Here is a 55,429-nt window from a genome sequence, read left to right on the forward strand (position 1 = left end):
GCCCGCCGATGACGAGCCGGGTCTGTGGCTCGCCCGGCGCGAGCGCGGCCCAGGCGATGCCGACGCCCATCGCGGCGACCATGCCGATCGGACCCGCGAGCAGCCAGCGCAGCGTTTCGCGCCATTTGGTCGTCGCGCGGTCGGAGGGTTCGGGGGCGAGGCTTTCGCGCGCGGCGCGCGCCTTGGCCTCGCGCCGCGTATAATTGCCCGCGACGAGCGCGAGCGCGACGGTCGACACGAGCGCGAGCGCGATGAACGGCCCGCGCGCGGGGCCGAGCGCCCAAGCCGGCGCGGCGATCGCGCCGACGATCAGCGCCCAGCCGCCGAGCACATAGGCGCGATTGGAATCGCGCCCCCGCCACGAGCGGCGCAGCAGCCAGACGCCCGCGCCCGCCACAGCAGCGATGACGAGCGCCGGCAAAAGCGGCGAGCTGTCCTGCATAAGTCCCCCTGTCGACCCTTTTATCGATTCTATTGACACGCATTCGCAATAGCAATAGCGGCGCCCTCGATAGCTAAGCGGGGAGCTCATGACAATGACCAAGACGATCAAGCCGTTGCTGGCGCTGCTGCTGGCGGGCGCGGCGATGCCGGTTCAGGCCGCCGAACTGGCGGCGGATGCTGCGGCCGAAGCCGGCGACGCGGGTGCCGATACGGGCGAAAGCAACGAGATCGTCGTCACGGGGATGAAATTCGACCGCACGCTGCAGGACACGCCCGAAAGCGTGAAGGTGTTCACGTCGCAGGACATCGAAGACCAGAATCTGACCAATATATTCGACCTGATCGACCGCACTGCCAACCTCGCCTCGACCTTCGGCGAGTCGGGCTTCACGATCCGCGGCATTTCGAACACCAATGTTTCGGGCACGGGCTTCGGCGACCTCGCCACCGTCTATCTCGACGGCTCCCCCCTGCCCAGCGAGGCGACCGCGAGCGGCCCGCTCGACCTGTGGGACATCGACCAGGTCGAAATATTGCGCGGTCCGCAATCGACGCTGCAAGGGCGCAACGCGCTCGCCGGCGCGATCATCATCAAGACCGCCGACCCCAGCTTCGACTGGCGCGGCAAGGCACGCGCGATGATCAGCGCGCCCAACGGCGAATATCGCTTTGCCGCTGCGATCGGCGGTCCGATCGTCGACGATGTGCTGGCGTTTCGCGTCGCGGGCGAACTGACGCGCGGCGACGGCTTCATCAAGAACGGCTTCACCGGCGGCCATTACGACCCGAGCAGCAGCGACACCGTGCGCGCCAAACTGCTCTTCACCCCCGCAGGACCCGACGGACTGCAGGTCAAGCTGTCCTATCTTTACGACCGCCACGACGGCAACGGCCGCGCCTATGCCTTCAGCGACACGCCCGATGCCTGGAACAATCGCGTCGTCGAGGCCAATCGCCCGACCTTCTCGCGCGCGAAGACCGACCTGTTCACGCTCGACGCGACGCTGCCGCTGGGCGATATCTTCACGCTGTCGTCGATCTCGACCTACAACCATCTGCGCACCGCATCGGCGTATGACGGCGATTTGCAGTCGGTCGACACCGCCTATGGCGACGCGGTCACCGACCAGAAAATCTTCAGCCAGGAACTGCGGCTGACCTTCGACACCGGTCCGCTCCAGGGCATCGTCGGCGGCTATTATTCGCGCACCAAGAACCCCGATTCGGACACCAATTCGACCTTCGGGCTCGATCCCGACCGCGACCTGGGGCTGACGCCGACGGTCGCCGGGGTGCTGCAGGGGCCGCCCTTCGGTCTCGACCCGGCGACCGCGCTGTTCCTCGCGCAGCAGGCGCGCGCGCAATATCCGGGGCTGATCTACATCACCTCGTCGCAGGCCTATTCGATCGATATCGAGACGATGGCGCTGTTCGGCGACGCGAGCTGGGAAATCACCCCGGGGATCAAGCTGCTCGCGGGCTTCCGTTACGATCGCGAGAAGCAGCGCGTGTCGAACGACAATATCGTCGTCATCAATACGCCGCTGCCCAATCCGGCGCTCTACCCCTCGCCGCTCAACCTGATCCTCGCGACGGTCAATGGACTGATCCAGCAGCAGGCCGACGATGCGAGCAGCAGCAGCCCGCTGTCGAACACCAGTTACGAGGCCTTCCTGCCCAAGGGCGGCCTGTCGATCGAATTCGCCGAGGACAAGACGCTGAGCGCGATCGTCCAGCGCGGCTATCGTTCGGGCGGCAGCGGGGTGAACCCGGCGCGCGCCTCGACCTATGCCTATGATCCCGAATATACGTGGAATTACGAACTGTCGCTGCGCACCCAATGGTTCGACCGGCGGCTGACCTTCAACGCCAACGCCTTTTTCATCGACTGGACCGACCAGCAGGTCAGCGTGCAATTGTCGAACAGCGTCTATGATTATGAGACGCAGAATGCGGGCAAGTCGCGCGTCTATGGTTTCGAGGTCGAGAGCGATTATGACGTCAGCGACAGCCTGAACATCTATGGCTCGGTCGGCTATGCGCGCACCGAATTCCTCGAATTCGACGCGACCGGCGGCTTTGTCGACGACCTGTCGGGGCTGGAATTCATCAACGCGGCGCGCTGGACCTGGGCGGCGGGTTTCAGCTGGCGTGACCGGAGCGGCCTGTCGGCCAATGCCAATGTCAACTATCGCGGCCCCGCCTATCAGGGACTGGTCGACCAGAGCGCCCGCGACGTGCCCGGCCGCACGCTCGTCAACGCCAAGATCGGCTGGAGCAACGACAATTTCGGCGCCTATCTCTTCGCCAACAACATCTTCGACGATCAATATTTCGACTATCAATATGACAATGACGGCCGCCTCAACGCGCTCTACGGCGACCCGCGGGTGATCGGACTGAGCTTCGAAGCGCGCTTTTGACGCTCAGGCCCATGATCTGACGGCTTGTCGTTCGGCGCTTGGGACCATAGACATTTGCGGCGCGTTTCCCATGCGCCAAGAGCGTCAATCAATCGAGCGGGAATGAGATCATGGCAGCTGTCCATGTCGACGCCGACAAGGTCCATGAATTTGTGGACGCCGACGGTTTCTACGACTGGCTGGCGGCCAACCACGCGACCGAAAGCGAGGTCTGGATCAAGATCCACAAGGTCAAGTCGGGCCTCCCCTCGATCACCCCCGAACAGGCGATCCATGCCGCGCTGTGCTGGGGATGGATCGATGCGATCCGCAAATCCTTTGACGAGAAGAGCTTCCTCCAGCGCTACACCCCGCGCGGCGCCAAGAGCGTCTGGAGCCAGATCAACATCGACAATGTCGCGCGGCTGACCGCCGAAGGGCGGATGACCGAGCATGGACTGAAGCCGGTCGCGGCCGCCAAGGCCGACGGGCGCTGGGATCGCGCCTATCGCGTCAAGGGGTCCGAGATTCCCGAGGACCTGCTGGCGTCGATCGACGCCGAACCGGCGGCAAAAGCGATGCTGGCGAAACTGACCGCGCAAAACCGTTTCGCGCTGATCTTTCGCCTCGGTGCGATCAAGACCGAGGCGGGGCGGAGAAAGAAGATCGCCGACCTGGTCGCAATGCTGAAACGCGGCGAGACTTTTCACCCGCAGAAAAGCGACTGACGCTCGCCTGGGAGTGGGTTACAGCCGCGCCGAACCGGACGGGAGCGACGCGATGAAAGCTGCTTGGATCTTGGCCGCACTGATGCTCGCCGCCTGTTCGTCGCCGACCAGCGAGGCCGCACCGGAACCGACGAAAACGGCAGGCGCCGCCGAAACCGTCGCCACACCGCCCATACCCAGAACCCGCCCGGTCGTCGAAAATCCGCTCATCCTCGCCCCCGATGGCCTGCTTGCGATCAACCGCGATGGCCAGATGCGCCTGGTGCCTTTCGGCCTGGCGCGGGGCGAGGCCGAATCCGCTGTCGGCATCGCCATGACGCCGCCGCGAAAACGCGGCAGCAGCAGCGAATGTGGCGCGGGCATCGTCGACTACACCGATTTCCGGAACGGGCTGCAAATGACTTTTCAGGTCGATAAATTCGTGGGGTGGACGATCAACACGGACTCGCCGCTCAGGACCGCCAAAGGCATCGGCGTCGGTTCGACCCGCCAGCAACTCGACGCGGCGTACAAGGTCGATGTCGAGGACTCGTCGCTCGGGCTGCTGTTCAGCACCGGCGATCTGGTCGGCCTGCTCGACCAGGATGGGATCGAAGGGCTGGTCACCGATATCTGGGCGGGCACCGTCTGCCTGATCGATTGAGCGGGCGCCGCGCTACCCTTCGAGTTCGAGCAGATATTTCTTTGCCGCGAGGCCGCCCGCAAAACCGGTAAGCTGGCCGCCCGAGCCAACCACCCGGTGGCACGGCGCGATGATCGAGATAGGGTTGCGCCCGTTCGCCGCCCCGACCGCCCGCGACGCACCCGGCTTGCCGATCTGCTCGGCGATCTCGCCATAGCTGCGCGTCTCGCCGAACGGGATGGTGAGCAGGGCGGCCCAGACGCTCTTCTGGAAGTCGGTCCCGGCGAAGGACAACGGCACGTCGAAACTGCGGCGCGCGCCCGCGAAATATTCGCCCAGCTGGCGCTCGGTTTCGATCAGCAGCGGATGATCGGCCGCCTCGCGCATCGGCCCGAGCCGCACCCGACCGGGCCGGTCATTCTCCCACAGGATGGCGGCGAGGCCGCCGGCATCGGCGACCAAGGTCAGCTCGCCCACGGGCGACCAGATGGTCTTGAAAACATAAGTCATGCGTCGATCCTTGAACGGCTATGCCGCGCTTATGGCAAGCCTCGACGCACGCCGCGTCCCGGATCTTGCGCCCAATCCATCCGCCGATTTTTCTGGTCCCGTCACGCCGCTGTGATAGCCTCCTGCCCAGGCAGGGGACAGATATGGCAACGACCATAAACGACACGCGTCACAGCAACGCACGGCTGACCTCGATCGTCGTGCTCATCGCGCTGTCGGTCCTCCTCAACTATGTCGATCGCGGCGCGATCGGGGTCGCCGCACCGCTGATGAAGGGCGAGCTGCAGCTGTCCGCGACCGGCTTCGGCATCGCGGTGTCGGCCTTTTTCTGGGTCTATGCGCCTGCCTGCCTGCTCGTCGGATGGCTGTGCGACCGTTTCTGCGTCTACCGCGTCTTCGCCCTCGGCGTCGCGCTCTGGGCGATCAGCACCGCGCTCACCGGTTTTGTCGGCGGACTTGCGTCGCTCATCCTGCTGCGGCTGTTTCTCGGCCTTGGCGAGAGCATCGCCTTTCCCGGCAGCAGCAAGATCTTCGCCGCCGAAATCCCGGCCCCGCGCCGCGGCATCGCCAATGCCTCGGTGTCCGCCGCGCTCGCTTTCGGCCCCGCGCTCGGCACGCTGTTCGGCGGTGCCATCCTCGGCGAATGGGGCTGGCGCGCGATATTCTGGATCTTCGGCCTCGCAACCCTGGTCTGGCTGATCCCCTGGCAGGTCGCCGCCGCACCGCTCCGCGCGCGCAGCGTCGCCGCGCCATCGGCCGAACGCGTGTCGATGCGGCGCCTGCTCCGCATCCCGACGCTGTGGCGGATGGGGCTGGTGCATTTCCTGTCCAACTACGGCTTTTATTTCCTGCTGGCCTGGCTGCCGCTCTATCTCGTCAACACGCGCGGCTATTCGATCGGCGAAATGACCTTGCTCACGACGCTCGGCTTCACGACGCAGGGGATCGTCGCGCTCGCCGCGGGCTGGCTCTCCGACCGCATGGTCGCGCGCGGCGCGCACGAGGGCCAGTTGCGCCGCGGGCTGATGGTCGCGGGCCAGCTCGCGACCGCCGCCGCGATCGCGGGCATCGCGGTCGGCGACGGCATGGCGACGCTCGCCTGCTGGCTGGTCGTGGCGGGATTCGGCACCGGGCTGGTCGCCACCAACCTGTTCGCGATCGGTCAGATTTTTGCCGGCCCGCGCGCCGCGGGCAGCTGGATCGGCGCGCAAAACGCGCTCGGCAATGTCTCGGGCATCGTCGGCCCCGTGATTACCGGGCTGATCGTCGACTATCTCGGTGGCTATGGCTGGGCCTTCGCCTGCGCCGCCGCCATGGCCGCGCTCGGCGCGCTGCTGTGGTGGGCGATCATTCCCGACATCCGCCAGATCGAGACATGAGCTCGCCACTGGCGAATCCCGCGCACCCCGACTAAGCGGGGCGCCCCACGCCAGCGACGAAAGCCCGCCCATGACCCCCACCGCCACCATCCTGCTGCTCGGTTCGGGCGAACTCGGGCGCGAGTTCGTGATCTCGGCCAAGCGCCTCGGCTGCCGCGTCATCGCCTGCGACAGCTATGAAGGCGCGCCCGCGATGCAGGTCGCCGATGGTTTCGAAGTCTTCTCGATGCTCGACGGTGCTGCGCTGCGCGCCACGATCGAAAAGCACCGCCCCGACCATATCGTCCCCGAGGTCGAGGCGATCCGTACCGAAATCCTCGCCGAGGTCGAGGCCGAGGGTTTCCATGTCGTCCCCTCGGCGCGCGCCGCGCAGCTCACGATGAACCGCGACGCGATCCGCGACCTCGCGGCGAGCGAACTGGGGCTCACCACCTCGACCTTCGAATATGCCGAGACGCGCGAGGAGCTGGTCGCCGCGGCAAACCGCATCGGCTTCCCGCTCGTCGTCAAGCCCGTGATGTCCTCGTCGGGCAAGGGCCAGAGCACGGTCAAGAGCGCCGCCGACATCGACGCCGCCTGGGACTATGCCGCCGCGGGCATGCGCGGCGACCGCCTGCGCGTCATCGCCGAGGCGTTTATCGACTTCGATTACGAGATCACCCTGCTGACCGTGCGCCACCAGGATGGCGTCGCCTTCTGCCCGCCGATCGGCCACCGCCAGGAACGCGGCGATTATCGCGAAAGCTGGCAGCCCGCCGCGATGTCGGACGCCGCGCTCGCATCCGCGCAGGATATGGCGACCAAGGTCGTCGACGCGCTCGGCGGCCATGGCATTTTCGGGGTCGAATTTTTCGTGAAGGGCGACGCGGTGATCTTCTCCGAACTCTCGCCGCGCCCGCACGACACCGGCATGGTCACCCTGATCTCGCAAAGCCTGTCCGAATTTGACCTTCACGCCCGCGCGATCCTCGGCCTGCCGATTCCTGCTGTCGCGGTGCCCGACGCGAGCGCCAGCGCGGTGCTGCTCGCCGACCGCGACGCGAGCGATTTCGCGATCACCGGCCTCGCCGACGCGTTGACCCCGCCGAATGCCGAAATCGCGATCGACGCGCGCATCTTCGGCAAGCCGGTGACGCGGCCCTATCGCCGCATGGGCGTTACGCTCGCCAAGATCGCGGGCGGCACGACCGACGACGCGCGCACGGCGGCAGTCGCGGCGGCGGCGAAGCTGCATATCGACTATCGGGACTGACGCGCTAAGTTGCGGCATGGCAAAGCCCCCTGCCCCGTTCCTTCGCTGGCTCGTCATCGCCGCGCTGCTCTTCCTCGTCATCGGCCTGCCGCTGATCTTTCGCGACCAGTTCATGGCGGCGAGCGACGCGATCCTCGCCGCCGCCGAACAGCGCCCGCTCGCTGCGGCGCTCTTCATCGTCGCCGCGCTGACGCTCGATCTGTTCCTGCCCGTACCCAACGGCGTGACCAATACGCTCGCGGGCGCCGCCTTCGGTTTTCCAGTCGGCACGCTGGTGATCTGGCTCGGGCTGATGGGGGCCAGCCTCGCGGGCTACGCCTTCGGTCGCTGGGCGGCGCGCCCGCTCGCGAAACGCTGGCTCGGCGCCGACGACGTCGACAGGGCGCATGCGCTCGCCGAGCGCGTCGGCCCGATCGCGCTGATCGTCTCGCGCCCCGTTCCCGTCCTCGCCGAGGTGATGGCGATTGCCGCCGGGGTATCGGCGATGGCTTTCGCGCGCTTCGCGCTCGTCATGGCGCTCGCCAATCTCGGCGTCGCGATGCTGTTCGCGGCGATCGGTGCGGCCGCAGTCGAGCAGGCGTCGGCCGAATTGCTGATGCTCGGCGCGGTCGGGTTGCCGCTCGCCTTCTGGCTGGGCTGGCAAGGCATCGAACGCTGGCGCGCGCGATGATCGTCCGCCGCCTCGGGCCCGCCGACGTCGAAACAGCGCGCGACCTCAACGCGCTCTACGCCGACGCCTTCGAGGATCCCGGCACCTATCGCCGCGACACCCCCGACGACGCCTGGCTCGCGCGCCAGCTCGCCAAGGAGGCGACCATCCTGCTCGTCGCCGAAATCGACGGGCGCATCGTCGGCGGCCTGACCGCCTATGAACTCGCCAAGCTCGAAGCGGCGCGGAACGAAATCTATCTCTACGACCTGGCGGTTGCGGAGGCGCATCGCCGCAAAGGCGTCGCCATCGCATTGATCACCGAACTCCAGCATATCGCCGCCGAAACCGGCGCCTGGGCGGTGTTCGTCCAGGCCGATTATGAAGATCCGCCCGCGATTGCGCTCTATACCAAGCTCGGCGTGCGCGAGGATGTCCTGCATTTCGACCTGCCGCCGCTGCCGCGCCCCTAGCCCGCGCTCAAGGGGCGCGCTACACCCCGCGCCATGTCCGAGAAGAATCATCTCTATCTGGTCGACGGCTCCGGTTACATCTTCCGCGCCTATCACCGCCTGCCGCCGCTGACGAACCCGCAGGGAACCCCCGTCGGCGCGGTCTATGGCTATACGACGATGTTGTGGAAGCTCGCGAAGGACCTGCACGACGCCGACGGGCCGACGCATCTCGCGGTGATCCTTGACCATAGCAGCCAGTCGTTCCGCAACCAGATCTACGATCAGTATAAAGCAAACCGCCCCGAACCGCCCGAGGATCTGCGCCCGCAATTCCCGCTGATCCGCGACGCGACCCGCGCCTTCTCGCTGCCGTGCATCGAGCTTGAGGGCTTTGAGGCCGACGATCTCATCGCAAGCTATACCGAGGCGGCGGTCGCCGCGGGCTGGGACGTCACCATCGTCTCGTCCGACAAGGATCTGATGCAGCTCGTCCGCGAACCCACCGACGGATCGCCGCACGTCGACATGCTTGACACGATGAAGAATGTCCGCATCGGGCTCGACGGCGTGAACGAGAAGTTCGGGGTCACCCCCGACCGCGTCGGCGACGTGCTCGCGCTGATGGGCGACAGCGTCGACAATGTTCCCGGCGTGCGCGGGATCGGGCCGAAGACCGCGACCAAGCTGATCGTCGAATATGGCGACCTCGAAAGCGCGCTCGCGGGCGCCGAGACGATGAAGGCGTCGAAGCTGCGCGACAATCTGATCGAACATGCCGACATGGCGCGGCTGTCGCGCGTGCTGGTCGAACTGAAGCGCGACACGCCGCTGCCCGACACACTCGATCAATTGAAGCTCGGCGCGATCCCGCCGGCACCGCTCAAGGCCTTTCTCGACGAACATGGCTTCCGCTCGCTGTCGGCGAAGATCGACACCGGCGCGACGCCGGGCGGCCCGCCGACGCTGCCGCGCGCCAGCGCCGCGCCCGCTACGGCGCCCGCCGGGCCATCGACGCCCACCCTGCCCGTCTGGCCCGCGATCGACCGTTCGCTCTACGAGACGGTGACGACCATCGACGCGCTCGATCGCTGGATCGCCGAGGCGAAAGCGGCCCATGTCGTCGCGGTCGACACCGAAACCGCGACGCTCGACAGCGTCACCGGCGAGCTTGTGGGGGTCAGCCTGTCGACCGGTCCGGGCAAGGCCTGCTACATCCCGCTCGGCCATGGCGGCACCGACATGTTCGCCGAAAAGCCCGAGCAGATTCCCTTCAACGAAGCGATCGACCGGCTGCGACCCCTCTTGGCAGACGACGCGGTGCTCAAGGTCGGGCACAACCTCAAATATGACATCGGCGTGCTCGCGCAGCACGGACTGACCGTCGCGCCCTATGACGACACGCTGGTGATGAGTTTCGCGCTCGACGCGGGCAAGCATCAACACGGGATGGACGAGCTGGCGAAACTCCACCTCGACCATGTCTGCCTGTCGTTCAAGGAGGTATGCGGCACCGGCAAGTCGCAGATCAGCTTCGCCGAGGTGCAATTGCCGCGCGCGACCGAATATGCCGCCGAGGACGCCGAAGTGACCTGGCGGCTGTGGAAGCTGCTCAAGCTGCGCCTGCCGCTCGAAGGCGGCACCCGCGTCTACGAGATGGTCGACCGTCCTTTGGCGGCGATCGTCGAGACGATGGAGCGCGCCGGCATCACCGTCGACCGCGACTATCTCGCGCGCCTGTCGGGTGAGTTCGCGACCGAAATGCTGCGCATCGAGGGCGAAATCCACACCCTCGCGGGCCAGCCCTTCGCCATCGGCAGCCCGAAACAGCTCGGCGAAATCCTCTTCGACAAGCTCGGCCTCAAGGGCGGGCGCAAGGGCAAGTCGGGCGACTGGTCGACCGACCAGAACGAACTCGAACGGCTCGAACGCGACGGCGTGCCGATCGCGAGGCTGATCCTCGAATGGCGCCAGCTCGCCAAGCTCAAGTCCACCTACACCGATGCGCTCCAGCAACAGGTCAATGCCAGGACCGGCCGCGTCCACACCAGCTACAGCCTCGTCGGCGCGCAGACCGGGCGGCTGTCCTCGACCGACCCCAATCTCCAGAACATCCCGATCCGGACCGAGACGGGGCGCCAGATCCGCGACGCGTTCATCGCCGCGCCCGGCCATGTGCTGATCGCCGCCGACTATAGCCAGATCGAGCTGCGGCTGGCCGCGCATATGGCCGATGTCCCCGAGCTCAAGGAAGCCTTTGCGCAGGGACAGGACATCCATGCCGCGACCGCGATCGAGCTGTTCGGCGAGGTCAACCGCGATACGCGCGGCAAGGCGAAGACGGTCAATTTCTCGATCCTCTACGGCATCTCGCGCTGGGGCCTCGCGGGGCGGCTCGAAGTCACCCCCGACGAAGCCCAAGCACTGATCGCGCGTTATTTCGAGCGTTTCCCGGGGATCAGCGACTATATCACCGACACGCTCGAAAGCGCGCGCGCCAAGGGCTATACCGAAACCCTGTTCGGCCGGAAGACCTGGTTCCCGCGCATCAAGGCGCCGAACCAGAACGAGCGCGCGGGCAGCGAGCGCGCCGCGATCAACGCGCCAATCCAGGGCACCAGCGCCGACCTTATCAAGCGCGCGATGGCGCGCATGCCCGCCGCGCTCGCCGATGCCGGCCTGTCCGACGTCAAGATGCTCCTCCAGGTCCATGACGAACTCGTCTTCGAGGCGCCCGAGGACAAGGCCGAAGCCGCCGGCGCGGTCATCCGCCGCGTGATGATGGGCGCCGCCGAACCCGCACTGACGCTGTCGGTCCCGCTGGAGGTCGAGGTCGGGGTCGGCAAGAGCTGGGGCGAGGCGCATTGACGATGTGGGTCGCCGCGCTGCTCGCGCTCGCCGCCCCCGAAGTGCCGCCGCCGGCACCGCCGCCGATCGACGCCGCCTCCGACGCGCTTCCCGCCGAAGACCTGCGCATGATGGCGGCGACGATCGGCCCGCTGACCGCGACGCAGCCGATCGGCGGCGACGCGAAGGCCGACAAGATCCTCCTGCTCGGCCGCCAAAATGGCACGCCCGTGGTCTCGGGGATGATGGCCGTGCCGCCCGGCGACGCGACGCCCGCGCCGGTCAAGGGAACGCTCGCGATCGTCCGCAGCCGCGAACGGACGAAAAAGGGCCAGGCCGGCCCGCTTCCCGCCGACCGCGACTTCGTCGCGGCGCACCGCCTGCCCCTCTACCTCATCCTCGTCGGCAAGGGCTCGACCCAGATCTGGGAGCTCGCCTGGTACGAGGGTCGCGTTCGCCATCGGCCGGTCAACAACAAGGGCGCCGCCGGGCCTTGGCTGGACTGACCTGAAAGCCGCATACGACGCGAGGCCGCACCGGCGCGGCGGCGATTGCACCGGGCAAAATCCAAGTTTGAATTGCGGGATGCAAGGATTTGCGGCACCTCGCACGGCATAGGGGTGCAGGGGCCGCCGCGAATCAACCGTCGCGGGGCCGATAGAGGGAATCTGGGAATAGGATGATCGTCGGCATCGATTTGGGAACGACCAACAGTGCGGCTGCAATTTTCGAAAATGGCGAATCCCGACTGATCCCCAACGCGCTCGGCGACCTGCTGACCCCCTCGGCGGTCGCGGTGCTGCCCGACGGCACGACTTTGGTCGGCAAGCCCGCGCTCAACCACTGGGCGGTCAAGCCCAGCGAGGCGGTGACCAGCTTCAAACGCTTCATCGGAACCAACCGGACGATCAAGATCGGCCGCTTCTCCTTTGGCGCCGAGGATCTGTCGGCGATCGTGCTGCGCAGCCTGAAAGAGGATATCGAGGCTGCGACGGGGCAGGAGGTGACCGAGGCGATCATCACCGTCCCCGCCTATTTCAACGACAAGCAGCGCAAGGCGACGCGGCGCGCGGGCGAACTGGCGGGGCTGAAGGTCGCGCGCCTGCTCAACGAGCCCACCGCCGCAGCGCTCGCCTTCGGCATCGCCGACAAGGAGGATCGCGAGCCCTTCCTCGTCTTCGACCTCGGTGGCGGCACCTTCGACGTGTCGATCGTCGAAATGTTCGACGCGATCGTCGAGGTCCGCGCCTCGTCGGGCGACAACCGGCTCGGCGGCGACGACTTCACCAATGCGATCGTCACCCACTGGACCGAGCAATATCAATTCCCCGCCGACGTCCGCAGCAACCTGCTCCAGGCGCGGCTGTTCCAGGCCGCCGACAGCGCGCGGCGCACATTGTCCGAAGCCGACACGGCCAATGTCACGCTGACCGTCGGCGACCGCCAGTTCGACCTGTCGATCGACGCGACGACCTTCGAAACGCTCGCCGCGCCCTTGCTCACCCGCCTGCGCGACCCGATCCTGCGCTCGCTGCGCGACAGCAACCTGCGCATCGAGGCGCTGAGCGACATCGTCCTCGTCGGCGGCGCGACGCGTATGCCGATCGTGCGCAAGGCGATCACCAAGATGTTCGGGCGATTCCCGAACCATATCGTCCATCCCGACCATGCCGTCGCGATCGGCGCCGCGATCCAGGCCGGGCTCGTCGCACGCGACGCCGCGCTCGACGAAGTGCGGCTCACCGACATCTGCCCCTTCACGCTCGGGGTCGAGGTGACCGAATATGACAGCCACGGCCGCCTGCGCGGCGGGCTCTTTTCGCCGATCATCAGCCGCAACAGCCCGACCCCGATCAGCCGTACCAACAGCTATTCGTCGATGTCGGACAATCAGAGCCAGATCAAACTCAACATCTACCAGGGCGAATCGCGCGAGGTCGCGAACAACATCCTGCTCGGCACGATGGAATTTCCGATCCCCAAGAAGCCGGCGGGCCAGGTGTCGATCGATTGCCGCTTCACCTATGACACATCGGGGCTGCTCGACGTCGACGTGACGATCCCCGAGAGCGGCGAGACGCGCTCGATGGTGATCAGCGACGATGCTGACGCGCTCACCCCCGAACAGCTCGAGGCGCGGCGCGACCAGCTTGCGGCGCTCAAGACCCACCCGCGCGACGTCGCCGAGAACCAATATGTCGTCGGCTGGGCGGCGCGGCTCTACGAAGAGTTCATCGACGAACGGCGCGAGCATATCGGCCGCATGCTGCTCCATTTCGAAGGCGTGCTCGAAACGCAGGACCCGCGCGCGATCGAACAGGCACGCGCCGCCTTTTCGGCATCGCTCGAGGAACTCGAAAAGGACCAGCGCCTGTGAGCGAATTTCACTGGCCGTGGCCGGTGCTGGGGATTGCGCCGACCGACGACCGCAAGACGATCCGCGAGGCTTATTCGCGGCTGCTCAAGGCGCTCGACCCCGACGCCGAAACCGAAGCCTTCATGGCGTTGCGCGACGCGCGCGACGGGGCGCTGTCGGGGCAATTCCTCCACCCGCCGCGCGATGACGGCGAAGAAGAGGATGATTTCGGGCTGGGCATGCCCTTGCCCGAAGGCGGCGATCAACCGGCGGGCGGCATCGAACCGCTTACCGATGCCGAGCCCGCCGAAAAGCCGGTCTTCACCGTCGAATATAGCGACGCGGACGACAAGAGATTCAACCGCACCGTCGAACTCTTTCTGGGCGAAGGCGAACTGACGCAGGGCGAGATCGCCGAACTGCACGAACATCTCGACGCCCTGCTGGGCGACGACCGCATGGCCGATCTTGGCCATTATGCCCGCGTCGAGGCCTGGCTCGCGCAATTGCTCGCCGAACGCTACCCGCGCGGCGCGGCGCTCTTTCCGCGGATCGCCGAGCATTTCCAGTGGAGCGAACGCGCGCACGAGCTCGGCATCCATCCCGCCATCCCCTGGCTGTTCAACGCGCATGAAGGCCAGAGCCTGGTGCGCGAGCTTTCGACCCCCGGCCACAAATATCATCGCGAGTGGGCCGAACTGACGCGCGGAAAGCCGCAGGGGATGCTGTGGATGCGCGCGATCGACAAGCCGCGCATGGCCAATCTGATCGCCACGGTCCGCCGCGACTACCCGTGGCTCGAACAGGAACATTGGCAACCCGAACTCGTCGCGCGCTGGGAAAAGAAGGCCGCGGGGGGCACGACCAGCGGCCCGAACCAATGGGTGTGGATCATATTCGTCGTCCTGTTCCTGTCGGCACTCGGGCGTATGATCGGCAGCGAAGGCGCCGCGACGAGCGGCCCCGAAGCCCCCTCCAAACTTGCCGCATCGGTTGCTGCGGAAGCCAATGTCCTCGACTTCATCCAGACACAATTTCCGCAAGCCGCCGGGGACGGACGCACGATCGTCACGCTGCGCAAGGAAAGCCCGCGGGCTTACGAAAAGCTGGCCGAAGTCGCCGGCCGATATGGTGCGCCCGGCGACGCCCGCGATCGCCTGATGACGAGGGAGATCGACGAAATCTATTTCTACATCATCGACAAGCTGCCGTACAAGACGCAGGTCGCCGACGCCAAATTCCGCGCCGCCACCCTGAAGGACCTGCAGGACGATGCGCCGTCCTGTACCGCATTCTTCAGGAATCCGCGGTCGTATCTCCGGCAAGGCCGCAACAGCGACGCGCTTTCACCCGAATATCGCTATCATATGTTCTCGGTCCTCCACGACGAATATGGCGACCGCGAATGGCCCCTGGTCGACAAGACGATGACGATCCCGGGCGAGGTGGTAGGCAAGCTCATCAAGCGCTCGGGCTTGTCCGAGGAGCGGTTGCGCGCGGCGATCGCGACCGACACGGCGCCCGACGCCGATGTTTGCGCCGCGATGCGCAGCCTGTACGAGATCGCGACCGAAATCCCACAGGCGCAGGCGAGCAAGATCTTGCCAGCCATCATGTAAGCCACGACAAGGCCCGACATCCATGATCGCCCTGCTTCTCGCCATTCAGTCACCCGTCGACGCCGCACCCGTCCCGCCGCCAGTGGTGGCGACGCCCCCACAGTCCGCCGCCATCCCCGCGATCGCCGACGAGGATATGCGCCTGTTCGCCGCGCTCAACGGACGCAAGGTCGCGGGACGGCCGGTTGGCGGTCCCTATCCGACCGCCGACAAGATCCTGCTGCTGACACGCGACCGCAATGGCCATCCCGACATCGGCGGCAGCCTTGCGATGCCGGTGCGCCAGTCGTTGCCGCCGCCCCCCGTGGGGACGATCGCGGTGGTCCGGTTGCACCAGCGCTCCGAAACCGTGGTGCCCGGCCCGACCGCCGACGATCTCGCTTTCGTCGCCGCCAACAAGATTCCGCTGTTCGTCATCGGCGAATGGGCGCGCCCCGCCCCGATGTGGGAGGTCGCCTGGCAGGGCGACGCGGTGCGCTACCGCGTGATCGGCGACGTCGGCGAAATCGGTCCCTGGCAGGATTGATTATTCGGGCTGCGGCCCAAAGCGATTGGGTCCCGGCGTCCCGGCGCGCAGCAATTCGACGACCAGCACGAGCATCGCGACGCTGGCGACGATCGCCGGCCAGCTGACGCCGATTGCCTCGGGCTGCATCTTCGCGATCAGGCCAAAGATGTCGGCGGGCCGACCCGTGCCGCTTTGCGCCGCGAGTTCCGCCGACAGCTTCGGCATCATGCCCAGCATATGCTCGGTCCGCCGCGCCTGGTCGAAGCCCGTCACGGCCGCAGCAAGCGGCAGGATCAGGGCGAACAGCCCGCTCCTTCCCCGGTCGTGCAGGCGGCGCGCCGTTGCCGCCAGCAACAGCAGCGCCGCAACGACATGCAGCGCCATGGTGAGATAGATCGAGGTGATCATGCCGTCGACCATCGCGGTCATCGCTTTCAGATTGGCCGCCTTGGCATCATAACCGGGCTGCATCGCCGCCTGCAGGTCGATCGATGGAAAGGTCAGCACGACCTGCGCGATCATCTGCACGACGATCAGCGGGGCAAAGACGAGCGCGAAATAAATCCAGAACTGGACGCGGTCGTCGCGTCCGCGCGGGTCGAAGCTGCCCGCAATCCCGCGCCGCACGATCCTGCCCATTGAAATATCGGCCATTTGCTTCCCCCTTGCCGTTCCCGGATAGCCGCTTGGCAACGGCGCGCCAAGCGGTGCCCGCGTCGGTCCGCCCCGCCATGACGCCAAAGCGCGCTTCCTGCCCTTTTCCCGCCGCAAAATTGCGCTTATGACGCGCGCGTGACGTCTGGCTGACACAGATGTGACGGCTCCCGACGAAAGGCCGACATGAGCAGCAATCCCCCGCCGGCGGCGACCACCGTCCGCATCCAGCAGAATATCCTCGCCCGCGGCGAGCGCCGCCTCCTCAACTGGATCTGCCCGCGCCTGCCCGGCTGGGTCACCCCCGACCAGCTGACGACGCTTGGCTTCCTTGGCGCGGTGATGGTCGCGATGGGCTATATGCTGAGCTGGCTCGGCCCGGCGTGGCTCTCGCTTTCGATCGCCGGCTATGTCGTCCACTGGTTCGGCGACTCGCTCGACGGCAGCCTCGCGCGCTGGCGCCGGATCGAACGCCCCTCCTATGGCTATTTCGTCGACCACAGCGTCGACGGGCTCGCGATCTTCCTGATGGTCGGCAGCATCGGGCTCAGCCCCTATATGCGCTTCGACGTCGCGCTGATCGCGGTGATCGGCTACCTGCTGCTCGCGATCCACAGCTTCCTTGCGGCCAAGGTCGTCGGCGAATTCCGCCTTTCCTACATGGCGGGCGGCCCGACCGAGCTGCGGCTGATGCTGATCGCGATGACCGCATCGATGCCGATCATCGGCGGCGCCGACGTCAACGGCACCAATTTCTCGCCCTTCGACCTCTTCGGCCTCGTCGTGTCGAGCATCCTCGTCACGCTGTTCGTGACGCAGAGCTTCGCGACCGCGCGCAGCCTGGCGCACCGCCGCGACTGACCGCCCCGACTTTTCGCTTGACTGTATTGGATGAATAATACAGCTAGGTGAAAAGAGGAGGGCGATATGAAGCGCTGGAAATCCGCCTTGGCCGCCGCCTTCGTCGCGGCGCTCCCCCTCGCCCCGGTCGCTGCGGCCGATCCTGCCCCCGCCGAACCGGTCGAAATCCTACCGATCGCCTTTTCCGAGGACGGGCTTTCGGGCGCCGGCGGCGAACGGCTGCGCGCCGAGCTTCGGACTGCGCAATTCATCGCGCTCGGCGAGGATCATGGCTTTGCCGGATCGCCCGAACTCGGCATCGCGCTGGCGCATGACGCGCAGGCGCTGGCGGGCGCGAACCCCGTCTTCCACGCGGTCGAGGTCGGCCCGATCACCGCGCGCCGCACAGCCTTCGAAATCCGCGACCATGGCGTCGACGGCCTCGGCCCCTGGCTGAAGGGCCGCCCCTGGGCGATGCCCTTCCTCTCGAACGTCGAGGATGCGAAGCTCGCCGCGATCTTCAGCCCGCGCTATCTGTGGGGGATCGACCAGGAATTCGTCGGATCGCCCGCGATCCTGCTCGACCTGCTCACCGAACGCGCGCCCGACCAGGCGACGAAGCAGCTGCTCGCCAAATGGCAGGCCAGCGACAAGGCGGCGCTCGACGCCGGGCAGTTCGACAAGATCATGCTGCAGACCGCGACCCCCGCCGATTTCGCCGACCTGCGCGCGCGCTACAGGGGCAGCGTCGAACTCACCGCCATCGTCGACGCGATGGAGAAGAGCGCGCACATCTACCAGCTCAACGATCAGGGCCGATATCTCGAGAATAACGAGGTGCGCGCCGCGCTGATGCGCAGCTATTTCCTCCGCGCGCTCGATGGCGAAAAACCCGCGGCGCCGACCGTGCTGCTCAAGATGGGGCTCAACCATGTCGGCCGCGGCACGACGCCGACCTCGATCTACGACCTCGGCTCGCTGCTCCCCGGGCTCGCCGCCGCGAACGGCAAGACCTCGCTCCACATCGCCTATCTCCCGCTCGCCGGGACGGTGCGCAATATCAAGCCGACGCCGACGACCTTTACCGAAGTCGCGCCCTACAAGGACGAGACCGTCGGTCCGATCCTCGCCGCCGCGGGCATCGCGCCGGACAGCCTGCCCGCGACCGGCCATGTGCTGATCCCGCTCGCACCGCTGCGCCACACATTGCAGGGCAAGGCGCTGCGCGAACTGCCCGTCTATTCGCGTTTCACGCTGCTCGGCTTCGATTATCTGGTCACGACGCGCGACGCGAAGCCCGCGACGCATTTCGAGGCACGTTAGCCCCGGTCAGCTGCGCGCGCGCGCCTGCCGGTAGGTGCCGAGCAGCCGCAGCGTCTTGGTCTGGAAATCCAGCTCCTCGAGTGCGCGGTCGATGCGTTCCTCGCCGGGCGCCCCGACGATGTCGGCGTAAAAGGTCGTCGCGGTAAAGCTGCCCCCGACCTGATAGCTTTCGAGCTTGGTCATGTTGACGCCGTTGGTCGCGAAGCCGCCGAGCGCCTTGTACAGCGCGGCGGGAATGTTGCGGACCTCGAAGATGAAGGTCGTCATCAGCGGCACGTCCTGCGGCAATTCGGGCAGCGGTTCGCGCGCCAGCACGACGAAGCGCGTCATATTATGGTCAGCGTCCTCGATGCCCGTTTCGTGCAGCTTGAGCCCATAGAGGTCGGCGGCGTGCGGCGGCGCCAGTGCGGCAAGTCCGACCTCGTCGCTGTCGGCGACCCAGGCGGCGGCGCCCGCGGTGTCGCTGTGCGCGACGGGGTCGATCTTGTTGCTGCGCAACCACTTGCGGCACTGGCCCAGCGCCTGCTCATGGCTCATCGCACGCGTGACGGAGCCGAGGTCGCGACTCATCAGGCCATAGCGGATGCGCAGGAAGTGCTCGCCGACGATCGACAGGCCGGATTCGGGAAGCAGAAAATGGATGTCGGCGACGCGGCCGTGCAGGCTGTTTTCGATCGGGATGATCGCGCGGTCGACGCGCCCGTCGCGCACCGCCTCGATCGCATCCTCGAACGAATAGCAGGGCAAGGGCAGCGAATTAGGGTCATATTCGCGCGCAGCGAGGTCGCTGTTCGCGCCGGGGGCGCCCTGAAACGCCAGCCCGCGCGCGGGCTCGGCGAGCGCCGCCGCCTTCATCTGGTCGACCAATGCCTGTGCCGAAGCCGAATAACTGCCCATGAGTGCCTTCCCGCGTGAAGGTCGGGCGCATAGCGGCGGCGCGCTTTGCACGCAACCGGCGCGAAGGCCGTTTCATCCCCTTGCGCCGCCGCGTGCGCATCAGTAAGGGAGCGTCCAAATCAAATATGCGCGCCCATGAGGGGCGCCAGCGAACGGGGCTGCAAAGCATGGACAACCGCAACAATACCATCGCCGGCTGGGTGCTCTTCGCGGGCATCTGCGCGCTGGGCCTGACCATCGGGTCGGGCATGGTGTTCGCCGATCATCACCCCGAGAAGGAAGGCTATCCGATCGAGGACGCCGAAGGCGGTGCCGGCGGCGGCGCATCGGCCGTCCCGCTTCCCAACCTGCTCGCTGCGGCGGATGTCGCGAAGGGCGAGGCCGTGTTCGCGAAATGCGCCGCGTGCCACACGGTCAATGCCGGCGGCGCCAACGGCGTCGGTCCGAACATCCATGCGATCATGGGCGACGAAATCGGCCATGGCCGCGGCGGCTTCGCCTTCTCCGACGCGCTCAAGAGCCATGGCGGCACCTGGACCTTCGAGAATATGGACGCCTGGCTCGCCAGCCCGCGCAAGTTCGCCAATGGCACCAAGATGTCGTTCGCCGGCCTGTCGAGCGCCGAAGATCGCGCCAACCTGATCGTCTATCTGAACGCGCAGGGTTCGAATCTGGCGCTGCCCGCCGCCGAAGCCGCTCCGGCCGCTGACGCCGCTGCCGCGCCGGCCGAAGGCGAGGCACCCGCCGCCGCCGACAAGGGCGCCGCCGCTGCACCGGCCGAAGGCGCCGCAGCCACCCCCGCCCCGGCAGAAGCCAAGAAATAATGCGCCTCGCGCCCGTCGTGCTGGCGGGCGCGCTCGCGCTGGCAGGCTGCGGCAAGGGCGACAAGCCCGCTGCTGAAACCACCGACGCGCCGTCGGGGGCGCCCGCAGCGCCGGTCGAACCGACCGCGGCGATGGGCGAACAGATTTTCAAGCGCTGCGTCGCGTGCCACACGATCGACAAGGGCGGCAACAACGCCATCGGCCCGAACCTCCACGGCGTCGTCGGCCGCGCCGTCGGCTCGCATGCGGGCTTCAGCTATTCGTCGGCGATGAAGGCGAAGGGCGGTGTCTGGGACGATACCGCGCTCGACGCCTATCTCAAATCGCCGATGAAGGCGATTCCCGGCACGCGCATGGCCTTTGCCGGCATCCCAGACGATGCCGACCGCAAGGCGCTGATCCTGTACCTCGACGAACAGTCGAAATGATCGCCGCCCCCGCATTCGCGGGGGCCAGGCGATGTTATTCCGCCACCTTGGCGTAGAAATCCTGGATGATCGCCCAGGCTTCGTCGGCGGTTTCGACGAAGTGGAACAGCGACAGGTCGCGCGCGCTGATCACGCCTTCCTCGACCAGCGCGTCGAAATTGACGACGCGGGTCCAGAATTCCTTGCTGAACAGCACGATCGGGATCGGCTTGATCTTGCCGGTCTGGATCAGCGTCAGCAGTTCGAACGTCTCGTCGAACGTCCCGAACCCGCCCGGGAACACGCACACCGCGCGCGCGCGGAGCAGGAAGTGCATCTTGCGGAGCGCGAAATAGTGGAACTGGAAGCTCAGCTTCGGGGTGACGAAGCGGTTGGGCGCCTGCTCGTGCGGCAGCACGATGTTGAGCCCGATCGAATCGCGGCCTTCGTCGTCGGCGCCGCGGTTCGCGGCCTCCATGATCGACGGGCCGCCGCCCGAACAGACGACGAAGTCGCGGCAGCCATTTTCGTCGCACGGGACCTGGCTCGCGATCCGCGCGAGGTTGCGCGCCTCGTCATAATATTTCGACTTGGCGGCGAGCCGCTCGGCGATGCGCGTCTCCTCGGGCGTCCGCGCGGCGTCGAGCACCGCCTGCGCCGCGTCGGGCGCCGGGATGCGCGCCGAGCCATAGATGACGAGGGTCGATTCGATCTTCGCTTCGTTGAGCAGCAATTCGGGCTTGAGCAGCTCGAGCTGGAAGCGCACCGGCCGCAGATCCTCGCGCAGCAGGAATTCGGTGTCCTGGAACGCCAGCCGATAGGCGGGGTCCTGCGTCTGGGGGGTCGATACCGCCTGTTTGGCGAATTGCGCGTCGTCCTTGGCCTTGTGGAAACGCGAACGATGGGGTTGTTTTTCTTCTGTCATTGGCGGACGGCTACCCGCTCCGCGTGACTTTGCCAAGACTGGGCACCCTCAGCGGCAGTATCCGTTGCCGCTCATATCCATATGGAAATGGTTGTAGTGCGCCGCGTTGTAATCGGGGCTCAGCACCGTCCCGAAGCGGCGGCACGCCGACTTGTGCAGCGCGCGGAGGAAATCCTGCGACGCCTTGTCGCCCTTCCACCCGCCGTCGAGCATGATCCGCCGGCCGTCGGCGAGCACGAAGCCCGACACGTCGATCGCATTCGAATAGGCATGCTGCGACAGCCGGCCCGACCGGCCGCCATAGATGTTGCGGCAGCTATAGGTGCCAAAGGTCTCGATCTTGACGACCTTCTGCCCGAAATATTTCTGCGCCGCGGGCTTCACCGCATATTGCGCCCACGCCGCGAAATTCTTCGCCAGCGGACAGGTCATCGCGCCCAGCCCCGACGTCGGGGTGCCGATGTCGAGCAGCTTCACCGAATCGATCGAGCTGCACCCGCCGCCATGATCCTGGTTGGGCAGCGGGGTGAACTTCACTCCCGCCTGCTTCAGGTCGACCGCGCATTGCTGTGCTTCGGGGCTGTTGAACGACGGCGCCGTCGTCATTTGCGGGCGTTTCGGCGTGCTCGCCGCCGGGCGCCCATTGTCGCTGCGCTTCATCACGTCGGGGCTCCCGAAACAGCCCGAAAGCGACAGCGCCGCGAGGGCGGCGACGGCGATCCGGGGCTGGAGGAACGACGCGAAGGACATGGCGTCAATTTACCGACACTATGGTTAACAAGCTCTAAAGCATCGCTTCAGCTCGTCGATAATTTCGCCCGGGCGGCGCATTTTGTTTGACAGTTTCTTGTCCGACCCTAAACGCGGCGCCGGGCCACGCGGTCCCAACGCCGCGCGAGCTCTCTGCAAGGAGAGACTATGATGAGTGAAGTGACGACACCCGAATTGCGCCCTGCGCGCCCGTTTTTCTCTTCCGGACCCTGCGCCAAGCCGCCGGTCTGGTCCCCCGAAAAACTCAACACCGAATCGCTGGGCCGCTCGCATCGCGCCAAGATCGGCAAGACGCGCCTGCAGCTTTGCATCGACCTGATGCGCGAGATGCTGCAGCTTCCCGACACGCACCGCATCGGCATCGTTCCGGGTTCGGACACCGGCGCCTTCGAAATGGCGATGTGGACGATGCTCGGCGCCCGCCCCGTCACGACGCTCGCTTGGGAAAGCTTCGGCGAAGGCTGGGTCACCGACGCCGCCAAGCAGCTCAAGCTCGATCCGACCGTCATCCGCGCCGACTACGGCCAGCTTCCCGACCTCAGCCAGGTCGACTGGTCGAACGACGTGCTTTTCACCTGGAACGGCACCACCTCGGGCGTCCGCGTGCCCGACGGCGACTGGATCGCCGCCGACCGCGAAGGCCTCTCCTTCGCCGACGCGACCAGCGCTGTGTTCGCCTACGACCTGCCGTGGGACAAGATCGACGTCGCGACCTTCAGCTGGCAGAAGGTGCTCGGCGGCGAAGGCGGCCATGGCGTGCTGATCCTCGGCCCGCGCGCGGTCGAACGGCTCGAGAATTACACCCCCGCCTGGCCGCTGCCGAAGGTGTTCCGCCTCGTCTCGAAGGGCGCGCTCGCCGAGGGCGTGTTCAAGGGCGAGACGATCAACACCCCGTCGATGCTCGCGGTCGAGGATGCGATCTTCGCGCTCGAATGGGCGAAGTCGCTCGGCGGCCTCGACGGGCTGAAAGCGCGCAGCGATGCGAATGCCGCGGCGCTCGACAAGATCGTCGCGGAACGCGACTGGCTCTCCCACCTCGCCGCCGATCCGGCCAGCCGCTCGAAGACCTCGGTCTGCCTGTCGGTCGCCGGCGCCGACGAGGGCTTCATCAAGAAGTTCGCGGGGCTGCTCGAAGCCGAGGGCGCGGCCTATGACATCGCGGGCTATCGCGACGCGCCTCCGGGTCTTCGCATCTGGTGCGGCGCGACCGTCGACACCGCCGATATCGAAGCGCTCGGCCCGTGGCTCGACTGGGCCTACGAAACCCTCTCCGCGTAACATTTGTTCGTCATCCCCGCGAAAGCGGGGACCCAGAGCGTGCATGGGCTTTCCCCACACTGGGTTCCCGCTTTCGCGGGAATGACGAGGTTAAAGGATCATAGACATGACCGCACCCAAAGTTCTGATTTCCGACAAAATGGACCCCAAGGCCGCCGCGATCTTCAAGGAACGCGGCATCGACGTCGACGTCATCACCGGCAAGACCAAGGACGAGCTGATCGCGATGATCGGCGACTATGACGGCCTCGCCATCCGCTCGGCCACCAAGGTCACCGCCGACGTCCTCGCCGCCGCGACGAACCTCAAGGTCGTCGGCCGCGCCGGCATCGGCGTCGACAATGTCGATATCCCGTCGGCCTCCAAGCAGGGCGTCATCGTGATGAACACGCCCTTCGGCAACAGCATCACCACCGCCGAACATGCGATCGCGATGATGTTCGCGCTCGCCCGCCAGATCCCCGAAGCGAACACGCTGACGCAGGCGGGCAAATGGCCGAAGAACGACTTCATGGGGGTCGAACTGACGTCGAAGACGCTCGGCCTGATCGGCTGCGGCAACATCGGCAGCATCGTTGCCGAGCGTGCCCTCGGCCTGCGCATGAAGGTCGTCGCCTTCGATCCCTTCCTGACCCCCGAGCGCGCGATCGAACTCGGTGTCGAAAAGGCCGATCTCGACACCCTGCTCGCCAAGGCGGACTTCATCACGCTGCACACGCCGCTCACCGACCAGACGCGCAATATCCTTTCGAAGGAAAATATCGCCAAGGCGAAGAAGGGCGTGCGCATCATCAACTGCGCGCGCGGCGGGTTGATCGACGAGGCCGCGCTCAAGGATGCGCTCGACAGCGGCCAGGTCGCGGGCGCAGCGCTCGACGTGTTCCAGACCGAACCGCCCGCCGCCGACCATCCGCTGTTCGGCACCCCGAACTTCATCTGCACGCCGCATTTGGGCGCGTCGACCGACGAAGCGCAGGTCAATGTCGCGATCCAGGTCGCCGAGCAGATTTCGGATTACCTCCTGACCGGCGGCATCACCAATGCACTTAACGTGCCGAGCCTGTCGGCCGAGGAAGCGCCGAAGCTGCGCCCCTATATGAGCCTCGCCGAAAAGCTCGGCAGTCTCGTCGGCCAGCTCGCGCACGACAACCTCACCACCATCTCGATCGAGGTCGAGGGGGCGGCTGCCGAGCTCAACCTCAAGCCGATCACCGCCGCGGTGCTCACCGGCCTGATGCGGCGCTATTCGGACGCGGTGAATATGGTCAACGCCCCGCACCTCGCGCGCGAACGCGGTCTCGACGTGCGTGAAGTGCGCCACGACCGCGACGGCGACTATCACACGCTCGTCCGCGTCACCGTCGCGACCGAGGCCGGCGACCGCTCGGTCGCGGGCACGCTGTTCAGCAACGGCGACCCGCGCCTCGTCGAGATGTTCGGGATCAAGGTCGAGGCCGATCTCGACGGCCATATGCTCTACATCGTCAACGAGGACGCCCCGGGCTTCATCGGCCGCATCGGCACCGCCCTCGGCGAAGCCGGGCTCAACATCGGTACCTTCCACCTCGGCCGCCGCGCCGCGGGCGGCGAAGCGGTGCTGCTTTTGAGCCTCGATTCGCCGATGCCCGAACCCTTGCTGTGGCAGCTCTGCCAGCTGCCCGGCGTGAAGACGGTGAAGGGTCTGAAGTTCTAGGACTTCATTCCCCTCCAGTCCGTGTCGAGTGGACCGGGATGCCGCATCGGGCTCTCTCTCCTCCAGGGTGTGCCGGCACCACTCGACGCGGATGAATCGCACCGGATCGTTGACTCCGGTCGCGACCAGCCTAAGGCCGCACCGATGCCCAAAGCCCCTGCCCTGCTGCCCGAAGGCCTTCGCGACCGCCTGCCGCAACAGGCCGAGGCCGCGTCGCGCGTCACCCGCGCACTCGTCGATGCGATGCGCGCGCATGGCTATGGCCGCGTCTCGCCGCCGCTCGCCGAGTTCCGCGAGACACTCGGCGGCGACGATGATCGCAGCGCGCGCGACCTTCTCCGCTTCACCGACCCCGTGTCGCAGCGCACCCTCGCGCTCCGCCCCGACATCACGCGGCAGGTCGGCCGTATCGCGACCTCGCTTCTTGCCCACGCACCGCGCCCGCTGCGGCTTTGCTACGCCGGGCAGGTCGTCAAGCTGCGCGCCAGCCAGCTCCGTCCCGCGCGCGAGATGCTTCAGGTCGGCGCCGAACTGATCGGCAGCGACAGTGTCGCCGCGGCGCGCGAAATCGTCACCGTCGCGATCGACGCACTCGACGCCGCGGGCATCGGCCCCGTCACGATCGACTTCACGCTACCCGACGCGGTCGACCTGCTCGCCGCCTCGCTGCCCGTCGCGGCCAGTCTCGACACGTTGCGCGACGAACTCGACGCCAAGGATGCCGGCGCGCTCGTCCGCATCGGCGCCGCGGCCTATCTGCCTTTGCTCCGCGCCACCGGCCCGTTCGATCAGGCGATCGCCGACCTGCGCGCCTTCGACACCGGCGGCGTCCTGACCAGCCGCATCGACGCGCTCGAGGCCATCGCCGCGCCGATCCGCGACCGCGTGTCACTGACGCTCGACCCCACCGAACGCCACGGCTTCGCCTATCAAAGCTGGTTCGGTTTCCAGATCTTCGTCCCCGGCCAGGGCGACGCGATCGGCCGCGGCGGCGGCTATGCGATCCCGGTCGGCGAGGATCATGAGGAATCGGCGGTCGGTTTCTCGCTCTACCCCGACCCGCTGATCGACGACGGCCTCGGCGCCGAGGACGACGCCGAACGCCGGCTGTTCCTGCCGCTCGGCCATGACGCCGCGCTCGCCGCCGGCCTGCGCGCCGACGGGTGGCAGACGGTCGCCGCGCTGTCCGACGGCGACGATGCCCGCGCGCTCGGCTGCGGCTACCGCCTCAGCGCCGACGGTCCCGTCGCCGCCTAGAAATCGGCCTTGCCGAACCGCGGCATGCCCTGATTGATCCCCGGCGGGTCGAGCACCGTCACATCGAGTTCCACCGGTTCGCCAATCCAGTGCGCGAGCGTCGTGTGATCGGCGAGATCGTCGTCGGTCAGCGGATGCACCAGCGCGCGCAGCCCCGTCGCCTCGATCGCCGCGACCACCGCGGGCACCGCGCTGCCGAGAAAATGCACCTCATATTGTGCGATCGGATGCGGCCCGACGCCGCCCTCGGTCATCGACCCGACGAACAGGATCGCGGGATCGCGTCCAAAATCCTCGCGCAGCGCCGCCGCCGCGGGGTGTTCGGCGGCATCATAATAGATATGCGCATGATAGGGCGCGGTCGGGTCGGTCATGTCGGCATCTCATCCATCGTCGCCCGGACCTGATCCGGGAGCCTGCCCGCCTTGAACGCAAAGGCGGGTCGAAGGTCAAGCCCGGGATTCCGCCCCCGCCCGGCGATCATTTCGAACGCTTCAGCCAGCACCAAGCCGATGCAGCGGAACGATCGTTGCGAGCGGCTGTTGTCGAAATACCGAAAATATAATCGAGGGTGGGTCGCCCTCGTTGCCGGAGAGAGAAAATGAAAAAGCTTCTCAAAATTTTCGCCATCAGCACCTCGATCTTGGTCCTGTCCGCTTGCAACACCGTTCAAGGCGCCGGGAAGGACGTGGAATCCGTTGGCGACTGTGCCGATGGCGTGAAGGGCAACTGCTAGAACACCCGCTTCAGCCACGCATCGACCGTCGCGGTCGGCGCGTAGCTCGGGTCGCCCAGTCGCCGGTTGATCTCGGCATGGCCCTGCAGCCCCTCGCCGGGGAAGCTGCCATGCTCGACCTTGCTGCCGCCTTTCTCGAGCGCGGCGCCGAGCGCCTTCGCCTGCCGCACCCCGTCGGGACGCTGGACATAGAGCAGCAGGAACGCCGGTGCATTGGGCGCGCTCGCTTGCAATGTCGGCGACAGCGTCGCTTGCCGCGCCGCGTCGCTCCCGAACGCTTGGCGGTATGTCTTCTGCATGATCGGCGGCCCGTCCTTCAGCTGTGCCGGCACGTCATAGGCCGCGCCGTCGATCGGGATCACCCCCGCGATATCGGCGAAGGACAGCCCCGCGCTCTTCAGATAATTCTCGTCGGTCCCCACCAGCGCGACCAGATGCGCGCCCGCGCTATGCCCCATCAACACGATGCGCCGCCGGTCGATACCCAGCCGGTCGGCATCCTTGATCAGCATCTTCACCGCCATCGCGACGTCCTCGGCCTGCTGCTCGACCGTCGACGCCGGCACCAGCCGGTAATCGATCGACGCAAAGGCATAGCCCTCGCCCGGATAATGCACGGGCTTATACTGCCCCGTCGCATTGTCCTTGCTGCCGCGCTTCCACCCGCCGCCATGGACGAAGACCACTAGCGGCGCAGGCCCCCTGGCATCTGTCGGGCGCCACAAGTCGAGCGATTGCAGCGGGTCGCGGCCATAGAAGATCGTCTCGCTGCCTGGCGCCTTCGGCCCCTCGTCGGCGCCCATGCGCTGCGCGATCCGGTCGCGCAGCCGCTCGCGCGCCTCGGCAAAGGGCCCCGGAACGATCAGGCTCGCCGCCACGAATGCCGCCAACGCCGCGCCCGTTATCAACCGCTGTTTTCGCATCGTCCACAATCTCCGCTTTCCCCGGCGGCAGCATATCTAGCCCGAAATTGTCGCAAATCCGTCCCACCAAGCTTGCCTCTGCGGCCAAATCCGCTAAGGCCGCGCCGGGTCAAACGCCGGTCGTTTCGGGGCCCAGTTCAGCAGGACAGCATCATGGCAAATGTCACCGTCATCGGGTCGCAATGGGGCGACGAGGGCAAGGGCAAGATCGTCGACTGGCTCGCCAGCCGCGCCGACGCCGTGGTGCGTTTCCAGGGCGGGCATAACGCCGGCCATACGCTCGTCGTCGGCGAACAGGTGTACAAGCTATCTTTGCTCCCCTCGGGCATCGTCACCGGCACGCTGTCGATCATCGGCAATGGCGTCGTACTCGACCCTTGGGCGCTGCGCGACGAGATGGCCAAGCTGCGCGGCCAGGGCGTCGAGATCAACGCCGACAATTTCGCGATCGCCGACAATTGCGCGCTGATCCTGCCCTTCCACCGCGACCTCGACGCGCTGCGCGAAACCGCCGCGGGCGCGGGCAAGATCGGCACCACCGGCCGCGGCATCGGCCCCGCCTATGAGGACAAGGTCGGCCGCCGCGCGATCCGCGTCTGCGACCTCGCGCATCTCGACAAGCTCGATCCGCAGCTCGACCGCCTGACCGCACATCACGACGCGCTGCGCGCCGGTTTCGGCGAACCGCCGATCGACCGCGAGCGGCTGATCGCCGACCTCTCCGAAATCGCCGACTTCGTGCTCGAATATGCGCAGCCGGTGTGGAAGCGTCTGAAAAAGGTCCGCAAGGCCGGCGCGCGCATCCTGTTCGAAGGCGCGCAGGGCGTGCTGCTCGACGTCGATCATGGCACCTATCCCTTCGTCACCAGCTCGAACACCGTCAGCGGCACCGCCGCGTCGGGCTCGGGCCTCGGCCCCTCGTCGGTCGGCTTCGTGCTCGGCATCGCCAAGGCCTATACGACGCGCGTCGGCAGCGGCCCCTTCCCCACCGAACTCGAGGACGAGATCGGCCAGCGGCTCGGCGAGCGCGGGCATGAATTCGGCACCGTCACCGGGCGCAAGCGCCGCTGCGGCTGGTTCGACGCGGTGCTCGTGCGCCAGAGCTGCGCCGTCTCGGGCGTCACCGGCATCGCGCTCACCAAGCTCGACGTGCTCGACGGTTTCGACACCATCCGCATCTGCACCGGCTACCGGCTGCGCGGCAAGATCCTCGACTATTTCCCCGCGCACTCGGCCGACCAGGCCGAGGTCGAGCCGATCTACGAGGAAATGGACGGCTGGCACGAAACCACCGCGGGCGCGCGCAGCTATGCCGACCTGCCCGCGCAGGCGATCAAATATGTCCAGCGCGTGCAGGAACTGATCGAGACCCCGATCGCCCTCGTCTCGACCAGCCCCGAGCGCGAGGACACGATCCTGATCCGCGATCCGTTCAGCGACTGACCCCGGCCGCGGCCACGTCGCGGATTGCCGCGACAAAGCCTTCGGGATCATTTTCCTGGATGAAATGTCCGCCGTGCAGCGTGCGGTGCGCCATGCCGCGCGCACCGGGCACCCGGTCGATGAACAGCGCATCACCGCCGCGCGTGATCGGGTCGCCATCGGCGAAGCAACAGAGGAAGGGCTTGTCGAAGCGCTCGAGCGCCGCCCATGCCCGTTTCTGGTCGAAGACCGCGACATTGTCGCCAAGCGGCACGAAGGATGGGAAGATGCGCGCCGCGACCTTCGACGCGCGCGTCGGAAAGGGCGCGTCATAAGCCGCGATCTCGTCAGGTGTCAGTTGCCGCTTCGCCCCCGCATTGACGATGCGTCCGATCGGAAAGACCGGGCTGTAGCGCGAAAAGGCCCGCCAGATCGCAAAGGCGCGCGGCGCGGGCTGGCCCTCGGGCAAACCGCCGTTCGACAGCGCGACGCCCGCGAACCGCTCGGGCATTTCGGCGACGAGACGCAGCCCGATCAGCGAGCCCCAGTCTTGGCACGCAAGGATGATGTTGGTCAGGTCGAGCGCCTCGATCCATTGCCGCATCCACGCCACTTGCGCCGCATAGCTGTACGCCCCGGCATCGAGCGGCTTGTCCGACCGGCCGAAGCCGATGAGGTCGGGCGCGACGACGCGAAATCCCGCCGCGATCGTCGGCCCGATCATCTTGCGATAGAGATAGGCCCATGTCGGCTCGCCGTGCAGCATCAGCACGGGCTGGGCCGCCGCGTCGCCCTCGTCGATATAATGGACGCGCAGCCCGTCCTCGATCTCTCGATATTTCGGCGCATAGGGCCAGCCGGGCAGCCCCTCGAAACGCGCGTCCGGCGTGCGATACATCCGCATTCAATCCCCCCTCTTCCCGCCAATCAGCATAACGGCCGCGCCGACCTTGTCCATGCGCGGTGATGGCGTAAGGTGCCGCCATGCGCCCCGCCCTCCTCTTGCCTGCCCTGCTGCTCACGGCGTGCGGATCGGCCAGTTCGCAGGTGCCCGCCCTGCCCGCCGGTACCAAGGCCGACCGGCTTCTCGTCGACAAGAGCGACCGCCTGCTCATCGCCTATGCCGGCAACCGCGAGGTCGTCCGCTACACGAATATCCGCTTCGGCGACGTCCCCACGGGGCACAAGCAGTTCGAAGGTGATGAACGCACGCCCGAGGGGCGCTACACGATCGACGGCCGCAATCCGAACAGCGCCTATCACCTGTCGCTGCGCATCTCCTATCCCAACGCCGCCGACCGCGCCTTTGCCAAGGCGCAGGGGCGCTCGCCCGGCGGCGACATCTTCATCCACGGCCAGCCCAATCGCTGGCCCGGACCGACGCTGACGAACGACTGGACCGACGGCTGCATCGCGCTGTCCGACGCCGAAATCGAACAATTATGGGCTATCGTCCCCGACGGCATCCCGATCACCATCCGCCCCTGAAGGAAGAAATATGGCCCGCGACATCCTCGTCTTTTACGGCAGCTACCGCAGCGACCGGCAGGGCATCAAGCTCGCGCGCTGGATCGTCGCGGCGCTCCAGGCGCGCGGCGACAATGCCGAGTTGATCGATGCCAAGGTGATCGGCCTGCCGATCCTCGATCGCCGGTTCAGCGACTATCCCGCGGGCGAGGCACCCGCGCCGATGGCCGAACTCGCCGACCGCATCGCCGCCGCCGATGGCTTCCTCTTCGTGACCGGCGAATATAATGGCGGCCTGCAACCCGGACTCAAGAATCTCGTCGATCATTATCTGACCGAATTTGCATGGCGCCCCGCGGCCATCGCCTCCTATTCGGCCGGGCCCTTCGCGGGCGTCCGGTCGGCGACCGCATGGCGCACGACGCTTGGCGCGATGGGCATGGTCGTCACCTCGACCCCGCTGTCGCTCGCGCGGATCGGCGGCGCTTTCGATGCCGACGGCCAGCCGGCGGGCGAAGATGGCGGGCGGATCGCCAAGGCCTTTCCGCGCTTCGCCGACGATCTCAATTGGTGGATCGATGCCGCCGCGGAGCAGCGTGCGAAACAGGACCCGCCCTATTAACCCGTCTTGAGTTCGCGCGACAGGCGCAGGCTGGCGCGCCAGAAGAAGAAGGCGGGGATAAGGCCCAGCCACGCCGCGCCATAAAGGACGTAGCGGACGCTTTCCTGCCCATAGGTCGGGGCAAGCGCGTCGGACAGCACCCCGAACAGGAAGGGTCCGAAACCCAGGCCGATCAGATTCTGTCCGAACAACATGATCGAGGCCGCAACCGCGCGCGCGCGCGGCTGCACCAGCCCTTGAACACAGCCATAAGCGGGACCGTAATAGGCCGAATTGAGGATCGTCGGCACGATCAGCAGCGCCACCGCGACGATCCAGTTTTCCATATAATAGCCAAGGAACAGCACCGGTGCCGCAACGGCCATGCCATAGGCCGGCAGGGTCAATATGTGCTTCTTGTCGTGCGATCCGAACTTGTCGGCCACCTTGCCGCCGAGCCAGGTCCCAAAGACGCCCGCGACGCCCAGCACCACCGCCATCGACAGCCCCGCCTCGGTCGTCGACAACCCGTGGCTGCGGATGAAGAAACTGATCGTCCACAGCGCCTTGCCATAGCCGAGGAACGCGACGACCGACGATGCGATCAGGATGTAGACGAAGGCGCGCGATGCGAAGATTTCGGACATGGCCTCGCGGGTCGAAAGCTGTACGGGCTTCGCCGCGCTCGCCTCGACCACCGGCTTCAGGTGGCGGGGTTCACGCAGCACGAACAGCACGACCAGCGCCAGCAACAGCCCGGGCAGCCCGACGAGCATCAGCGCCACCCGCCAGCCGTAAAGGTCGTTGACGATGCCGCCGATGATCAGCCCCAGCAGCGACCCGATCGGCACGCCCATGCCGTAAAAGGCGATCGCCGAGGATCGTTTCGCGGGCTCGACGCTGTCGCTGATCAACGAATGCGCGGCCGGGGTGCAACCGGCCTCGCCGATGCCGACGCCGATGCGCGCGAACAGCAATTGCACGAAATTCTGCGCCAGCCCGCACACCGCGGTCATCGCCGACCAGATCGCCAGCGCGAGCGATATCAGCCGGATCCGGTTGGTCCCGTCCTTGTCGGCATAGCGGGCGATCGGGATACCGAGCAGCGCGTAAAAGACCGCGAAGGCCGGACCGGCGAGCAGGCCGAGTTCGGTATCGGTCAGGCCAAGGTCGGTCTTGATCGGCTCGGCGAGGATGTTGACGATCTGCCGGTCGAGGAAGTTGAAGATATAGACGATCAACAACACCCACAGCATCGTCCGCGTCTGCGCGGAAACAGCGTCTTCGGATGGCAAGGCGATGCCCGCAGCAAGAGCCGGCTTTTCGGTCATTTTCATCTCCCAGACCGACAAGGGGCCAGAACGGGACCGTGGTGTCAATGCCGAGGCGGCCAGCCGAAAATCGCCGCTTGCAATTGCCGCTACGGCTGGCAGCCTGTTTTCCATGCAAAAAATTTCGCTGCTCGCCGCCAGTGCGCTCCTCGCCGCCGCCCCTGCCACCGCGATGCCCCCGCCGCTGCCCGAGGTCGAGGGCAGGGATGCTGCGACGCTACGCGCCGAGATGGAGAGCGGCCAGCTTTACGAAGGCCTGCTCGCGTCGGTCTATCAGGACCGGATCGGTCGGATCGACGACTATGGGCCGAAACTCGGCGCGGTCATCGCGAACCTCTCGCAGACCGAGGCCTATGCCGAGGGCCAGCGGCTCTATGACGAGCGCATGGCGGGCAAGGCGCGCGGCCCGCTGCACGGCATTCCCATCTTGCTCAAGGACAATATCGAGGCCGCGGGTCCATGGGCGACGACCGCCGGCTCGCTCGCGCTCAAGGACAATGTCACGAACCGCGACGCGCCGATCGTCGCGCGGCTGCGCGATGCCGGGCTCCTCATCCTCGGCAAGGCCAACCTCAGCGAATGGGCCAATATCCGGTCGAACAATTCGACGAGCGGCTGGAGCGCGGTCGGCGGACTCACCAAAAACCCGCATGCGCTCGACCGCAACAGCTGCGGCTCGTCGTCGGGCAGCGCCGCGGCGGTCGCCGCCAGCCTCGCGCCGCTCGCGATCGGTACCGAAACCGACGGTTCGATCACCTGCCCCGCCGGGGTCAATGGCGTGGTCGGCTTCAAGCCGACGCTCGGTCTCGTCAGCCGCACCTACATCGTGCCGATCAGCCACAGCCAGGACACCGCCGGCCCGATCACGCTCAGCGTGCGCGACGCGGCCGCAGTGATGACCGTGATCGCCGGCAGCGATCCCGCCGACCCCGCGACCGCCGAGGCCGATGCGCGCAAGGCGGATTATGTCGCCGCGCTGTCGCCGCAGGCGCTGAAGGGCAAGCGCATCGGGGTACTGCGCGACCGCATCGGCGACCGCGCCGACGTCCGCGCGCTGTTCGACGCCGCGCTGGCGCAGATGGCGGGCCTCGGCGCGACGATCGTCGAGATCAACGACAGCCGCAAAGGACTCGAGGAATTGGGCGCCGCCGAATTCGAAATCCTGATGACCGAGCTCAAGGCCGACATGGCCACCTATCTGGCGGGCCTGCCGGCGAAGGACGGCCCGAAGACGCTCGCCGACCTGATCGCGTTCAACAAGGCCAATGCCGCCGAACTCGCCTGGTTCGATCAGTCGCTGTTCGAACTCGCCGAAAGCAAGGGCGGGCTCGACAGCCCCGCCTATGTCGAGGCGAAGGCCAAGGCGGCGCGGCTCGCGGGGCCCGAGGGCATCGACAAATTGCTGAAGGACCATGGCGTCGACCTGCTGGTCGGAGTGACCAACGGCCCCGCGTGGACCAGCGACCTCGTCAACGGCGATCATTATAATGGCCCGAGCGTCAGCCAGTTGCCCGCGGTCGCCGGCTATCCGCACCTCACGGTCCCGATGGGAACGGTTCAAAGCCTGCCGATCGGCCTCTCGTTCATCGGCCCCAAGTGGAGCGACGCCGATGTGCTCGCCGCAGGCTATGCCTATGAACAGGCGAGCAACAAGCGGGTGACCCCGACCTTCAGGGCAAGCGCGGCACCTTGAGCCGGTTGCGCTTCGAATTGCGCTGCTTTTCCTCGAGTTCGAGCAGCTCGATCGGGATATGGATGGTGTAGATCGCCAGCCGCACCTCATAAAGGAAGAGCAGCAGCGACAGCAAAAGCAGCAGCATCGCGACGACGAACGCCGATGCCACCGCCATGCCCCATTCGAACCCCGCCGCGCGCTGCACGAACAACAGCGCGACGAGCAGGCACACGACGACCCCGCTGGCGACCGCCATCAGGATCGACGCGTTGATGACGCTCATCCGCTTGTCGAGCTTGCGCAATTCCTCGACCAGCCGGTCGTGCTCAGCGCCCGTGGTCGCGCTATGCAGCGCCATCAGCCCGCGCGAGCGGTCGACGACGCGCGCCAGCCGCCCGGCAAAGACGCCGAGCAGATTGCCGATGCCGACGAGCAGGAAGGCGGGGGCGAGCGCGAGCTGGATGGTCTGCGAGATGACCGGCGCGCTGCCCCCCACTCCGGTCAGCCCTCGCCGTTCGCCGCGACCGACGGGGTGTTGATGCCGTGCATCTGCAGGAACTTGCGCACGTTGCGCGCCGCCTGGCGGATACGCTGCTCATTCTCGACCATCGCGATGCGCACGAACCCTTCGCCATCCTCGCCATAGCCGACGCCCGGCGCGACCGCGACCTTGGCGTGGGTGAGCAATTGCTTCGAAAATTCGAGGCTGCCCATTTCTTTCAGCGCGGGCGGCAGCGGCGCCCAGGCGAACATTGATGCCTTGGGGCTGGGGATGTCCCAGCCGGCGCGGCCGAAGCTGTCGACCATGACGTCGCGGCGCTTCTGGTAAAGCTCGCGGTTCTTGGCGACGATATCCTGCGGCCCGTTGAGCGCGGCGCAGGCCGCGGCCTGGATCGGCGTGAAGGCGCCATAGTCGAGATAGGATTTCACGCGCGTCATCGCCGCGATCAGGCGCTTGTTGCCGACCGCGAAGCCCATGCGCCAGCCCGCCATCGAATAGGTTTTCGACATCGAGGTAAATTCGACCGCGACATCCTTCGCGCCCGGAACCTGCAGGATCGAGGGGGTCGGATTGCCGTCGTAATAAAGCTCCGAATAGGCAAGGTCGCTGAGGACCCAGACCTTATTCTCCTTCGCCCAGGCGACGAGCCGCTCGTAAAAGGCGAGGTCGACCGATTCCGCGGTCGGGTTCGACGGATAGTTGACCACCAGGATCGACGGACGCGGCACGGTGAAGGCCATCGCGCGGTCGAGCGCCCGCCAGTAATTCTCGTCGGGCGTCGTCGGCACGCTGCGGATCGTCGCGCCGGCGATGATGAAGCCGAAGGTGTGGATCGGATAGCTGGGGTTCGGCGCGAGCACGACGTCGCCGGGACCTGTGATCGCGGTCGCGAGGCTCGCGAGCCCTTCCTTCGACCCCATCGTCACCACCACCTCGGTCTCGGGGTCGAGCGTGACGTTGAAACGGCGCGCGTAATAATTGGCCTGCGCGCGGCGCAGCCCCGGAATGCCCTTCGACTGCGAATAGCCGTGCGCGTCGGGTTTCATCGCCACTTCACAAAGCTTCTCGATAACATGCGCGGGCGGAGGCAGGTCGGGGTTGCCCATCCCCAGGTCGATGATGTCTTCGCCCGAGGCGCGGGCGGCCGCACGCATCGCATTGACTTCAGCGATGACATAGGGCGGCAGGCGCTTGATGCGATAGAATTCATCTTCGGACATGGGAAACTAGAACAACTCCTTTGCGTATCTTGTTGATTGACGCGAGCGGCAATCTCGCCAGCCGCATCGCGGCTTGTTATAGGCATATTGACGGCACTGACCAGCAGGAACGAGCATGACCGAAACGGGTACGGACGGCACCACCGAAAAGCCAAATCCCTTCATGCCCGCGCCCGACGACCTGCAGCATTGGGCCAGCGTCATGGGCCGCGCGCAGCAGATGATGCTCGACTATGCGCTCGGCCAGGCGAACGACGGCCACACGAGCGCCGCAGCGCTGTTCGATCCCGCCGGCTGGCTGAACAATCCGGCGACGCAGCAATGGGCCGAACATTCGTCGAAGATGTGGGAACAGGGGGTCGCCTTCTGGACCTCGCTCGCCACGCTCGGCCCTTCCTTCACCCCGGTCACCGACACGCCGAAGGACAAGCGCTTCGCCGACCCCGACTGGACCGACAACCCCGCCTTCGCGCTGATCCGCCAGACCTATGGCCTGCTCTCCGACCAACTGCTCGAAACGACGCGCCAGATGGCTGGGCTCGACGAAAATGCGCGCAAGAAGATGGAATTTGCGGCGAAGGGCATGGCCGATGCCTTTTCGCCGTCGAACCTTGCGCTCACCAATCCCGAAGTGATCAAGCGCGCGATCGAGACGCGCGGCGAGAGCCTGCTCAAGGGCCTGAAGCACATGCTCACCGACCTGCAGCGCGGGCAGCTCAGCCATGTCGATCCCGACGCCTTCGAGGTCGGCGTAAACATCGCGACCACGCCCGGCAAGGTGATCCACGAGACCGACCTCTACCAGCTGATCCAATATACGCCGACGACCAGCGAGGTGTTCGCGACGCCGCTCGTCATCTTCCCGCCGTGGATCAACCGCTTCTACATCCTCGACCTCAACCCCGCGAAAAGCTTCGTGCGCTGGGCGGTCGAACAGGGACTGTCGGTGTTCATGGTGTCGTGGAAATCCGCCGACGCCTCGATGAAGGATGTCGTCTGGGACGATTATATCGCGGCGCAGGTCGACGCGATCGACACGGTGCGCGACCTGCTCGATGCCCCCGCGGTCCACACCATCGGCTATTGCGTCGCGGGCACCACACTCGCTGCGACCCTCGCCATGCTGTCGGCGAAGGGCGAGGCCGACAAGGTCAAGTCGGTGACCTTCTTCACCGCGCAGATCGATTTCGAGTTCGCCGGCGACCTCAAGATGTTCGTCGACGAAAGCTATCTTGCGCTGCTCGAGCAACTGTCGGCGCAGGGCTATCTCGACGGGCGCTATATGGCGGCGACCTTCAACAGCCTGCGCGGGCGCGACCTGATCTGGAATTATGTCGTCAACAATTACCTGCTCGGCAACGACTATCCGCCCTTCGACCTGCTCTATTGGAACGGCGATACCACCAACCTGCCCGCGAAGTGGCACCGCCAATATCTGGTCGACCTCTATCGCGACAACCGCATGGTCGTCCCGAACAGCCTGTCGGTCTGCGGCACCCCGATCGACCTCAAGAAGATCAAGACCCCGGCCTATATCCAGGCGGGGCGAGAAGATCATATCGCGCCGCTTGCCAGTGTCTGGCGGCTGATGGACCATCTGTCGGGCGACAAGACCTTCCTGCTCGCGGGGTCGGGGCATATCGCCGGGGTCGTGAACCCGCCCGCCGCCGGCAAATATCAATATTGGACCGGCGACAATCAGGCGACCACCCTAGCCGACTTCGAAGCGTCATCGAAGGAGACTAAAGGTAGCTGGTGGCCGCACTGGATCGACTGGATTGCCGCGCAGGACGGCGCAAAAATCCCAGCCAAGGGTTCGTATATTCCCGGAAAAGGTGCTAAGAAGGCCATAGAGGATGCCCCCGGCCGCTACGTCAAGCAGCGGTAAAATCAGGGGAATAAGGGGCCAATAAGGCTGCGATCGACAATTTTTGTGCACTGCACAAAAATATCCTTGAAATCGCCACGCCACTCCTATATTGTGCACTGCAACATAAAGGAGTTCCCCCGATGGCTACCAAGATGGATAGTGCCGAAAAGGCTTTCGAAGCCGCGACGCTGGAAACCCCCGCCAAGCCGGCGGTGACTCCGGCCGCTCCGGTCGAAACCGCTGCCCCGGCAGTGGCAAAGGCCGCACCGGCTCCTGTGAAAACCCCGACGGTGAAGGCAAAAGCCAAGCCGGTCGCGAAAAAGGCCGCTGCCCCCAAGGCCGTGGCCAAGAAGGTCGCCCCCAAGAAGGCGGCCGTAAAGACCATTGCCCCCAAGCCCCTGAAGGCCGCGCCGAAGCCGGTCGCCGCCGCCACCAAAGGATTCAAGACCATGAACGACACCGTCAAGAAGTTCGCCGACGAAGCCAAGACCCGCGCCGAAGCCCTGACCGCCGATTTCCAAGCGAAGTCGAAGGAAGCGCTCGCCAAGTCGAGCAAGCTCGCCGAAGAAGCCGTCGAGTTCAACAAGGCAAACCTCGAAGCGCTCGTCGAAGCCGGCAAGATTGCCGCGAAAAACGCCGAAGTGCTCGGCCAGGAAGGCGTGACCTTCGCTCGCAAGAGCTTCGAAGACACGACCGCCGCGCTGAAGGGCTACACCTCGGTCAAGTCGCCGACCGAATTCTTCAAGCTCTATGCCGAAAACAGCAAGAAGGCGTTTGACGCCGCTGTCGCGCAGACCTCGAAGACCAGCGAACTCGTCGTCAAGATGGCGAACGACAGCTTCGCGCCGATCTCGAACCGCGTGTCGGTCATCACTTCGAAGATGAAGGCAGCCTAAGGGCCTTTTTCTTCCCGTTGGCGCGGGCGTCTCTCCCCTCCTCCCAGCCTGCGCCGACACAACAAGACCGCTCGCATCCCTCGGGTTGCGGGCGGTTCTTGCTTTTGGGCTCCGACAAAAGGGGGTTAATGATGCCCCGCCCCCTTGCGAATCCGCTTCGGCGTGCGATATTCCGGTGACAATGCTTCCAGTTCAGAATCTCCACCCGATCCGCGCCATGGCGGATGCCGAAGATGTCCGCCTTATGGCGGACAAGGACGACGGCACGCCCGGCACTCCGGGCGTCGGCATCGCGACGCGCACCCGCGCCAAGGCCAAGAAGCCGTCGATGTACAAGGTGCTGTTGCTCAACGACGATTACACGCCGATGGAATTCGTCGTGATGGTGCTCCAGCGTTTCTTCAACATGGACATCGAACAGGCGACGCAAGTGATGCTGCACGTCCACCAGCAAGGCGTCGGCGTGTGCGGCGTGTTCAGCTATGAAGTCGCCGAGACCAAAGTGAACCAGGTGATGGACGCCGCGCGGCAGAACCAGCACCCGCTGCAGTGCACGCTGGAAAAGGCTTAACGCCTATCCGGCCACCTGCTTTTGCGCGGCTTCGAGCATAGCGGGCAGTTCCGGGAACAAGCGGCGATACAGGGTGTCGGACGCCGCCCGGTCGGCCAGGCCGAAATAGGAATCGACCAGCAACCGTGAAAATTGCTGCCCGGCCGGCGTAGCGACGAAGCGCCGCACGTCGGCCAGATCGGTCGCCGACATCAGCCGAAACTGGTTGACCAGCGGCCTATAGATATTGGCCTGTTCCTCCGGCCAGACCGCATCAACGCGCGCTTGGACGGCCCCGATGAACGCCTGGAGAACGACTTGGTCCCGAACATCGGGATGCGCGACCGCGAGCCACCCGAGCGCCTCATTGGCGACTGCAGAACGGGTTCGAAAACGCAAATCGCCGTCATTCGGTGCAACCAGTTCCCTGGCCAATCCATGGGCTTCGTCCATCACCGCCGGATCGGGCGGCGACGGTGGCGGCGGGATCGCATGCGCCGGCGTTGTAAGGGCCAGGACAGCGACAAGATTGGCAAATGATCGGCCGCGCATATTCGCCCCTTCGTATCCGGGCGATAGCCTATCAGAACGCCGCCTTGGGTCTAGCCCGCCCGCGCCGCCTGCTCAGCCTTGAGCGCCGGCGACGGGTCGCCTTTCAGATCGCCATAGCCCAGCGCCGCGCCGCACCCCGGACAGACCGTCGCCGTCCCGACATCGCTGCCGCACGCGCGGTGGATGTAGCGCATCGCCGGCCCGCCGCCGGTCTCGCCATCCTTATACGCCCAGCGCTCGGCCCAGCCGCGCATCGCATAGAGCACCCCGAACAGGTCCTTGCCCTTGTCGGTCAGCCGATATTCGTGGCGTAGCGGCCGGTCCTGATAGGCGTGGCGCTCGACCACGCCCTCGCCCTCGAGCAGTTTGAGCCGCGCCGACACGAGTTGCGGCCCCAGCCCGGTGTTCGCCGCGATCGCCTCGAACCGGCGTCGCCCGAAGAACAGGTCGCGCAGGATCAGCAGCACCGCGCGGTCGCCGAGCAGCTCGGCCGAGCGCCCGACGGGGCAGAAAGTGTCCGAAAGATCCGCGCGCTTGGGCATGCCGTGTCCTTAGCCGTCTTCGACGGCGAACAAAAATCGCTTGTCACTATGATTATCATAGTTACGATGCACGGCAAGAGGAGAGTCGCATGCCCCACCCAGCCGCCGTCATCATCGGAGCCGGCGATGCCACCGGCGGCGCGATCGCGCGTGCGTTCGCCGCCGAGGGCCTCACCGCCTGCGTCAACCGCCGCCCGCGCAACGCCGACCAGCTCGAAGCGCTCGCACAGTCGATCCGCGACGCGGGCCACCAGGCGCGCGCCTTCCCCGGCGACGCGCGCGAAGAGAAGGACATGGTCGCGCTGTTCAACCAGGTCGAGGCCGAGGTCGGGCCGGTCGAGGTCGCGGTCTTCAACATCGGCGCCAACGTCAATTTTCCGATCGCCGAGACCAGCGTGCGCGTCTACACCAAGGTCTGGGAAATGGCGTGCCTCGGCGGCTTTCTGATGGGGCGCGAGGCAGCGAAGCATATGGCGCCGCGCGGCCGCGGTACCATCATCTTCACCGGCGCAACCGCCAGCCTGCGCGGCGGATCGGGCTTCTCGGCCTTTTCGGGCGCGAAGGGCGCGCTCCGCATGCTCGCACAATCGATGGCGCGCGAACTGGGGCCGCAGGGCGTGCATGTTGCGCACACCATCATCGACGGCGCGATCGACACCGAGTTCATCAAGGGCCGCCACCCCGATTTCGACAATGCGAAGGCCGCCGAGCTAATCCTCAACCCCGACGCCATCGCCGCCAATTATGTGATGCTCCACCGGCAACCCAAAAGCGCCTGGACGCACGAACTCGACCTCCGTCCCTGGGGAGAAAAATGGTGACCAAAAGTCTCGAACTCATCTTCGATTTCGGCAGCCCCAACGCCTATCTCACGCTCAAGGTCCTGCCCGAACTGCTCGACCGCACCGGCGCCGACCTCGTCATCACCCCCTGCCTGCTCGGCGGCATCTTCAAGGCGACGGGCAACAAGGCACCGATGATCCAATATGCCGAGGCGCCCGCGAAACTCGCCTATGAGCATCTCGAGATGCGCCGCTTCATCGAGAAGCACGCCCTCTCCAAATTCCGCCTCAACCCGCATTTCCCGGTCAACACGCTACTCATCATGCGCGGGGCGATCGTCGCCGAGGATGAGGGCGTGCTCGACGACTATGTCGATGCGGTGAACCGCGCGATGTGGGAGGAAGGCCTGAAAATGGACGACCCCGAAGTCGCCGGCGCCTTCCTCACCGCCAACGGCTTCGACGGCCCCGCGCTGCTCGCGCGCACGCAGGAGCCCGGGATCAAGGCGAAGCTGGTCGCCAACACCGAGGCTGCGGTCGCGCGCGGCGTGTTCGGTATCCCGACCTTCTTCGTCGGCAGCGAGATGTTCTTCGGCAAGGATCGTCTGGCGCAGGTCGAGGACGCGCTGCTCGCGCGCTAGGACGCGTCCTCTGCACCCCGGCTGAGCTCGAAATCGACCGCGATCGACACCCGCAGCCCCGGGGCGTCATAGGGCGTCGTCCAGTGCGTGTAGTAAGAGGGCATCAGCACCAGCAGCCCGGCCTGCGGCCGGACCCGTGCGTGCGGCCATCCGGGGAGCGGCGCGCCGTCCTCCGGCGGGCCGACCACCAACTCGCCGCCCGCCTCGCCCTCGGGCACGCCGACGGGATAATAGACGCAGGTCACCCAGCCGCGCTTGTGCGAATGGCGGTCGAGCCGCCCCGGCCCCTGCGAGATGAGGCCCCAGGCGTGAATGATATGCTGGTCGCTGACATGCTGCGCGAACGGGTGATCGCTGCCCGCCCAGCTCGCGAGATAGCGCCGCGCCTCGGCTTCGATCGCATCGATCAACCGCGCAATTGCCGGACCGGGATCCTGCGCGAGCTTGCCGATGCGCAGCATCTCCAGCGCCGGTCCATTGGTTGTGGGCCGTGCCGACGCGGCCGCGCGCATCGCCATTTCGGCCGCGACCGCCTCCGCCAGTTCTTCGCTTGGATCGCCCAGCTTTACGGTCCGGAAAAGTCGTGCGGAATCGAAGATCCGCGCCATCTCCTCGGTCCGCCCCAATTCGATCAGACTCGCCGCATAGCCCGCGATCATCCGCGAATTGATCGCCCCGCGTGCGAACAGCGCCTCATATTCGCTGCAAAGCTGGTCGGGCGATTGCGCCTGATAGGCGGCGGCACTAACGTCTTCGCCCGTGCGCAGCCCCAGCGCGCGCAAAGCCTGCGCCGCGGACCCATGACCGGCCGCTTCGAGCATCGCGATATGCACGCCGATCGGCAGGCGCCGTTTCGACGCCTGCATACTCGCCTGATAGTGCGCGATACCATCCGCGATATCACCCGACAGCAGCAGGCGAACGGCCGCAAGCGCGCGCTTGGACGGCGCGTCGCTGTCGGCTGTGGCTGGCTTGTCGGTCAGTCGCGCGCTCCTATCCGCGCCCCGGATAATCGCAACGCCCAACGGGCGCCAGCCCGATACCATTCGCGATCCCGGACCTAGCTGAAATCGAGCTGGATGATCTCGCTTGGCGTCGCGCGGCAATACATTTCCAGCGATCGCGCCCCGTCGGGATAGGTGGCGGTCATCGCGGCACGAATGCGCCAGCCGCCATTACCCTGCTCCAGACTGACGAGCCGGTCATAGGACAGCCGCGTGCCCCCTGTGACCCCGATCTGCCGCGCCGCGTCGTTCATGCAATTCTGCACCGACGGCCGCGCCGCGCTCGGCAGCGACGACAGATTGGCGCTCAACGTTGCCGGCGGCCCCGCGGGATAGGTCGTCGGCGTCTCGACCGCGGTCTCTTCGCCCGCTGGCGACTTCTTTTTCTTGCTCAGCAGCAGCGCGAGCAGCCCGCCCGCGACCACCACACCGCCGATGATCAGACCGGTGCTCGGCCCCTTGTCCTTCTCGGGCTTCGGCCCCGGCAGCGGAACGAGATTGCTGTAACCATAGCGGAATTCGGCACGGCAGCCGTTGTTGACCCAGATATAATTGGCATCATAGCCCCATTGCCGCCCGGCGTTGCAGCGCCCGCCCAGCCGCCGCACCAGCTCGACGCGGTTGTTCGTCGGAACATTGCATTGCTCGTAACGATTGCTGCGCGATTCGCAGCGGATCGTCCCGGCAAAATCGTCGACCGGCTGCGGCAGCGGCACCGGATAGGTCCCGCCATTGCCATAGCCATAGCCGAACTCGGCACGGCAGCCGCCCGACACCCAGATCTGGTTGGCGGTAAAACCCCAGTCGCGCCCTTTCGAACAGCGGCCACCGATGACGCGGATCAGGTCGACGCGATTGTCGGTGCGGACGTTGCAACGCTGCGTCCGGTTGCTGCGCGACTCGCAGCGCAACGTCCCGGCATAGGCCTGGTCACGCGGCGGCTGGATCTGCGGGCCGCCGGGCGGTGGATAGGGATAGGTGGTCTGGGCGAGGACGGGGGCCGCAAGCGGCGTGGCGACCAGCGAAGCCGATGTGGCGATGGTGACGACGATATTCCTCATGCCCTTGCCCCTTTTTCCTAACAGGTGTCCGTGTCTTACCGTCCCAAATTTGATGAAATCCGCGCCACTGGTCCCATGTTTCGGCGCGCTTTACCACTGCAAAAGACGCCGCCGGCCGCCTGCTTCCCTTTCGCGGCCAAGTCGCTTAGGTTTCGCGGGGTCATGAACCGCGACTGGGGAATGAACGACATGGGCACATCGATCATCGACGGAACCGTCACCGCCACCGACGTCAAACGCACGGCGGGCGACATGACGATATTCAAGACCATCGACTTCCTGCGCGACGACGGCACCTCGCAGAGCCTGAACAATGCGGTGACCAGGAAGGACGTGACCGAGATGCTCCAGCCCGGAACGCGGGGGCGCTTCTATGGCTTCTCCGCGCTCGACATCGGCGGCATCCATGGCGTGCGCACCGCCGATGGCCGCGCCGCCTTTGCCTACCCCGGCGGCAACAATCAGAAAATCTTCCTGATGGCGGCCATCGTCGGCGGGGCCTTTGTGGCGTTCATGGTGGCGACGCGCGGCGAGATCCCTCTGTTCGGCGCGGCGGCGCTGATCCTCGGCGTCGTGGGTTATATCTTCATGGGCAAGGGCGCGCGCGAGACCAGGGCGCAGTTCGACGGCGACTCGGGATATGTCCCGACACCCGCCGGAGCCGACTGACGCTTTTCCCTCTGACCAGCCGGCAAGGATTCCATGGCAGCCAAGCACATCATCCTGCTCGTCCACGGCATCAGGACCCACGCCAGCTGGTACGAGCGCGCCGAGCAGGTTTTCGCCCAGCTCGACAATGTCGAAATCCGTCCGATCAAATATGGGCGCTTCGACCTGTTTCGTTTCCTCGTCCCGGGGCCGTGGCGGCGGACCCCGGTCGACAAGTCGGAGGATCGCATCCTTCCGATCATCGACCGCAGCCGCGCCGAGCAGGGGCAGGTCAGCGTCATCGCGCACAGCAACGGCACCAATGTCGTCGCGACGTTGCTGAAGGAAAGCCATTTGTTCCGCATCGACAACCTGATCCTGTGCGGATCGGTGGTCGATTCCGATTTCGACTGGGAAGGTGTCTCGCACAAGGTCGGCGGCACGATCATCAACGACTATGGCGTGCGCGACATCTGGCCCGCCGTCGCGAAGGCCTTCACCTGGGGCTATGGCTATTCGGGGACCAACGGCTTCGGATCGCCGGTCCGCGACCGGCTCCACGATGCCGGCCATTCGGACTATTTCACCAAGGAATTCATGGAGAAATACTGGATCAGCTTTTTCCGTGACGGCACGATCGTCCGCCCCGCCTATGGCGATGTCGAAATCCCCAAATCGCCCTGGTGGTTCTTCCTGTTCGAAATCCCTTGGAAATGGCTGATCCTCGCAGCGCTGGGCTATCTCGCCTTCTGGTCGCTGGGGGGCATGGCGATGATCAGGCCCCCTGCCGGGCAGACCGAGGTCGCCGCCCCGCCGGCAACGGCGCCGCCCGCCACGGCCGATCGCGATGCGACCGCTGCCGCAACCCCGGACACCCCCACGGTCGCCGCCGACGACGAGCCCGCCGAGAATGACGAAATCGCCGCCTTCAGCCCCGAATGCGACCAAAGCCCCGAACGCTGGGCGCCCACCGACATCGCGCAAGCGAAGAGCGACGCCGCCTTCGTCAACACCGCGACATGGCTGAACATAGCGATCGGTGAACTCGGTCAGCGCGAGGCGCCGGGCGCGGCGGCCAACCCGCGCATCGTCGCCTATATGGCGACCGCCGAACCCAAATATGTGAATGACGAGCAGCCGTGGAACAGCCAGTTCGTCAACTATGTCATGCGCAAGGCCGGCAAGCGCGGCACGAACAGCGGGCGCGCCCAATCCTGGCTGGCGTGGGGCAAGGATGCGATCGCCGAAGTGGGCGAGCCCGTCCTCGGCTCGATCGTCGTCGCGAAACGCGCCGGCGTGCCCGACGGCGGCTTCGCCGGTTTCTATCTCGGGTCTAACGGCGCGGGCGCGGTTCGCATGCTCGCCGGCAATGTCTGCCGCGAGGTCGCGGTCGTCACCGTCCCCGAAAGCAAGATCATGGGATATCGCCTGCCGTCGGGCTGGCTCGGCCCGGCGCAATAGGGCGCGGTCCGCCGCTTGCGCGCTTCGGCGCATCCGCTAAAGACTGCGCATGGATCAAATCGTCATTCGCGGCGGCCAGCGACTCAAGGGCCGTATCCCCATCTCCGGCGCGAAAAACGCGGCGCTCACTTTGCTTCCTTGCGCGCTGCTCACCGACGAGCCGCTGACGCTCCGCAACCTGCCGCGGCTCGCCGACGTCGACGGTTTCGGCCATTTGCTCAACCAGCTCGGCTGCTCGACGACGATCGAAGGGTCGCGCCCCGAGGATTTCGGCCGCGTCCTCACCGCGCGCGCGACGACGCTGACCTCGACCGTCGCGCCTTACGATATCGTCCGCAAGATGCGCGCCTCGATCCTCGTCCTCGGCCCGCTGCTCGCGCGCGCCGGCGAGGCGACCGTGTCGCTGCCCGGCGGCTGCGCGATCGGCAACCGCCCGATCGATCTCCACCTGAAAGCGCTCGAGGCCTTCGGCGCCGAAATCGAACTCGCCTCGGGCTATGTGAAGGCCGTTGCACCCGGCGGCCGGCTCAAGGGCGGCAAGTTCACCTTCCCTGTCGTCTCGGTCGGCGCGACCGAAAATGCCGTCATGGCAGCGGTGCTCGCCGCCGGCACCTGCGTCCTCGAAAACGCCGCGCGCGAGCCCGAGATCGTCGACCTGTGCAACTGCCTCGTCGCGATGGGCGCGCAGATCGACGGCATCGGCACCGAGACGCTGACGATCGAGGGCGTGGACCGGCTGCACGGCGCGACCTACCGCGTCATGGCCGATCGCATCGAGGCGGGCAGCTACGCCTGCGCCGCCGTCATCACCGAGGGCGACGTCGAATTGGTCGGGGCCAAGGCGAGCGAGATGGAAGCGACGCTCGCGGCGCTGCGCCAGGCCGGCGCGACGGTCGAGGAGACCAAGACCGGCATCCGCGTCGCCATGTCGGGCCGCGCCCAGCCGGTCACGCTGTCGACCGCGCCCTACCCGGGCTTCGCGACCGACATGCAGGCGCAGTTCATGGCGATGGCGACGCTGGGGTCGGGCGCATCGCTGTTCACCGAAACCATCTTCGAAAACCGCTACATGCACGTTCCTGAGTTGGCGCGCATGGGCTGCGACATCGACGTGCGCGGCCGCAGCGCGGTGGTCCGCGGGGTCGACCATCTCGTCGGCGCGCCCGTCATGGCAACCGACCTGCGCGCCTCGATGAGCCTGATCATCGCCGGCCTCGCCGCGCAGGGCCAGACCGAGGTCAACCGCGTCTACCACCTCGACCGCGGTTACGAGCGGCTCGAGGAAAAGCTGCAAGCGGTGGGGGCCGATATCGAGCGGATCAGCGCGGGGTGAAATTCGCGTCCCTATCACAGACTGCAATTTGCCTCAGCCTGCTGTCAGGGATGCTCCTATCGTGCCAGCCAGCCCTTGCGCGGTATGAATATGATCCTGCCGATCTGTACGAGGAATTTCGGTGCGACCCCGACGAGCCGGCCGAGACATGCCCTCAACAGCGTGAAGACGAAGCCTATTGGGAGAAATATGGTGATTGATATGATCGCTGGTATTTTGCGCTGGCTCACAATCCCGACTTTTTCTTTGGCTCGCCCGTCTGGAACGAAAGAGATGACCCAGAGACGGCGGACTATATCCCGTCGGGCGAACCGGCGGGACTGATCGATATCAGCTACAGCATCGCGCTACGTCGCTACGACGGTTGGACGATGGCAATCTCGATGGTGTGCGAGGGGCGCTACCAGACGAGCGGATCATCAGGTTGCCGACCCATCGCTCGCATCACTCGAACCATCAAGGTGGACCGCCGCGACCGGGCTGGGCAATCGGCGTACAAGGACATTGCAAGCGAATTGCGCAAGCGTGGCCACCCGACGAGTGCAATCGAACTGGCCGATGACCTCAATCTTCAAATGGAATGGCTAGAGGCCGACCTGCGTCGATGTCGAGGCGCAATCCCGCTGATAAGTAAGTTCCCGGGCAGGCAAGCGACGTTGTGGCCCGACAATCTGACCCACTTACTCGACGGGTCGCTCCCGTCCGTAGCCCGCCAGAGCGAGCCCGAGAGGGAAATAACGGTGACCACCGACGGAGACAGCGTCATAATTCGCGCCACCAGCGCGGTGATCGACGACGATCGAGAAAGCTACAAGGACGGGCCCTATTTTCAGGTCATAAGCCAATCCAACGGTGGCGAATTTTACGATTGGGCTAAGGAGCTTGCGGTGCTGGTCGAGCCCTGCCTGAAACCTGCCGCGGCACCTTCGCCCTGGTCGGCCTATCGTGATTGGAAAACAGGGAAAGCCGGAACTGGCCATAAGTAGAAAGCTGCGTCAGCGCGATTTGTCGGTAGCCTCGTTCACCGGCACCGAAACCATATTGCCGCTCACCGACGGCTTCTCGGGCCGCTTGACCACCGCGATCACCAGCCCGACCAGCGCGACCGCGCCGCCCGCGATCGACAGCGGCGCCCAGCGATAGCCTTCGAATATCGTCGAAAAGCCCATCGCGATGATCGGGATCACCACGCTCGACCATGCCGCCTGACCCGGCCCGACCGCGCGGATGATGGTGAAATAGAGCGGGAAGGTCACCGCGCTCGCCACGACACCGAGATACAGCACCCCGGCGAGATAGGCCGGGGTCGTTTCGATCACCGGCGGTCCCGTCGTGATCCACGCGAAGCTCGCGTCGCCAATCGCGCCGAACAGCATCGCCCAGGCGATCATCACCACCATCGACTGCGCGCGCGCGATCTGCGCGCCCTGCATCACGTTCGAGATCGACGCGCTCATCACCCCGCTCAGCGCCAGCGCGGTGCCGAGCAGCACCTCGCCCGCGCCGACCGTCGCGGCGCGATATTCGTGGAGGATCATCAGCCCGACGCCGACGATCGCGATCCCCGCCCCGGCGAGGAAGCGCCCCTCGACCTTCGTCTTCAGGAAGATGCGCCCGAGCAAGGTGTTCGGCACGATCAGTAGTGCGAAGAGCACCGCGACCAGCCCCGAGGTGATATGCAGCTCGGAGCGATAGACGAAGTTGAAATTGAACGCGAATTGCGCGAGCCCGAGCGTGGCGGCAAAGCCCCACGCCCAGCCCGAGAGGAGCAACCTTTCGCGCCGCCACAGCGCATAGGCGAACATCGCCGCCGCGCCGGTGAAGAAACGATAGGCGACCGACCAGCTCGGCGGCACGACGCCAAGCTGTCCGGTGATGACGATCCAGGTCGACCCCCAGATCAGGGTGACGAACAGGAACGGCAGCAGGACGCGCGGCGTCAACAGGCTCGGCGTTGTACTCACAAGGCGGCGATCGCCGCCGCGAGCGGCGCGACGGCTTCGGCATCCTGATCCCAGCTCACCACCAGCCGTGCCGCGCCCTCGCCCCAGTCATAGAAGTCGAAGCCCTTGGCGCGCAGGTCGGCGGCATCCTCGGCGCTGATCCGCACGAACAGCTCGTTTGCCTCGACCGGATACATCAGCCGGTCGCCGCACGCCGCCGCCAGCGCCGCGGCGCCGGCATTCGCGGCGCGCGCGTTGGCGAGCCACAGATCGTCCTTGAGCATCGCGCGGATCTGCGCCGCGACAAAACGCCCCTTGCTGAGCAGATGCCCGCCGCGCTTCTTGAGCTCGCGCACCCCGGCGCCGCCGCTGCCGCCGAAAAAGACCAGCGCCTCGGCCATCATCGCGCCGTTCTTGGTGAAACCGAACGACAGCGCGTCGACCCCCGCGCGCCAGGTCACGTCGGCGGGCGAGCAGCCGGCGAACGCCACCGCATTGGCGAAACGCGCGCCGTCCATATGCAGCTTCAGCCCCTTGCCCTTGGCGATCTCGCTGATCTCGCGCACCTCGTCGGGGCGCCAGGCGAGGCCATATTCGGTCGCATTGGTGATGCTGATCGCCGCCGGCTGGACCTGATGCACGTCGTTCCGGATCGCCGCGATCCGCGCCTTCAACGCCTCGGCGTCGATCTTCGCCCCCGCACCGGGCAGCGTCATGAGCTTGGCGCCGCCAGAATAAAAGCTTGGCGCGCCGCATTCGTCGACCTCGATATGCGCTTCCTCGTAACAGAGGATGCCCTGCCACGGCCGCACGAAATGCGCGAGGATGATGCTGTTCGCCGCGGTCCCGGTCGGGATCCACACGACCTCGCAGTCGGTTTCGAACAGGTCCGAAAAGGTCGCGTCGAGCGACTGGCTGAGCGCATCGCCGTCATAGGCGGTATCGACATGGTTGGCGGCTGCCAGCGCCTCCATCACCTTGGGATGGACGGTCGCGGCATTGTCGGAGAAAAAGCGGGTCGCGGTCATCCGCGCGCCTTAGCGCAGCAAATCAAACCGCACCAGCGGCGGCATCAATGCCGACGATAGACGTAGCGTTTATAGGTGCGCGACCAGCGAACCAGATAGCGCCCCGGCCAGATGAAGCGCGTGCGCATGCCGGTACGATTGACGTTCAGCGCTAAGCGCGGGACCAGCACAAGGCGCCATTCCCACTCGTCGCGTTCGGAGGTCGCGTCCTCCGCGTTCCATTCGTCCATATTCGCTACCCCCTGGATGGTGGCAGCCTCTTCCCAACATCGTCGTTCGATTGCCGGGAGCCTGGGTATCACGCGTTGGATGCCGGGTCGACCGCATGTGATCGATCCGGTCGCCTGCAGCGGCGACACCTGCCCCGAACGGGGCAGGCCGCATCAGCGGTCGCGCTTCGCCAGCAATTTCAGCCGCAGCGCGTTCAATTTGATGAAGCCTGCCGCATCCTTCTGGTCATAAGCGCCGGCATCATCCTCGAAGGTCACATGCCGCTCGCTGTACAGGCTGTTCGGCGACTTGCGGCCGACGACGCTGGCATTGCCCTTGTAGAGCTTGAGCCGCACCGTGCCCGACACCTTCTCCTGGCTATGGTCGATCGCCGCCTGCAGCATCTCGCGCTCAGGCGCGAACCAGAAGCCGTTGTAGATGAGCTCGGCATATTTCGGCATCAGCTCGTCCTTGAGGTGCGCGGCGCCGCGATCGAGCGTGATGCTCTCGATCCCGCGATGCGCGCGGGCGTAGATCTCGCCGCCCGGCGTCTCGTACATGCCGCGCGACTTCATGCCGACGAAACGGTTCTCGACGAGGTCGAGGCGGCCGATGCCATGCTTACGGCCGAGGTCGTTGAGCGCCGCAAGCAAAGTGGCGGGCGACATCGCCTCGCCGTTCAGCGCGACGCCGTCGCCGCGCTCGAAATCGACCGTGATATATTCGGGCGTGTCGGGGGCATCCTCGGGATTGACCGTACGCGAATAGACATAGTCGGGGGTCTCGTCCCACGGATTTTCGAGCACCTTGCCCTCCGACGAGGTGTGCAGCAGGTTCGCGTCGGTGCTGAACGGGCTTTCGCCGCGCTTGTCCTTGGGCACCGGGATCTGGTGCTGTTCGGCAAATTCTATCAGCGCCGTACGGCTCGTCAGGTCCCATTCGCGCCACGGCGCGATCACCTTGATGTCGGGATTGAGCGCATAGGCCGAAAGCTCGAAGCGCACCTGGTCGTTGCCCTTGCCCGTCGCGCCATGCGCGACCGCGTCGGCACCGGTTTCACGCGCGATCTCGACGAGACGCTTCGAAATCAGCGGCCGAGCGATCGAGGTGCCGAGCAGGTAATCGCCCTCATAGCGCGCATTGGCGCGCATCATCGGGAAGACGAAATCGCGGACGAACTCCTCGCGGACATCGTCGATGTAGATATGCTCGGGCTTGATCCCCATCAGCTCGGCCTTGGCGCGCGCCGGCTCGAGTTCCTCGCCCTGTCCCAGATCGGCGGTGAAGGTGATGACCTCGCAGCCATAGGTCACCTGCAGCCATTTCAGGATGACGCTGGTGTCGAGCCCCCCCGAATAGGCGAGGACGACGCGCTTGATGGACTCGGACATGGGGCACACCTTTGGTGATAAAAGACGGTCGCGCGCCTAACAGGGACGTCCGCGCCGCGCAACGCCTTGGCGCGTTCTTACAAGTTTCCGCACCCGTCCTGCGGCATGATCGCGCGTGGGGACGCATAGTGGGGACAATTTGTCATGCGAATGATCCTGACCTTCGCCGCGCCCTTGCTCGCGCTGGCGACCGCCTCATCGACGATGAGCGCTGGCGGCGCGATGCCCGACCCGACGGTCGAATATAATCAGAATGTCGATTGCCATAACGCCTATGACCGGCTGGTGAGCGAGAAGAAGGCTGGGACCAGCCCCTCGCCGGCCGCGCTCGCCTGGGCACAAAGCTATGAGGCGGGCGCCAACGCCGGCACACCCTGCCCCGCGCCGCTGCCCGAAATGACCGCACGCGGCGGCAACTGGTATATCCGCACCGTCGAGGGCCGCGACGCCGCGCTCGCTTATGCGCAGAAGCAGAAGGACCCGGCAGCGCTCAGCGAGATCGGCCATGCCTGGATCAACAGCAGCGTCGCGGGCGGCACACCGCAGGAAGGACTCGCGCTGATCGAGCAGGCTGCCGACCTCGGCGATCCGGTCGCGCTTTATTCGGTCGGCACGCTCTATGGCGCCGGCGTGATCGGCGGCAAGAAGGACCCGGCCAAGGCTTTCACGCTGCTCAGCCAGTCGGCGGCCTCCGGGCATATCGACGCCATCTATCGCACCGGGCTTTATTATCTCGAGGGCATCGGGACCAAGAAGGACCCGAAGAAAGCCTTCGCCGCGTTCAAGTCGGCCGCCGAGCGCGGACATTTCTACGCGGTGATCATGGCGGTCGACATGATCAACAGCGGCAATGGCACCAAAAAGGATTTCGAGCTTGCCTATCGGCTGTCGCGCTCGGTCACCGACAAGGGCGAACCTTATGGCGCGATCATGGCGGCGTCCTCGCTGCTTCAGATGAAGGACGCGCTGAAGCATGAGGATGAAATCCTCTACTGGATGGACGAGGGCATCGCGCGCGGCGACGAGACTATCCGCAATCAGCTTATCCCGCTCCGCGCGCAGGTCGTCGGCGCCTTCACCAAGGCCAAGGCGCCGCCCGAATATAAACCGCGCGTGTTCAAGGCATGCCCGATGAAGACCGTGTGCCTGGTGAACCATTATTCGGGGCTGCAGAGCTGCACCACGAACAAGGATTATTGGAACGACTGCGACGGGTAAAAATCCGATCCTCCCCGCGATGGGAGGATCACCCCACCCGCGTCCAATCCATGAACCAGCCGTCGTCCCACGTCGCCCCGCCGTCGCGCGATACGCCCTGGAACCAGCGGCAACTCGTCGGCGTGATCCGGTCCCACACGCCGCGATAGAGTTCGGGTCCCTTCTCGCCCTCGCCTTCGGACAGGAAGGTGCCGACGCCATCCTCGAACACCCCGAGTTGCCCGGGTACCGCGACGACCCCCGACTTGGCATTGACCCAATGGTCCGACCAGATCTTCTTCTCGACGTCGAGCAACCGCAGCCCCATGCCCGAAAAGCCGCGCGCCGGGATGCGCAATTCTTCGATGCTCGCGACCCCGCCAAGGATGCCGACCACCGTCGCCTCGCCCGGGAATTCGATCCATTTTTCGCCTTCGCGGAACTTGTTGTGGATCCGCCATTCGCCGGTCAGGAAATCGAAGTCGCCCGGCTTGCCGACCGGCTTGGGGGCGATCGCGGCGACGGCTGCGGCTGGGATGAGGCTGGTCATAAGGGCTCCTGCGCTGAGGGCCATGAGATGGCGTCGGTCGATGTCGGTCATGCGTCCCTCCCGGTTGAGGTCCCGTCCTACGCCCGCAATCCTGACATTATTCGTCAGTTATTTTCTGCTACGAAGAAAAAATGCGCGCGAGCCGCCTCCTCTCGATCCTCATCCTGTTGCAGCTGCGCCAGCGGCTCACCGCCGCCGATCTCGCCGCCGAGTTCGAGGTGTCGGACCGCACCATCTACCGCGACATCGACGCACTCAGCGCCGCGGGCATCCCCGTCTACGGTGATCGCGGCCCCGGCGGCGGTTTCCAACTCCTCAATGGCTATCGCACCCGCCTCACCGGCCTCGATCCGCAGGAGGCGCAGGCGATGCTCCTCGTCGGACTGCCCGAACAGGCGTCGGCACTCGGACTCGGCGACCCGGCGAAACGCGCGCGCGGCAAATTGCTCGCCGCGCTTCCCCGCAGCGGCAGCGCCGAGGCCGATCGCATCGCGCGCGCCTTTCACATCGACACGCTCGACTGGTATCGCGCCGCACGCCCGGCGCCGCTGCTCGCCGCCGCCGCACGCGCGGTGATCGATCGCCGCCGCATCGCGATGCGCTACACCAGCTGGCGCGGCACGCGCGACTGGAGGCTCGATCCGCTCGGCATCGTCCTCAAGGGCGGCAATCACTATCTCGTCGCGGCGACCGGCGCGCGCGTGCTGACCTTTACCGTCGCCGACATGCAGGCCCTGACGATGCTCGACGAGGTCGCGGCGCGTCCCGCCGATTTCAACCTCGCCGCATGGTGGACCGCTTCGACCCGCGATTTCGAGGTGCGGCTTCGCCCGGGCCGCGCGATCCTGCGCGCCTCGCCGCTCGGGCTCGAACGGATTCGCCTGCTCGGCGCCTGGGCCGCCGAAGCCGTCGACGCGGCCGAAGCCCCCGATCCCGCAGGCCAGTGCCGCCTGACACTGCCGATCGAGGGGATCGACGCCGCCGCGCCGATGCTGCTCGGCATCGGACCCGAGATCGACATCGAGGCCCCACCCGAACTTCGAACCGCCGTCGCCAGTCTGGCCCACGCGGTCGCCGCGCGGCTGGAGATTGCGGATCGCGGCTAACGCTTTATCATTCATTCTCGTCCACCTGTCCGGCGAGGGGAGATTTATGGACATCGCGACGCCACCGAAGAAGACACTCTGGTCGCGCGCCCGCGCCATGGCCGAACAGGCCCCGCCCGAACGCAATCGCTATGTCGATTTCCTGCGCGC

Annotated in this window: 57 protein-coding genes (1 of these 57 cut by a window edge); 35 read left to right on the forward strand and 22 right to left on the reverse strand. The window is 66.1% G+C overall.

The genetic code is table 11. From position 1 onward, the window contains the following. Positions 1-442: hypothetical protein (locus B1A78_RS01160; protein ID WP_077145211.1), on the reverse strand; the 442-nt coding region annotated here is incomplete at its 3' end. Positions 443-536: 94 nt separating this feature from the next. Here B1A78_RS01160 and B1A78_RS01165 point away from each other — a divergent pair. The 3 genes from B1A78_RS01165 (at position 537) to B1A78_RS01175 (ending at position 4,217) form a co-directional block, all read left to right on the forward strand. Further along, positions 537-2,867: a TonB-dependent receptor gene (locus B1A78_RS01165; RefSeq protein WP_077145212.1), complete on the forward strand. Its 2,331-nt coding sequence runs from the start codon at positions 537-539 to the stop codon at positions 2,865-2,867. 110 nt (positions 2,868-2,977) lie between these two features. Further along, a complete protein-coding gene (locus B1A78_RS01170; protein ID WP_077145213.1) occupies positions 2,978-3,574 on the forward strand; it encodes a YdeI family protein in 597 nt (198 codons plus the stop codon). A gap of 13 nt (positions 3,575-3,587) precedes the next feature. Further along, on the forward strand, positions 3,588-4,217 hold the full coding sequence (locus B1A78_RS01175) for a hypothetical protein (protein ID WP_077145214.1): 630 nt from the start codon (positions 3,588-3,590) through the stop codon (positions 4,215-4,217). Between the two features lie 12 nt (positions 4,218-4,229). Here the strand turns inward: B1A78_RS01175 and B1A78_RS01180 are convergent, their stop codons facing one another. Then, positions 4,230-4,706: a methylated-DNA--[protein]-cysteine S-methyltransferase gene (locus B1A78_RS01180; RefSeq protein WP_077145215.1), complete on the reverse strand. Its 477-nt coding sequence runs from the start codon at positions 4,704-4,706 to the stop codon at positions 4,230-4,232. A gap of 143 nt (positions 4,707-4,849) precedes the next feature. Between B1A78_RS01180 and B1A78_RS01185 the strand changes: the two genes are divergently transcribed. The 9 genes from B1A78_RS01185 to B1A78_RS01225 all read left to right on the forward strand — a co-directional run bounded on the left by B1A78_RS01185 (position 4,850) and on the right by B1A78_RS01225 (position 15,786). Next, positions 4,850-6,085 (forward strand): MFS transporter, encoded by a 1,236-nt coding sequence (locus B1A78_RS01185; RefSeq protein WP_077145216.1) that lies wholly within the window; start codon positions 4,850-4,852, stop codon positions 6,083-6,085. A 70-nt stretch (positions 6,086-6,155) separates the two neighbouring features. Continuing rightward, positions 6,156-7,337 (forward strand): formate-dependent phosphoribosylglycinamide formyltransferase, encoded by a 1,182-nt coding sequence (gene purT / locus B1A78_RS01190; RefSeq protein WP_077145217.1) that lies wholly within the window; start codon positions 6,156-6,158, stop codon positions 7,335-7,337. A gap of 16 nt (positions 7,338-7,353) precedes the next feature. After that, positions 7,354-8,007, forward strand: a complete 654-nt coding sequence (locus B1A78_RS01195; protein ID WP_077145218.1) for a TVP38/TMEM64 family protein — start codon at positions 7,354-7,356, stop codon at positions 8,005-8,007. Beyond that, positions 8,004-8,459: an AAC(3)-I family aminoglycoside N-acetyltransferase gene (locus B1A78_RS01200; RefSeq protein ID WP_077145219.1), complete on the forward strand. Its 456-nt coding sequence runs from the start codon at positions 8,004-8,006 to the stop codon at positions 8,457-8,459. The genes B1A78_RS01195 and B1A78_RS01200 overlap by 4 nt, the downstream gene beginning before the upstream one ends. 33 nt (positions 8,460-8,492) lie before the next feature. Continuing rightward, complete coding sequence (polA, locus tag B1A78_RS01205) at positions 8,493-11,306, forward strand: DNA polymerase I (protein ID WP_077145220.1); 2,814 nt, start codon at positions 8,493-8,495, stop codon at positions 11,304-11,306. After that, positions 11,303-11,791 carry a hypothetical protein gene (locus B1A78_RS01210; RefSeq protein ID WP_144037626.1) on the forward strand — a complete coding sequence of 163 codons (489 nt, stop codon included), beginning with the start codon at positions 11,303-11,305 and terminating at the stop codon, positions 11,789-11,791. Before polA ends, B1A78_RS01210 begins: the two co-directional genes overlap by 4 nt. A gap of 173 nt (positions 11,792-11,964) precedes the next feature. Next, positions 11,965-13,662: an Hsp70 family protein gene (locus B1A78_RS01215; RefSeq protein WP_077145222.1), complete on the forward strand. Its 1,698-nt coding sequence runs from the start codon at positions 11,965-11,967 to the stop codon at positions 13,660-13,662. After that, entirely contained in the window at positions 13,659-15,260 is a 1,602-nt protein-coding gene (locus B1A78_RS01220) for a hypothetical protein (protein ID WP_144037627.1), read from the forward strand. The genes B1A78_RS01215 and B1A78_RS01220 overlap by 4 nt, the downstream gene beginning before the upstream one ends. Positions 15,261-15,282: 22 nt before the next feature. Continuing rightward, a complete protein-coding gene (locus B1A78_RS01225) occupies positions 15,283-15,786 on the forward strand; it encodes a hypothetical protein (RefSeq protein WP_077145224.1) in 504 nt (167 codons plus the stop codon). Here B1A78_RS01225 and B1A78_RS01230 read toward each other — a convergent pair whose 3' ends face one another. Beyond that, the gene (locus B1A78_RS01230) at positions 15,787-16,422 is read right to left on the reverse strand and encodes a DUF805 domain-containing protein (protein ID WP_083733706.1); all 636 of its coding nucleotides are present in this window, start codon (positions 16,420-16,422) and stop codon (positions 15,787-15,789) included. Positions 16,423-16,608: 186 nt separating this feature from the next. Here B1A78_RS01230 and B1A78_RS01235 point away from each other — a divergent pair, with 186 nt between their 5' ends. Both B1A78_RS01235 and B1A78_RS01240 read left to right on the forward strand, forming a co-directional pair. Beyond that, positions 16,609-17,283 (forward strand): CDP-alcohol phosphatidyltransferase family protein, encoded by a 675-nt coding sequence (locus B1A78_RS01235; RefSeq protein ID WP_077145226.1) that lies wholly within the window; start codon positions 16,609-16,611, stop codon positions 17,281-17,283. A gap of 66 nt (positions 17,284-17,349) precedes the next feature. After that, entirely contained in the window at positions 17,350-18,585 is a 1,236-nt protein-coding gene (locus tag B1A78_RS01240; RefSeq protein ID WP_144037628.1) for a hypothetical protein, read from the forward strand. Positions 18,586-18,591: 6 nt separating this feature from the next. On the opposite strand, the gene B1A78_RS01245 is transcribed toward B1A78_RS01240, so the two are convergent. Continuing rightward, positions 18,592-19,482, reverse strand: a complete 891-nt coding sequence (locus tag B1A78_RS01245) for a prephenate dehydratase (RefSeq protein WP_077145228.1) — start codon at positions 19,480-19,482, stop codon at positions 18,592-18,594. A 167-nt stretch (positions 19,483-19,649) separates the two neighbouring features. Between B1A78_RS01245 and B1A78_RS01250 the strand changes: the two genes are divergently transcribed. Further along, complete coding sequence (locus B1A78_RS01250) at positions 19,650-20,306, forward strand: cytochrome c family protein (protein WP_077145276.1); 657 nt, start codon at positions 19,650-19,652, stop codon at positions 20,304-20,306. Beyond that, on the forward strand, positions 20,306-20,734 hold the full coding sequence (locus B1A78_RS01255; RefSeq protein WP_077145229.1) for a cytochrome c family protein: 429 nt from the start codon (positions 20,306-20,308) through the stop codon (positions 20,732-20,734). The genes B1A78_RS01250 and B1A78_RS01255 overlap by 1 nt, the downstream gene beginning before the upstream one ends. A 34-nt stretch (positions 20,735-20,768) precedes the next feature. Here B1A78_RS01255 and B1A78_RS01260 read toward each other — a convergent pair whose 3' ends face one another. Next, the gene (locus B1A78_RS01260; RefSeq protein WP_077145230.1) at positions 20,769-21,638 is read right to left on the reverse strand and encodes an LOG family protein; all 870 of its coding nucleotides are present in this window, start codon (positions 21,636-21,638) and stop codon (positions 20,769-20,771) included. A 48-nt stretch (positions 21,639-21,686) separates the two neighbouring features. Continuing rightward, positions 21,687-22,388, reverse strand: a complete 702-nt coding sequence (locus tag B1A78_RS01265; RefSeq protein ID WP_077145231.1) for an extensin family protein — start codon at positions 22,386-22,388, stop codon at positions 21,687-21,689. Between the two features lie 171 nt (positions 22,389-22,559). Between B1A78_RS01265 and B1A78_RS01270 the strand changes: the two genes are divergently transcribed. The 3 genes from B1A78_RS01270 (at position 22,560) to B1A78_RS01280 (ending at position 26,637) form a co-directional block, all read left to right on the forward strand. Further along, positions 22,560-23,687, forward strand: a complete 1,128-nt coding sequence (locus B1A78_RS01270) for a phosphoserine transaminase (RefSeq protein ID WP_077145232.1) — start codon at positions 22,560-22,562, stop codon at positions 23,685-23,687. A 106-nt stretch (positions 23,688-23,793) separates the two neighbouring features. Then, entirely contained in the window at positions 23,794-25,380 is a 1,587-nt protein-coding gene (gene serA, locus B1A78_RS01275) for a phosphoglycerate dehydrogenase (RefSeq protein WP_077145233.1), read from the forward strand. A gap of 144 nt (positions 25,381-25,524) precedes the next feature. Next, entirely contained in the window at positions 25,525-26,637 is a 1,113-nt protein-coding gene (locus B1A78_RS01280) for an ATP phosphoribosyltransferase regulatory subunit (protein ID WP_077145234.1), read from the forward strand. On the opposite strand, the gene B1A78_RS01285 is transcribed toward B1A78_RS01280, so the two are convergent. The 3 genes from B1A78_RS01285 to B1A78_RS01295 are packed head-to-tail and all read right to left on the reverse strand — an operon-like array spanning position 26,634 to position 28,296. After that, positions 26,634-27,011, reverse strand: coding sequence for a DOPA 4,5-dioxygenase family protein (locus B1A78_RS01285; protein ID WP_077145235.1), 378 nt, complete (start codon positions 27,009-27,011; stop codon positions 26,634-26,636). The two genes, B1A78_RS01280 and B1A78_RS01285, sit on opposite strands and share 4 nt — an antisense overlap. Beyond that, a complete protein-coding gene (locus tag B1A78_RS23285) occupies positions 27,008-27,391 on the reverse strand; it encodes a hypothetical protein (RefSeq protein WP_179101949.1) in 384 nt (127 codons plus the stop codon). The genes B1A78_RS01285 and B1A78_RS23285 overlap by 4 nt, the downstream gene beginning before the upstream one ends. Then, a complete protein-coding gene (locus B1A78_RS01295) occupies positions 27,370-28,296 on the reverse strand; it encodes an alpha/beta hydrolase (RefSeq protein ID WP_077145236.1) in 927 nt (308 codons plus the stop codon). The genes B1A78_RS23285 and B1A78_RS01295 overlap by 22 nt, the downstream gene beginning before the upstream one ends. Positions 28,297-28,449: 153 nt before the next feature. Here B1A78_RS01295 and B1A78_RS01300 point away from each other — a divergent pair, with 153 nt between their 5' ends. After that, a complete protein-coding gene (locus B1A78_RS01300; protein ID WP_077145237.1) occupies positions 28,450-29,739 on the forward strand; it encodes an adenylosuccinate synthase in 1,290 nt (429 codons plus the stop codon). Here B1A78_RS01300 and B1A78_RS01305 read toward each other — a convergent pair. After that, on the reverse strand, positions 29,729-30,616 hold the full coding sequence (locus B1A78_RS01305) for a haloalkane dehalogenase (RefSeq protein ID WP_306171637.1): 888 nt from the start codon (positions 30,614-30,616) through the stop codon (positions 29,729-29,731). The genes B1A78_RS01300 and B1A78_RS01305 overlap by 11 nt on opposite strands. Positions 30,617-30,702: 86 nt before the next feature. On the opposite strand from B1A78_RS01305, the gene B1A78_RS01310 reads away from it, so the two are divergent. Further along, positions 30,703-31,206 carry a murein L,D-transpeptidase family protein gene (locus tag B1A78_RS01310; RefSeq protein WP_077145239.1) on the forward strand — a complete coding sequence of 168 codons (504 nt, stop codon included), beginning with the start codon at positions 30,703-30,705 and terminating at the stop codon, positions 31,204-31,206. Between the two features lie 10 nt (positions 31,207-31,216). After that, positions 31,217-31,807, forward strand: coding sequence for an NADPH-dependent FMN reductase (locus B1A78_RS01315; protein WP_077145240.1), 591 nt, complete (start codon positions 31,217-31,219; stop codon positions 31,805-31,807). Here B1A78_RS01315 and B1A78_RS01320 read toward each other — a convergent pair. After that, entirely contained in the window at positions 31,804-33,117 is a 1,314-nt protein-coding gene (locus B1A78_RS01320) for an MFS transporter (RefSeq protein ID WP_077145278.1), read from the reverse strand. The genes B1A78_RS01315 and B1A78_RS01320 overlap by 4 nt on opposite strands. 112 nt (positions 33,118-33,229) lie before the next feature. On the opposite strand from B1A78_RS01320, the gene B1A78_RS01325 reads away from it, so the two are divergent. Next, entirely contained in the window at positions 33,230-34,810 is a 1,581-nt protein-coding gene (locus B1A78_RS01325) for an amidase (RefSeq protein ID WP_077145241.1), read from the forward strand. Here the strand turns inward: B1A78_RS01325 and B1A78_RS01330 are convergent. Together B1A78_RS01330 and B1A78_RS01335 are read right to left on the reverse strand one after the other, a co-directional pair. Continuing rightward, positions 34,788-35,288: a DUF2721 domain-containing protein gene (locus B1A78_RS01330; RefSeq protein ID WP_077145242.1), complete on the reverse strand. Its 501-nt coding sequence runs from the start codon at positions 35,286-35,288 to the stop codon at positions 34,788-34,790. The two genes, B1A78_RS01325 and B1A78_RS01330, sit on opposite strands and share 23 nt — an antisense overlap. A 5-nt stretch (positions 35,289-35,293) precedes the next feature. Continuing rightward, positions 35,294-36,514: an LL-diaminopimelate aminotransferase gene (locus B1A78_RS01335; protein WP_077145243.1), complete on the reverse strand. Its 1,221-nt coding sequence runs from the start codon at positions 36,512-36,514 to the stop codon at positions 35,294-35,296. Positions 36,515-36,629: 115 nt separating this feature from the next. Between B1A78_RS01335 and B1A78_RS01340 the strand changes: the two genes are divergently transcribed. From B1A78_RS01340 to clpS, 3 genes are all read left to right on the forward strand, one after another. Beyond that, positions 36,630-38,402, forward strand: coding sequence for a class I poly(R)-hydroxyalkanoic acid synthase (locus tag B1A78_RS01340; protein WP_077145244.1), 1,773 nt, complete (start codon positions 36,630-36,632; stop codon positions 38,400-38,402). A 122-nt stretch (positions 38,403-38,524) separates the two neighbouring features. Beyond that, complete coding sequence (locus B1A78_RS01345; protein ID WP_077145245.1) at positions 38,525-39,280, forward strand: phasin family protein; 756 nt, start codon at positions 38,525-38,527, stop codon at positions 39,278-39,280. A 217-nt stretch (positions 39,281-39,497) separates the two neighbouring features. Continuing rightward, positions 39,498-39,851, forward strand: a complete 354-nt coding sequence (clpS, locus tag B1A78_RS01350; RefSeq protein ID WP_077145246.1) for an ATP-dependent Clp protease adapter ClpS — start codon at positions 39,498-39,500, stop codon at positions 39,849-39,851. A gap of 3 nt (positions 39,852-39,854) precedes the next feature. On the opposite strand, the gene B1A78_RS01355 is transcribed toward clpS, so the two are convergent. Together B1A78_RS01355 and B1A78_RS01360 are read right to left on the reverse strand one after the other, a co-directional pair. Beyond that, the gene (locus B1A78_RS01355) at positions 39,855-40,382 is read right to left on the reverse strand and encodes a hypothetical protein (RefSeq protein WP_144037629.1); all 528 of its coding nucleotides are present in this window, start codon (positions 40,380-40,382) and stop codon (positions 39,855-39,857) included. Positions 40,383-40,432: 50 nt separating this feature from the next. Next, entirely contained in the window at positions 40,433-40,924 is a 492-nt protein-coding gene (locus B1A78_RS01360) for a helix-turn-helix domain-containing protein (protein WP_077145248.1), read from the reverse strand. Between the two features lie 89 nt (positions 40,925-41,013). Between B1A78_RS01360 and B1A78_RS01365 the strand changes: the two genes are divergently transcribed. Further along, entirely contained in the window at positions 41,014-41,745 is a 732-nt protein-coding gene (locus tag B1A78_RS01365) for an SDR family oxidoreductase (RefSeq protein ID WP_077145249.1), read from the forward strand. Further along, complete coding sequence (locus tag B1A78_RS01370; RefSeq protein WP_077145250.1) at positions 41,739-42,347, forward strand: 2-hydroxychromene-2-carboxylate isomerase; 609 nt, start codon at positions 41,739-41,741, stop codon at positions 42,345-42,347. Before B1A78_RS01365 ends, B1A78_RS01370 begins: the two co-directional genes overlap by 7 nt. Here the strand turns inward: B1A78_RS01370 and B1A78_RS01375 are convergent. Further along, entirely contained in the window at positions 42,344-43,213 is an 870-nt protein-coding gene (locus tag B1A78_RS01375; RefSeq protein ID WP_179101950.1) for a putative 2OG-Fe(II) oxygenase, read from the reverse strand. The two genes, B1A78_RS01370 and B1A78_RS01375, sit on opposite strands and share 4 nt — an antisense overlap. A 194-nt stretch (positions 43,214-43,407) precedes the next feature. After that, positions 43,408-44,412 carry a DUF3011 domain-containing protein gene (locus tag B1A78_RS01380; protein WP_077145252.1) on the reverse strand — a complete coding sequence of 335 codons (1,005 nt, stop codon included), beginning with the start codon at positions 44,410-44,412 and terminating at the stop codon, positions 43,408-43,410. A gap of 162 nt (positions 44,413-44,574) precedes the next feature. Here B1A78_RS01380 and B1A78_RS01385 point away from each other — a divergent pair, with 162 nt between their 5' ends. The 4 genes from B1A78_RS01385 (at position 44,575) to B1A78_RS01400 (ending at position 48,840) form a co-directional block, all read left to right on the forward strand. Continuing rightward, positions 44,575-45,081 (forward strand): hypothetical protein, encoded by a 507-nt coding sequence (locus tag B1A78_RS01385; protein ID WP_077145253.1) that lies wholly within the window; start codon positions 44,575-44,577, stop codon positions 45,079-45,081. 33 nt (positions 45,082-45,114) lie between these two features. After that, a complete protein-coding gene (locus tag B1A78_RS01390; RefSeq protein ID WP_077145254.1) occupies positions 45,115-46,521 on the forward strand; it encodes a TIGR02594 family protein in 1,407 nt (468 codons plus the stop codon). A gap of 49 nt (positions 46,522-46,570) precedes the next feature. After that, positions 46,571-47,854, forward strand: coding sequence for a UDP-N-acetylglucosamine 1-carboxyvinyltransferase (gene murA, locus B1A78_RS01395; RefSeq protein ID WP_077145255.1), 1,284 nt, complete (start codon positions 46,571-46,573; stop codon positions 47,852-47,854). A gap of 371 nt (positions 47,855-48,225) precedes the next feature. Next, entirely contained in the window at positions 48,226-48,840 is a 615-nt protein-coding gene (locus B1A78_RS01400) for a hypothetical protein (protein ID WP_144037630.1), read from the forward strand. A gap of 9 nt (positions 48,841-48,849) precedes the next feature. Here the strand turns inward: B1A78_RS01400 and B1A78_RS01405 are convergent, their stop codons facing one another. From B1A78_RS01405 to B1A78_RS01420, 4 genes are all read right to left on the reverse strand, one after another. Then, entirely contained in the window at positions 48,850-49,797 is a 948-nt protein-coding gene (locus B1A78_RS01405; RefSeq protein WP_256837385.1) for a DMT family transporter, read from the reverse strand. A 17-nt stretch (positions 49,798-49,814) separates the two neighbouring features. After that, positions 49,815-50,825, reverse strand: coding sequence for a low specificity L-threonine aldolase (locus tag B1A78_RS01410; protein WP_077145258.1), 1,011 nt, complete (start codon positions 50,823-50,825; stop codon positions 49,815-49,817). Positions 50,826-50,869: 44 nt separating this feature from the next. Continuing rightward, a complete protein-coding gene (locus B1A78_RS01415) occupies positions 50,870-51,055 on the reverse strand; it encodes a hypothetical protein (RefSeq protein ID WP_077145259.1) in 186 nt (61 codons plus the stop codon). A 153-nt stretch (positions 51,056-51,208) separates the two neighbouring features. Then, the gene (locus B1A78_RS01420) at positions 51,209-52,426 is read right to left on the reverse strand and encodes an argininosuccinate synthase (protein WP_077145260.1); all 1,218 of its coding nucleotides are present in this window, start codon (positions 52,424-52,426) and stop codon (positions 51,209-51,211) included. Positions 52,427-52,570: 144 nt separating this feature from the next. Between B1A78_RS01420 and B1A78_RS01425 the strand changes: the two genes are divergently transcribed. Continuing rightward, positions 52,571-53,644 carry a tetratricopeptide repeat protein gene (locus B1A78_RS01425; RefSeq protein WP_083733710.1) on the forward strand — a complete coding sequence of 358 codons (1,074 nt, stop codon included), beginning with the start codon at positions 52,571-52,573 and terminating at the stop codon, positions 53,642-53,644. A gap of 28 nt (positions 53,645-53,672) precedes the next feature. Here B1A78_RS01425 and B1A78_RS01430 read toward each other — a convergent pair whose 3' ends face one another. Further along, positions 53,673-54,173, reverse strand: coding sequence for a hypothetical protein (locus B1A78_RS01430; RefSeq protein WP_077145262.1), 501 nt, complete (start codon positions 54,171-54,173; stop codon positions 53,673-53,675). A gap of 131 nt (positions 54,174-54,304) precedes the next feature. Between B1A78_RS01430 and B1A78_RS01435 the strand changes: the two genes are divergently transcribed. Further along, a complete protein-coding gene (locus B1A78_RS01435; protein ID WP_077145263.1) occupies positions 54,305-55,279 on the forward strand; it encodes a YafY family protein in 975 nt (324 codons plus the stop codon). A 46-nt stretch (positions 55,280-55,325) separates the two neighbouring features. Then, on the forward strand, positions 55,326-55,429 hold the 5' portion of the coding sequence (locus tag B1A78_RS01440; protein WP_083733712.1) for an acyltransferase. 1,237 nt of this gene lie beyond the right edge of the window; only the first 104 of its 1,341 coding nucleotides appear in the window; it begins with the start codon at positions 55,326-55,328; its stop codon lies beyond the right edge, outside the window.

Source organism: Sphingopyxis sp. KK2 (genome assembly GCF_001990265.1).
Taxonomy (GTDB): domain Bacteria; phylum Pseudomonadota; class Alphaproteobacteria; order Sphingomonadales; family Sphingomonadaceae; genus Sphingopyxis.

Excerpts from the sequence above, each read along its gene's own strand:
- B1A78_RS01165 (WP_077145212.1), top strand. The coding sequence starts at position 537 with ATGACCAAGACGATCAAGCCGTTGCTGGCGCTGCTGCTGGCGGGCGCG.
- B1A78_RS01170 (WP_077145213.1), top strand. The coding sequence starts at position 2,978 with ATGGCAGCTGTCCATGTCGACGCCGACAAGGTCCATGAATTTGTGGAC.
- B1A78_RS01180 (WP_077145215.1), bottom strand. The coding sequence starts at position 4,706 with ATGACTTATGTTTTCAAGACCATCTGGTCGCCCGTGGGCGAGCTGACC.
- B1A78_RS01185 (WP_077145216.1), top strand. The coding sequence starts at position 4,850 with ATGGCAACGACCATAAACGACACGCGTCACAGCAACGCACGGCTGACC.
- purT (WP_077145217.1), top strand. The coding sequence starts at position 6,156 with ATGACCCCCACCGCCACCATCCTGCTGCTCGGTTCGGGCGAACTCGGG.
- B1A78_RS01195 (WP_077145218.1), top strand. The coding sequence starts at position 7,354 with ATGGCAAAGCCCCCTGCCCCGTTCCTTCGCTGGCTCGTCATCGCCGCG.
- B1A78_RS01200 (WP_077145219.1), top strand. The coding sequence starts at position 8,004 with ATGATCGTCCGCCGCCTCGGGCCCGCCGACGTCGAAACAGCGCGCGAC.
- polA (WP_077145220.1), top strand. The coding sequence starts at position 8,493 with ATGTCCGAGAAGAATCATCTCTATCTGGTCGACGGCTCCGGTTACATC.
- B1A78_RS01215 (WP_077145222.1), top strand. The coding sequence starts at position 11,965 with ATGATCGTCGGCATCGATTTGGGAACGACCAACAGTGCGGCTGCAATT.
- B1A78_RS01225 (WP_077145224.1), top strand. The coding sequence starts at position 15,283 with ATGATCGCCCTGCTTCTCGCCATTCAGTCACCCGTCGACGCCGCACCC.
- B1A78_RS01230 (WP_083733706.1), bottom strand. The coding sequence starts at position 16,422 with ATGGCCGATATTTCAATGGGCAGGATCGTGCGGCGCGGGATTGCGGGC.
- B1A78_RS01235 (WP_077145226.1), top strand. The coding sequence starts at position 16,609 with ATGAGCAGCAATCCCCCGCCGGCGGCGACCACCGTCCGCATCCAGCAG.
- B1A78_RS01240 (WP_144037628.1), top strand. The coding sequence starts at position 17,350 with ATGAAGCGCTGGAAATCCGCCTTGGCCGCCGCCTTCGTCGCGGCGCTC.
- B1A78_RS01245 (WP_077145228.1), bottom strand. The coding sequence starts at position 19,482 with ATGGGCAGTTATTCGGCTTCGGCACAGGCATTGGTCGACCAGATGAAG.
- B1A78_RS01250 (WP_077145276.1), top strand. The coding sequence starts at position 19,650 with ATGGACAACCGCAACAATACCATCGCCGGCTGGGTGCTCTTCGCGGGC.
- B1A78_RS01255 (WP_077145229.1), top strand. The coding sequence starts at position 20,306 with ATGCGCCTCGCGCCCGTCGTGCTGGCGGGCGCGCTCGCGCTGGCAGGC.
- B1A78_RS01260 (WP_077145230.1), bottom strand. The coding sequence starts at position 21,638 with ATGACAGAAGAAAAACAACCCCATCGTTCGCGTTTCCACAAGGCCAAG.
- B1A78_RS01265 (WP_077145231.1), bottom strand. The coding sequence starts at position 22,388 with ATGTCCTTCGCGTCGTTCCTCCAGCCCCGGATCGCCGTCGCCGCCCTC.
- B1A78_RS01270 (WP_077145232.1), top strand. The coding sequence starts at position 22,560 with ATGAGTGAAGTGACGACACCCGAATTGCGCCCTGCGCGCCCGTTTTTC.
- serA (WP_077145233.1), top strand. The coding sequence starts at position 23,794 with ATGACCGCACCCAAAGTTCTGATTTCCGACAAAATGGACCCCAAGGCC.
- B1A78_RS01280 (WP_077145234.1), top strand. The coding sequence starts at position 25,525 with ATGCCCAAAGCCCCTGCCCTGCTGCCCGAAGGCCTTCGCGACCGCCTG.
- B1A78_RS01285 (WP_077145235.1), bottom strand. The coding sequence starts at position 27,011 with ATGACCGACCCGACCGCGCCCTATCATGCGCATATCTATTATGATGCC.
- B1A78_RS01295 (WP_077145236.1), bottom strand. The coding sequence starts at position 28,296 with ATGCGAAAACAGCGGTTGATAACGGGCGCGGCGTTGGCGGCATTCGTG.
- B1A78_RS01300 (WP_077145237.1), top strand. The coding sequence starts at position 28,450 with ATGGCAAATGTCACCGTCATCGGGTCGCAATGGGGCGACGAGGGCAAG.
- B1A78_RS01305 (WP_306171637.1), bottom strand. The coding sequence starts at position 30,616 with ATGTATCGCACGCCGGACGCGCGTTTCGAGGGGCTGCCCGGCTGGCCC.
- B1A78_RS01310 (WP_077145239.1), top strand. The coding sequence starts at position 30,703 with ATGCGCCCCGCCCTCCTCTTGCCTGCCCTGCTGCTCACGGCGTGCGGA.
- B1A78_RS01315 (WP_077145240.1), top strand. The coding sequence starts at position 31,217 with ATGGCCCGCGACATCCTCGTCTTTTACGGCAGCTACCGCAGCGACCGG.
- B1A78_RS01320 (WP_077145278.1), bottom strand. The coding sequence starts at position 33,117 with ATGACCGAAAAGCCGGCTCTTGCTGCGGGCATCGCCTTGCCATCCGAA.
- B1A78_RS01325 (WP_077145241.1), top strand. The coding sequence starts at position 33,230 with ATGCAAAAAATTTCGCTGCTCGCCGCCAGTGCGCTCCTCGCCGCCGCC.
- B1A78_RS01335 (WP_077145243.1), bottom strand. The coding sequence starts at position 36,514 with ATGTCCGAAGATGAATTCTATCGCATCAAGCGCCTGCCGCCCTATGTC.
- B1A78_RS01340 (WP_077145244.1), top strand. The coding sequence starts at position 36,630 with ATGACCGAAACGGGTACGGACGGCACCACCGAAAAGCCAAATCCCTTC.
- B1A78_RS01345 (WP_077145245.1), top strand. The coding sequence starts at position 38,525 with ATGGCTACCAAGATGGATAGTGCCGAAAAGGCTTTCGAAGCCGCGACG.
- clpS (WP_077145246.1), top strand. The coding sequence starts at position 39,498 with ATGGCGGATGCCGAAGATGTCCGCCTTATGGCGGACAAGGACGACGGC.
- B1A78_RS01355 (WP_144037629.1), bottom strand. The coding sequence starts at position 40,382 with ATGCGCGGCCGATCATTTGCCAATCTTGTCGCTGTCCTGGCCCTTACA.
- B1A78_RS01360 (WP_077145248.1), bottom strand. The coding sequence starts at position 40,924 with ATGCCCAAGCGCGCGGATCTTTCGGACACTTTCTGCCCCGTCGGGCGC.
- B1A78_RS01365 (WP_077145249.1), top strand. The coding sequence starts at position 41,014 with ATGCCCCACCCAGCCGCCGTCATCATCGGAGCCGGCGATGCCACCGGC.
- B1A78_RS01370 (WP_077145250.1), top strand. The coding sequence starts at position 41,739 with ATGGTGACCAAAAGTCTCGAACTCATCTTCGATTTCGGCAGCCCCAAC.
- B1A78_RS01375 (WP_179101950.1), bottom strand. The coding sequence starts at position 43,213 with ATGCAGGCGTCGAAACGGCGCCTGCCGATCGGCGTGCATATCGCGATG.
- B1A78_RS01380 (WP_077145252.1), bottom strand. The coding sequence starts at position 44,412 with ATGAGGAATATCGTCGTCACCATCGCCACATCGGCTTCGCTGGTCGCC.
- B1A78_RS01385 (WP_077145253.1), top strand. The coding sequence starts at position 44,575 with ATGAACCGCGACTGGGGAATGAACGACATGGGCACATCGATCATCGAC.
- B1A78_RS01390 (WP_077145254.1), top strand. The coding sequence starts at position 45,115 with ATGGCAGCCAAGCACATCATCCTGCTCGTCCACGGCATCAGGACCCAC.
- murA (WP_077145255.1), top strand. The coding sequence starts at position 46,571 with ATGGATCAAATCGTCATTCGCGGCGGCCAGCGACTCAAGGGCCGTATC.
- B1A78_RS01400 (WP_144037630.1), top strand. The coding sequence starts at position 48,226 with ATGGCAATCTCGATGGTGTGCGAGGGGCGCTACCAGACGAGCGGATCA.
- B1A78_RS01410 (WP_077145258.1), bottom strand. The coding sequence starts at position 50,825 with ATGACCGCGACCCGCTTTTTCTCCGACAATGCCGCGACCGTCCATCCC.
- B1A78_RS01415 (WP_077145259.1), bottom strand. The coding sequence starts at position 51,055 with ATGGACGAATGGAACGCGGAGGACGCGACCTCCGAACGCGACGAGTGG.
- B1A78_RS01420 (WP_077145260.1), bottom strand. The coding sequence starts at position 52,426 with ATGTCCGAGTCCATCAAGCGCGTCGTCCTCGCCTATTCGGGGGGGCTC.
- B1A78_RS01425 (WP_083733710.1), top strand. The coding sequence starts at position 52,571 with ATGCGAATGATCCTGACCTTCGCCGCGCCCTTGCTCGCGCTGGCGACC.
- B1A78_RS01430 (WP_077145262.1), bottom strand. The coding sequence starts at position 54,173 with ATGACCAGCCTCATCCCAGCCGCAGCCGTCGCCGCGATCGCCCCCAAG.
- B1A78_RS01435 (WP_077145263.1), top strand. The coding sequence starts at position 54,305 with ATGCGCGCGAGCCGCCTCCTCTCGATCCTCATCCTGTTGCAGCTGCGC.